This is a genomic window from Streptomyces sp. BK022, assembly GCF_004217355.1.
In the GTDB taxonomy this organism is placed as follows: domain Bacteria; phylum Actinomycetota; class Actinomycetes; order Streptomycetales; family Streptomycetaceae; genus Streptomyces; species Streptomyces griseoluteus.
On sequence record NZ_SHKU01000002.1, the window covers coordinates 681,536 to 737,142 of the forward strand.

Sequence of the window (55,607 nt, forward strand, 5' to 3'; positions counted from 1 at the left end):
GGACACCGAGAGCGCGGCCGTGTGGTGGCTGCGCGCCGCCCAGGACGGCGACGGCAACGCGGCCAACGCGCTGGGCGCCCTGCACGCCGAGCGCGGCGAGACCCAGACCGCCGAGCGCTGGTACCGGGCCGCGCTGGACGCCGGGGACGACAACGGCGCCTACAACCTCGGGCTGCTCTGCGCCGAGCAGGGCCGCACCGCCCAGGCCGAGCAGTGGTACCGGCGCGCCGCCTACGCCGGGCACCGGGAGGCGGCGAACGCGCTGGCCATCCTGCTGCTGCGGGGCGGCGACACCAGCGGCGCCGAGCCCTGGTTCTCCAAGGCCGCCGAGGCCGGCAGCGTGGACGCCGCGTTCAACCTGGGCATCCTGCACGCCGGCCGCGACACCGAGTGGGACAGCGCGGCCGCGGTGCGCTGGTACGAGCGGGCGGCTGCCGCCGGGCACACCGAGGCCGCCCTCCAGGTCGGCATCGCCCGGCTGCGCGAGGGCGACGAACAGACCGCCGAGCGCCATCTGCGGTGCGCGGCCGGGGGCGGCAGCGCGGAGGCCGCGTACCGGCTGGCCACCGTGCTGGACGCGCGGCGCCCGCCGGAGCCCGCGCACGAGCTGGGCGAGAGCGTGCACGACAAGACCGAGTGCGAGGAGTGGTACGAGCGGGCGGCCGGCCAGGGCCACCGGCGCGCCCAGGTGCGGGTCGGGATGCTCGCGGCGGCGCGCGGTGACGTGGTCGAGGCGGCGCGCTGGTACCGGGCGGCCGCCGAGGCCGGGTCCCGTAACGGCGCCTTCAACCTGGGGCTGCTGCTGGCCCGCGAGGGAAGCGAGCCCGAGGCCGCCGTGTGGTGGACCCGGGCCGCCGACGCCGGGCACGGCCGGGCCGCGCTGCGCCTGGCGCTGGTGTACGCGCGCCGGGGTGAGCTGGCCGAGGGGCAGCGCTGGGCGGCCCGCGCGATGGAGCTGGGCCCCAGGGAAGTGGGGGAGCGGGCGGCCCGGCTGGAGGGCGCGCTGCGCGAGGAGCTGTCGGCCTGAGCCGGGCGGACGGGGCGCGAGGGAATGGATTTGCCTCGGAGGCCGCGGGTCCCGTAGTGTCGTGTTCACCGACGCGGGGTGGAGCAGCTCGGTAGCTCGCTGGGCTCATAACCCAGAGGTCGCAGGTTCAAATCCTGTCCCCGCTACTGAAGACTCAGGGCCGGAATCCGAAGGGATTCCGGCCCTCAGTCGTGTGCGGGTTGCTTCCCGCCGGGGCGGGCGGCTTCCTCGGCTTCCTCAGGCGGTGGCGCACTCAGGGCACAGGCCCCGGTAGGTCACCTCGACGTCGGAGACGGCGAAGCCGAAGCGCTCGGTGTCGGGGAGGTCGGTGAGCGGGTCGCCGGTGGGGTGCACGTCGCGGATCGCGCCGCAGCGGGAGCAGACCAGGTGATGGTGCGGGTGGTGGGCGTTCGGGTCGTACCGCTTGGCGCGGTGGTCCGTGCTGACCTCCAGCACCTCGCCGAGCGAGACCAGCTCGCCCAGGGTGTTGTAGACGGTCGCGCGGGAGATCTCCGGCAGCTTCACCACGGCGCGCGCGTGAACCTCGTCGGCCGTGAGGTGGACGTGCTCGCCGTCCAGTACCTCGGCCACCACTCGGCGCTGCGAGGTCAGTCGCCATCCGCGTCCACGCAGCCGGTCCAGAAGGTCACTCATGGCAGCCAGCGTAACAGCCGGCCGAACAGATCCCGAACAGGTGTGACTTTGGAACCCCAGCAGGATTAGACCGAGTCCAACCCTGCTGGAGGGGGTCAGAGGGCCGGTTCGGGGGTGCGGGCGGGGGCCCAGCAGCGGATGATGTCGCGGACCGAGACGATGCCCGCGGGCTCGCCCCGGTCCAGCACGACCAGGTGCCGGAAGCCGCCGTGCGTCATGGCGCTGGCGGCCTCGCGCAGGGTCCAGGCCGGGGCGGCGAAGACCACGGAGGTGGTGGTGTGGGCCTGGGCGGACTCCGTGTCCGGGTCCTGGCCGAGGCCGACGGAGTTGAGGATGTCCCGCTCGGTGAGGATGCCGATGCCGCCCGCGTCCGGGTCGAGCACCACGGCGGCGCCGACCCGGCGGGCGGACATCAGGGCGGCGGCCTGGCGGAGGGTGTGGGCGGGGCCGATGGTGAGGACCACCGTGCTCATGGCGTCTTTGACGAGCGTGGGGGGTGATGCGGGGGCGGGAACGAGCATGGGCTTCAGCCACCTCCTGTGGAACCCGTGCCGCACAAGCACGGATTCACGAATGCACAAGTGAGGGAGGCTTCAGAGTGACAGGTAAAAGGGAGGTCAACAAGAGGGCGCGCGTGGCCCGTCGAGGGCGCGCGGTGCCGGCGGGTGCGCTCAGTCGCCCAGGCGTCCCAGCAGTGCGTCGTGCAGCAGGCCGTTGGAGGCCGCCGCGTTGCCGCTGTGCGGACCCGCCCGGCCGTCGAGGCCGGTGAAGGTGCCGCCCGCCTCGGTGACGATGATCGCGTTGGCCGCCATGTCCCACAGGGACAGCTCCGGCTCCGCGCACATGTCCACCGAGCCCTCCGCCACCATCATGTAGGGCCAGAAGTCGCCGTACGCGCGCGTGCGCCACACCTCGCGGGACAGCTGGAGGAAGCCGTCGAGCCGGCCGCGCTCCTCCCAGCCGGTGAGCGAGGAGTAGGCGAAGGAGGCGTCGGCCAGGTCGCTCACCCCGGAGGCGTGGATACGGCTCGCCGAGGTCAGGCTGCGCCCGGTGAAGGCGCCGTGGTCCTTCGCGGCCCACCAGCGGCGGCCCAGCGCGGGCGCCGAGACCAGGCCCACCACCGGGTGGAACCCGCCCGGACCCGCCTCCATCAGCGAGATCAGGGTCGCCCACACCGGGACCCCCCGCACGTAGTTCTTGGTGCCGTCGATCGGGTCGATCACCCAGCGGCGCGGGCCCGAGCCCTCGGCGCCGTACTCCTCGCCGAGCACCGAGTCGCGGGGGCGGGCGCGCTGGAGGTGGTTGCGGATCAGCTCCTCGGCGGCCTTGTCCGCCTCGCTGACCGGCGTCATGTCCGGTTTCGTCTCGACCTTCAGGTCGAGGGCCTTGAAGCGCTCCATGGTGGTCGCGTCGGCGGCGTCGGCGAGGACATGGGCGAGGCGCAGATCGTCGAGATAGTCCGGCATGTGACGACCGTATCGGCCACGGGTGTCCGGAAGCCACCAGGGGGAGTGCGGGCGCGGCGTACGGCGCGTCGGCCGAACCGCGCCCCCGGTACGCCCCCGGACCCTTGACAGCGCCGGTGGGCGAGTCAAATCTAAGCGCCACAGCTCGCCCCAGGGAGGCGAAGATGCCCGCAGCCCGCGAATCGCTGCTGGACGCCGCAGGCAGAGCGCTCGCCCAGCGGCCGTGGTCGACGGTACGGATGGTCGACGTGGCGGCGGCCGCCGGAGTGTCCCGGCAGACGCTCTACAACGAGTTCGGCGGCAAGGACGGCCTGGCCCGGGCCCTGATGAGGCGCGAGGCCGACGGCTACCTCGCCGGCGTGGACCGCGCCCTCGCCACCCGCGCCGACCCCCGCGACCGGCTCGCCGCCGTCGCCGAGTGGACCGCCACCGCCGCCCGCGGCAACGCACTGGTACGGGCCATGCTCACCGGAAGCTGGACCGAGCGGCTCCCCGAGCCCGCCCGCCCCGGCCTGCCCTCCACCTCCACCGTGCCCGCGCAGCGCCGGGCCGACGGGCCGCTGCCCGCACCCGCGGACTTCCTGCGGATGGTCCGGGACCGGGCCGTGTCCGTCCTCGCCGCACCCGGCGCCCCCGCGTCCGACACCGCCCGGCTGGCCTTCGCCTGTGAACTCGCCGTCCGGCTCGGCCTGTCCTGCGTGGCGGCACCCGCCGACGAGGGCGGCACGACGGCACTCGTCCACCACGCCCTGGACCGGGACGTCGACGGCTAGTGCGCCGACCCTGACAGCTGGAGACCGATCACCCCGACGATCACCAGGGAGATGGAGACGATCTTCAGGGTGGAGACCAGGTCGCCGAGGAAGACCATGCCGTAGATCGCGGTGCCCGCCGCGCCGATGCCGGTCCACACCGCGTAGGCCGGGCCGACGTCGAGCTTCTTCAGGGCCAGGGTCAGCAGGCCGAAGCTGCCGAGGGCGAAGGAGGCGAAGGCGATGGTCGGCCAGAGCCGGGTGAACCCGTGGGACAGCTTCAGGCACACGGCGAAACCGGTCTCCAGAAGCCCGGCGACGATGACCAGCAGCCACGCCATGCGCTGTCCTCCCCTAGGGTCTGTCTTCCGGTTCTTGCCGGGGTCGGCCAGCCGAGAGGCGCCCTCGGCCAGAGTCGGCCCGATCCGGAAGAAAGACCCTTGGTCCGGATCTCCGGCTCGGTGCGATTATGCACTTACCGAACCCGCGCCCCGGCAAACCACGCGAGTCTCAGTCGCCCTCCCTGCGTTCCCTGGTCGCCAGCAGCCGGCGCAGCGAGTACAGCCTGGCCTGGCGCGCGTGCCCCTCGGCCACCCAGGCGTCCAGCGCGCAGTCCGGTTCGTCGTGGCTGCACGCGCGCGGGCAGCCGGCCGTCCCCGGGATCAGGTCCGGGAAGGCGTTGATCACCCGCGAGGGGTCGATGTGCGCCAGCCCGAAGGACCGTACGCCCGGTGTGTCGACCACCCAGCCGGTGCCGTCGCCCAGCGGGAGCGCCAGGGCGGAGGTCGTGGTGTGCCGGCCGCGGCCGGTCACCGCGTTGACGTGTCCCGTCGTACGCCGGAGATCCTCTGGCACCAGCGCGTTGACCAGGGTGGTCTTGCCGACGCCGGAGTGGCCGACGAACGCCGTTATCCTGCCGTCCAGTTGCTCGCGGACCCGGTCGGCAGCGTCGCCGTTCTCCAGCTCCTCACGGCTGGTCACCACGTAGGGGATGTCCAGATCGCCGTACAGCTCCAGCAGCTTGTCCGGGGAGGCCAGGTCCGACTTGGTCATGACCAGCAGGGGCTCCAGGCCGCCGTCGAAGGCCGCGACCAGGCAGCGGTCGATCAGCCGGGGACGGGGCTCGGGGTCCGCGAGGGCGGTGACGATGGCGAGCTGGTCGGCGTTGGCCACCACGACGCGCTCGTAGGGATCGTCGTCGTCGGCGGTGCGGCGCAGCAGGGAGGAGCGCTCCCCGATGCGAACGATCCGCGCGAGGGTGTCCTTCTGGCCCGACAGGTCACCGACCAGCGAGACCCGGTCGCCCACCACGGCCGCCTTGCGGCCCAGCTCGCGGGCCTTCATGGCGGTGATCGTCCGCCCCTCGACCAGGCAGGTCAGCCGGCCCCGGTCGACGGTGAGGACCATGCCCTCCGCCGCGTCCTCGTGCTTGGGCCGGATGTTGGTCCGCGGGCGGTTGCCCTTGCGGTTGGGACGCGTGCGGATGTCGTCCTCGTCGGTGTGCTTGCCGTAGCGGCGCATGATCTCGTCCCGCCCGTCAGTTACCGAGCATCCCGGCCCACAGCTCGGGGAAGTCCGGGAGCGTCTTCGCCGTCGTCGCCACGTTCTCGATCCGCACCCCCGGCACGGCCAGGCCGATGATCGCGCCCGCCGTCGCCATCCGGTGGTCGTCGTAGGTGTGGAACACACCGCCGTGCAGCGGACGCGGGCGGATGTGCAGGCCGTCGGCGGTCTCGGTGACGTCGCCGCCCAGTTCGTTGATCTCCTTGGTGAGCGCGGCCAGCCGGTCCGTCTCGTGCAGCCGGAGGTGGGCCACACCGCGCAGGGTGGACGGGGAGTCGGCGAGGGCCGCGACCGCGGCGATGCCGGGGGTCAGCTCGCCCACGTCACCCAGGTCCACGTCGATACCGTGCACCGCGCCGGAACCGGAGAACACCAGGCCGTACTCGGTCAGCTCGCAGGAGCCACCCATCTCGGTGAAGATCTCCCGCAGCCGGTCACCCGGCTGGGTGGTGCGCTCCGGCCAGTCCGGGATCGTCACCTTGCCCCCGGTGACCAGGGCGGCCGCCAGGAAGGGCTGGGCGTTGGACAGGTCCGGCTCGACCGTCAGGTCCCGGCCCAGCAGCGCGCCCGGCGTCACCCGCCACACGTTCGGCTCGCCGCCCGACTCCGGGGTGTCGACCTGGGCGCCGACCGCGCGCAGCATGTCCACCGTCATCCGGATGTGGGGGAGCGAGGGCAGCGTCGCGCCGGTGTGGCGGACCTCCACGCCCTGGTTGAAGCGCGGCGCGGACAGCAGCAGCGCGGAGACGAACTGGGAGGAGGAGGACGCGTCGACCGCCACCGGGCCGCCCTCCAGCGCCCCGCCGCCATGCACGGTCAGCGGCAGCGCGCCCCGGCCGTCGTCGTCGATCCGGGCACCCAGGACCCTGAGCGCGTCGATCACGCCGTGCAGCGGGCGCTCGTAGGAGCGGGGGTCGCCGTCGAAGCGGACCGGCCCGTCGGCCAGCGCGGCGACCGGCGGCAGGAAGCGCATGACCGTGCCCGCGTTGCCGACGTCCACCGTGGCCGGACCGCGCAGCCCCGTCGGCAGCACCCGCCACGCCTCGCCGGAGCCGTCCGGGCCGACGCCCTCCTCGATCTCGACGCCCATCGCGCGCAGCGCCCCGGCCATCAGCAGGGTGTCCCGCGACCGCAGCGGACGGCGCAGCCAGCCCGGCTCGGAGGCGAGGGCGGCCAGCACCAGGGCCCGGTTGGTGACCGATTTGGAACCGGGCACGTGGACCGTCGCGTCGACGGCCCCGGTCGCGTGCGGGGCGGGCCAGAGGGCGGTGTGAGCGGGGTTCACGGTCATGCGCCCCACTTTAGTGGCTGGGACCGCCCCCAGATCTTGATCGAACCCGCCGGGTGGCGGCTCAGAGTCGCAGCAGCCACTGCCCGCCGCCCATCAGCGAGCACAGGGACACCGCGTGGAACAGGAACAGCCACAGCCCGGCCGGCACATGCGTGAGCCGGGACAGCTGGTCCGCGTCCGAGTCCCCGGCGCCGCCGCGCCTGCGCTTGGCCTGCAGCTCGAAGGGCGGACGCACTCCGCCGAGCAGCAGGAACCAGACCACCGCGTACGCGAACGCCGCCTGCACCTGCGGTCCGGCCAGCCACGACACCAGCAGGAAGGCCCCGCCGGTCAGCACCACGGTCAGCGCCCCGTAGGCGTTGCGGATCATCACCAGCATCGCCAGCAGCAGGGCGGTGGCCACCCACAGCAGCAGGGTGATGCGCCCGGCGGCCAGCAGCGCGGCCCCGCCGAGCCCGAGCAGCGAGGGCGCGGTGTAGCCCGCCGCGGCCGTCAGGATCATGCCGAGCCCGTACGGCTTGCCCCGGCTGACCGTGAGGCCGCTGGTGTCGGAGTGCAGCCGTATGCCGGTCAGCTTGCGGCCGGTGACGAGCGCGATCAGGCCGTGGCCGCCCTCGTGCGCGATGGTGATCGCGTTCCGGGCCACCCGCCACACCGGGTGCGGGGCGACCACGGCGAGCGCGGCGGCCAGGGTGGCGAGGACCACCCACAGGTCGGGACCGGGCTGGGTGCCGCTGAGCCGGCCCCAGAGGTCGGGCAGCGCGGTGGTCGTGTTGCTGTCCATGTCTGCGGGTGGCTCCCTGTCGTCGGACGGACTCTGGCACTGTGGCTGGTATGTGCGGACGGTATGCGGCCAGTCGTAGCCCAGAGGATCTCGCGGGAGTCTTCGACATCGAGGTGGGGGTCCCCCCTGCCCCGGCGGAAGGGGGCGACCGTACCCCGGAACCCGAGGAGACCCTGGCGCCGGACTGGAACGTGGCCCCGACCAAGGAGGTCTACGCGGTCCTGGACCGTCCGCTGAAAGACGCCGCCGACCGCCGCCCGGTTCGCCAGCTGCGCCAGCTGAAGTGGGGACTGGTGCCGTCCTGGGCCAAGACCCCCGAGGGCGCCGCCCGGATGATCAACGCCCGCGCGGAGACCGTGCACGAGAAGCCGGCCTACCGCCGCGCCTTCGCCGCCCGCCGCTGCATCCTGCCCGCCGACGGCTACTACGAGTGGGTCACCGGGGAGCAGGAGCGCGATCTGGAGGTCGAGGGCAAGAAGAAGAGGGCCCGCAAGCAGCCGTACTTCGTCACCCCCGCCGACGGTTCGGTGTTCGCCATGGCGGGGCTGTACGAGTTCTGGCGCGACGGCACCCTGCCCGACGACCACCCCGGCGCCTGGTGGGCGACCTGCTCGGTGATCACCACCGAGGCCGAGCAGGGCCCCCTGGCCGTCGCCCCCGCCGAGGGCCCCGGCTCGCTCGCCGAGATCCACCCCCGGATGCCCCTGATGCTGACCCCGGACCGCTGGGACGCCTGGCTGGACCCGGCCCGCACCGACCCCGGGGAGCTGCGGGAGCTGCTGGCCCCGCCGCCCGGCGGCCTGATGCGGGCCTACCCGGTGTCGACGGCCGTCAGCAACGTCCGCAACAACGGGCCGGAGCTGCTGAAGGAGCTGGAGGGGCCGGAGGAGGGCACACTCTTCTGATGTGAGCCCCACTTCTGCCGCCGTGACCGAGACCGTCGAGACCGAGGCCGGGACCGCGCGCGTCACCTGGCACCACGCGCCCGAGCCCCGCCTCGTCCTGGCCCTCGGCCACGGTGCCGGCGGCGGTGTCGAGGCCCGCGACCTCCAGGCGCTGGCCGCCGCCCTTCCCGCGCAGGGGGTGAGCGTCGCCCTGGTCGAACAGCCCTGGCGGGTGGCCGGGCGCAAGGTCGCCCCGGCGCCGAAGACCCTGGACACGGGCTGGCGGGGCCTGTGGCCCGCGTTGACCCGGCCCGGCCTGCCGGTGATCTCCGGCGGGCGCAGCGCCGGCGCCCGTGTCGCCTGCCGCACCGCCGCCGGGCTGGGCGCCCGCGCGGTGCTGGCGCTGAGCTTCCCGCTGCACCCGCCGGGCAAGCCGGAGAAGTCCCGCGCGGACGAGCTGCTCGGTGCCGGGGTGCCCACGCTCGTCGTCCAGGGCGGGAACGACCCCTTCGGCCGCCCCGAGGAGTTCCCCGAGGGCGGCTTCGAGCTGGTCGAGGTGGCCTGCGGCGACCACTCCTTCGCGGTGGCCAAGCGGGCTCCCGTGACGCCGGAGGCCGCGCTGGAGGCCGTGACGGACGCCGTCACCAGGTGGGCCGCGTCACTCGGGTGACCCTCGGGAATGCCGGACGGGGCACCGCTGTTGTGGCCAGCAGAAGTACTGGAGCGCCGGTGAGGCGTCGTCGCGGGAGAGGAAGTCAGCCGCATGGGTTCGACCGCATGTCCGAGTCGCAGCAGCCGTACTGACCTGGACTGGACGGTGCTGCACGCGGCCAAGACCGCTCCGATTCGAGCGGCGGCGGGTACGGGTCGTGTTCTATCCTCCGAAACGAGTGGGGCCGGTTTCGGCCTTGCCCGTGAACTTGAGGAGGTGGGTCCGGTCACCGGTACCGACGCAGGGGCCGGCAGCGGCCAGGCGGAGCAGCCCGAGGGCCAGGGCGTGAGCGCGGGAACGGGCGCCGAGAGCAGCACGGAGCGCAGCGCGCGCTTCGAGCGGGACGCGCTCGAATTCCTCGACCAGATGTACTCGGCCGCGCTGCGCATGACGCGCAACCCGGCCGACGCCGAGGATCTGGTGCAGGAGACGTATGCCAAGGCGTACGCCTCGTTCCACCAGTTCCGCGAAGGCACCAACCTCAAGGCGTGGCTGTACCGGATCCTCACCAACACCTTCATCAACTCGTACCGCAAGAAGCAGCGGGAACCGCAGCGCAGCGCGGCCGAGGAGATCGAGGACTGGCAGCTCGCGCGCGCCGAGTCGCACATGTCGACCGGCCTGCGCTCCGCCGAGTCCCAGGCGCTGGACCACCTCCCGGACTCGGATGTGAAGTCCGCGCTCCAGTCGATCCCGGAGGAGTTCCGCATCGCGGTCTACCTCGCGGACGTAGAGGGCTTTGCGTACAAGGAGATCGCGGACATCATGGGGACACCCATCGGTACGGTGATGTCCCGGCTGCACCGGGGCCGCCGTCAACTGCGCGGCATGCTGGAGGACTACGCGCGCGAGCGCGGCCTGGTCCCCGCGGGCGCCGGAGAGTCGAACGAAGCGAAAGGCTCGGGCTCATGAGCTGCGGAGAGCCGCACGAGACGGACTGCAGTGAGGTCCTCGACCACCTGTACGAGTTCCTCGACAGCGAGATGCCGGACGTCGACCGCGACAAGTTCCAGCACCACTTCGAGGAATGCCACCCGTGCCTGGAGAAGTACGGTCTGGAGCAGGCCGTCAAGAAGCTGGTCAAGCGGTGCTGCGGACATGACGACGTCCCCGCCGACCTGCGGGCCAAGGTCATGGGCCGGATCGAGCTGATCCGCTCCGGCGGCACCGTCCCCGAGCATGACGTGACCGCGGCCGCCCGCGAGAGCTGACCGCGGCTTCCGTCACCCGAACGTGCTAATCCCGCCGGACCCGCCCCCGCCCTCCCCCTGACCCGTCCTACGCTCCACCCGGACGGGGCACGGTCGGGGAGGGCGTCATGGAGGCGGTTCCGGCAAGGGCACGGGTCTGCGTGGCCGGTGCCGCCCTGCTCGCCGCCCTCTGCGCGCTGCCCGCCCTCACCGGCCCCACGGCCTGGGGCACCCTCGGACTCCTCGCCGCGCTCTACGCGCTCTGCGACCAGGTCGTCCGCCGCCGGTTCGGCGGCACCTTCTACCCCGTCCTGCTCGCCGGGGCCTTCCTGCTGACCCCGGCCGCCGCCGCGCTCGTGCCGCTGCCCGCCGCCCTGCTCTCCCCGGTCGAGCACGCGCACGCCCTCCCGCGCCGCGTCTGGCGCGCCGCCCGGCCCGCGCTCGCCGTGTGGGCCGCCGCCCGGACGCACCACGCGCTCGACGGCGGCGCGGCCGTCGAGGGCCCCGTCTTCCCGTACGCGCTGCTGCCCGCCGGGGCCGCCGTGCTCGCCTTCTGCCTGGTGCTCACGCTGCTCGACGGCGCCATGCACGCGGCCGCCGACCGGGTCCCGCCGCGCCGGGCCTGGCGGGGGCTGTTCACCCGCTCCCTCGCCCCCGTCGCCGTGCACGGTCTGGCCGGACTGATGACCGCCGTGCTGTGGCGCAGCCCCTACGGGCCCGTCGCCGCCCTGCTGGTGCTGCTGCCGATGGGCGTCTCCTGCTGGGTGTTCGCCCAGTACCACCGCGAACGCGCCGCCCACCAGGCCACCATCCGCGCCCTCGTCCAGGCCGTCGACATCAAGGACGGGTACACGAGGGGGCACAGCGAGCGCGTCGGGCAGGCGTCCGTCATGATCGCCCGCCAGCTCGGCCTGGACGACGAACGCGTGGAGGTGCTGCGCTTCGCGGGCATCCTGCACGACGTCGGCAAGCTCGGCGTCCCCACCCGGCTGCTGCGCAAGGACGGCCCGCTCACCCCCGAGGAACGCCGGATCATCGAGCTCCACCCCGAGTACGGCCACGAGATGACCCGTGGCATCGCCTTCCTCGGGGAGGCCCGCGCGGCGATCCTGCACCACCACGAACGCCTCGACGGCAGCGGCTACCCCTACGGGCTCGCCGGCACCCAGATCCCCGAGTGCGCCCGGGTGGTCGCCGTCGCCGACGCCTTCGACGCGATGACCTCCACCCGCTCCTACAGCCGGGCCCGCCCGGTCGAGGTCGCCGTCGCCGAACTGGAGCGGTGCGCGGGCGCCCAGTTCGACCCCCGGATGGTCGGCGCGCTCGCCGCCGCCCTGCGCCGCCACGGCTGGCGCCCCGAGGTCACGGCCGACGAACCCGCCCCCGGCGTCCCGCCGCGCCAGCGCACCCACGGCCGTACCACCGGGGCCCATCGGTGACCGCCCGCCGCCTGATCCACGGCGCCGCCGCACTCCTCGCCGCCGTCGCGTTCGGCGCCACCCTGTGGACCGGCGTCGACGACCGGGGCACCGCGCTCGCCTTCGGCGTCCTCATAGCCGTCGGCGAACTCACCCGCTGGAAGGGCGGCGGCTCCCGCCGCGCCGCACCGCTCGGCACCGCGGGCTCCCTCTCGTACGCCCTGCTCGGTGCCGACGCCGGACACCCCGCCCGGCACGGCGCCGGTCAGATCCTCACCGTGGTCGTCGTCGCCACGCTGCTCGGCGGGGTTCCGCACATCTGGCGCGGAAGCAGCCCCACCCTGGACCACCTCGCCCGCCGCGTCCTCACCGTCGGCTTCGCCGCCGTCTGCTTCCAACCCCTCTACAGCCGGGGCGTGTTCGAGCAGTGGGACGGTTCCGCCTACGCCCTGCTGCTGGTCGCGCTGCTCGTCCTGACCGCGCTGTGCGACGCCGTACTGGCCGCCGCGCTCGCCCGCTCCCGCACCGGCTGGCCCTTCGGCCCGCTGCTGCGCGAGGAACTGCGCGGACTGCTCGGCATCGGGTCCGCCGTCTGCGCCACCGGCGCGGTGATGGCGCTCGCGGTCGCCGTCGCCGGACTCTGGGCGCTGCCGGTGTTCTGTCTCCCCCTGCTGCTCACCCAGTTGTCGCTGCGCCGGTACGCGGCCGTGCGCGCCACCTACCGGCAGACCATCACCTCCCTGGCCCGCGCCACCGAGATCGCCGGATACACCCCGGCCGGCCACGCCCGCCGGGTCGCCGCCCTCAGCCTCGCGGTGGGCCGGGACCTCGGGCTCACCGGCACCGAGCTGACCGTGCTGGAGCACGCGGCGCTGATGCACGACATCGGCCAGCTCAGCCTGGTCGACCCGGTCCCCGCGGGCGCCACCGCCGGGCTGCCCGGCGAGGAGCAGCGCCGTATCGCCCTGCTGGGCGGGGCGGTGGTCCGGCAGACCGGGGTGGCCGCGGCCGTCGCCGTGGTCGTGGAGCGGCAGGCCGACCCCTACCGGGACCAGCCGGTCGCCGCCCGCATCGTGCGCGCGGTCAACGCCTACGAGGAGAAGTCCCGCGACGCCGGGGTGGAGGGCCCCTTGCGCGCACTGGAGGAACTGCGGCTGGCCACCGCCGGGGACTACGCCCCCGAGGTGGTGGAATCACTGGCGCGGGTCCTGTCCCGCGACTGTCTGACCCTGCCGGTTGCTGGGTAACCGATGGGTAATGAGCGCCTCTCCCGAGTGACGTGGTTGGATGCGAGGGAGAGGCAGTCCGGGGGCAGGAGCCAGCCCACTGAGCGGAACGGAACTGGCAGGCGGGAATCGTGAGGATCTTCGGCAAGGTACGGAACCGGCCCTCCGCCTCCTGGCGGCAGGCCACCGACCGGGCGTTCACGCTCATCGGCGACGGCCGGTACGAGGACGCGGGCGAACTGCTGACCCGCGCCGCCGATCTGGAGCCCTGGCTCGCCGAGTCCTGGTTCAACCTGGCCCTGCTGCACAAGTTCCGGCACGACTGGGAGCAGGCCCGCGCGGCCGGGCTGCGCGCGGTCGCCCTGCTGGACCGGGAGACCGGCGCGCCCGACTGGTGGAACGTGGGCATCGCCGCCACCGCGCTCCAGGACTGGCCGCTGGCCCGCCGCGCCTGGCAGGCGTACGGACTGAAGGTGCCCGGCGGTGCCACCGCGCTCGGTGAGCCGCTCGGCATGGAGCTGGGCAGCGCGGCCGTCCGGCTCTCCCCCGAGGGCGAGGCCGAGGTGGTCTGGGGACGTCGGCTGGACCCGGCGCGGATCGAGGTGCTGTCCATCCCGTTGCCGTCCTCGGGGCGGCGCTGGGGCGAGGTCGTGCTGCACGACGGTGTCCCGCACGGCGAGCGCACCACTTCCACCGGACACTCCTATCCGGTCTTCGACGAGATCGAGCTGTGGGCGCCGTCGCCCGTGCCGACCTGGGTGGTGCTGCTGGAGGCGGCGACCGAGGCCGACCGGGACGCGCTGGAGCAGCTGGCCGCCGACGCGGGGTTCGCGGCGGAGGACTGGTCCTCCTCCGTGCGGCTGCTGTGCCGGATGTGTTCGGAGTCGCGGATGCCGTCCGACGAGGGGGAGGGCGTGCATCTCGATCCCCACGACCACAGTGAGCCGGGCCATCCCGGTCCCCTGGGGCATCGGACGGACGGCCAGCTGTGGGTGCCGGAGCGGGAGTGCGGCATCGCCGCGCCGGCTTCGCTGGTCCGGGGGCTGCTGGACGGGTGGGTCGCCGACAGTCCGGACTCCCGGGACTGGCGGGATCTCGAAGAGGTCTGTTGATCGCCGCCGCCCGGTGGCGGACGGTCCTGGCTGGTCGCGCCCACGCGGCGGGGCCGCAAAGGACACAGACCCGCGCCCCTTCCAGGCGCGTCCACGTACCCTGTATCCGCTAGTCCCCCCATGTTTGTTTTGAGGAAGGCGTCACTCGGTCATGGCTCAGCAGGACACCGATCAGCAGCACGCGGGCGTGCTCCCCGTCGATGACGAGGGCTATGTCGTCGACACCGAGGACTGCGAGGAGCGCGAGACCGGCTGGCGCGAGCGCGGGACCTCGCGGCCGATCACGGTCGTCGGGAACCCGGTGCTGCACAAGGAGTGCGCGGACGTCACCGAGTTCGGCCCCGAGCTGGAGCAGCTGGTCGCGGACATGTTCGCCAGCCAGCGCACCGCCGAGGGCGTGGGCCTGGCCGCCAACCAGATCGGCGTGAGCCGGAAGGTCTTCGTCTACGACTGCCCCGACGACGACGGCGTCCGCCACACCGGTGTGGTCGTCAACCCCAAGCTGGTCGAACTCCCCGCCGCCGCCCGCCGCCTGGACGACAGCAACGAGGGCTGCCTGTCCGTGCCCACCGCGTACGCGCCGCTCGCGCGCCCCGACTACGCCGAGGTGACCGGGCAGGACGAGAAGGGCAACCCCATCAAGGTGCGCGGCACCGGCTACTTCGCCCGCTGCCTCCAGCACGAGACCGACCACCTGTACGGCTACCTCTACATCGACCGCCTCTCCAAGCGGGACCGCAGGGACGCGCTGCGGCAGATGGCCGAGAACGAACCCCGCTACGACGTGGTCGCCAACGACTGACGGGAGCGCGCGGAACCAGCGCCACCGCACCGAACAGCCACGACGCCCGGCCGGAGACCATTCCGGCCGGGCGTCGCGGCTGTTCGTTCATCTGTTCGCCGAAAAAAACCCGGCGACTTGGGGTAGTGAAAGGAGCAAATCCGTTCCCCAGACGGTCAGTTGTAGTGCTGAATAGGGGTGCGGGGATACGCAACGGCGCACGCCCGGCACGGCAGGGAGGGGCGTGTGCTCCTGGCGTTCGAGAGGGGACTGTTCGTGCATGCTTTCTCAAGCGGCGCCACATCGGCGACAGCGGTCGCGGTACCACCGTCTCTCGCGCTCCCGGTGATCGAGGACGCCTTTCCCCGTCGGCTGCACCCGTATTGGCCGCGGCTCCAGGAGAACACCCGGCGGTGGCTGCTGGAAAAACGGCTGATGTCCCCGGACAAGGTCCGCGAGTACGCCGACGACCTGTGCTACACGGACCTGATGGCCGGCTACTACCTGGGCGCCCCCGACGACGTCCTGCAGGCCATCGCCGACTACAGCGCGTGGTTCTTCGTCTGGGACGACCGGCACGACCGTGACATCGTGCACGGCAGGACCGAGGACTGGGGGCGGCTGCGCCGCCGTCTCCACACGGCGCTCGACGCACCCGAGGACCACCTGCACCACGAGGACGCGCTGGTGGCCGCTTTCGCGGACAGCGTGCTGCGGCTCTACGCGTTCCTGCCGGCCGCCTGGAACCAGCGGTTCGCCCGGCACTTCCACGAGGTGATCGAGGCGTACGACCGGGAGTTCGACAACCGGGTCGCGGGCCGGGTGCCCGGTGTCGAGGAGTACCTCGCGCTCCGGCGGCTCACCTTCGCGCACTGGATATGGACCGACCTCCTGGAACCGAGCGCCGGCTGCCAACTCCCGGACTCGGTGCGGAAGAACCCGGCCTTTCGGCGCGCGGCCCTGTTGAGCCAGGAATTCGCCGCCTGGTACAACGACCTCTGCTCGCTGCCGAAGGAGATAGCGGGCGACGAGGTGCACAATCTCGGAATAAGCCTCATCACCCATTCCGGGCTCACCCTCGAAGAAGCCGTCGAAGAACTCAGGCGGCGCATCGAGAACTGCATCGCCGAATTCGTCGAGGCCGAGCGAGAGGCGATGGAGTTCGCCGGAGAACTCGACGACGGCACCGTGCGCGGAAAGGAACTGAGCACCGCCGTACGGACCTGCGTCGGCAATATGCGGAACTGGTTCAGCACCGTCTACTGGTTCCACCACGAGTCCGGCCGCTACATGGTCGACACCTGGGAGGACCGGTCCACACCCCCGTACGTCAACAACGAAGCGGCAGGTGAGAAATGACCGTCGACGCCGTCAATCCCGAGACGCGGGAAGTGGCCGATCTGAAGGACCCGCCCCTCGCCGGGGGCGCCGTCCCGGTGCTCGGGCACGGCCTGAAACTGGCCCGCGACCCGCTCGCGTTCATGACCCAACTGCGCGACCACGGCGAGGTGGTGCGCCTGAAGCTCGGCCCCAAGACGGTGTACGCCGTCACCGCGCCGGCGCTCACCGGCGCACTCGCGCTGAGCCCCGACTACAAGATCGACGGGCCGGTGTGGGAGTCGCTGGAGGGGCTCCTCGGCAAGCAGGGCGTGGCCACCGCCAACGGCCCGCTGCACCGGCGGCAGCGCCGCACCATCCAGCCCGCGTTCCGGCTCGCCGCGATCCCCGCCTACGGGCCGATCATGGAGGAGGAGGCGCACGCCCTCACCGAGCGCTGGCGGCCCGGCGTGCCCGTCGACGCCACCTCCGAGTCCTTCCGGGTCGCGGTGCGCATCGCGGCCCGCTGCCTGCTGCGCGGCCAGTACATGGACGAGCGCGCGGAGCGGCTCAGCACCGACCTCGCCACCGTCTTCCGGGGCATGTACCGGCGCATGGTGCTGCCGCTGGGGCCGCTGTACCGGCTGCCGTTCCCGTCCAACCTCGAATTCAACCGGGCACTGGCCGATCTGCATCTGCTGGTGGACGAGATCGTCACCGAGCGGAGGGCGTCCGGTCAAAAGCCGGACGATTTGCTGACGGCTTTGCTGGAGGCGAAGGACGACAATGGCGACCCCATCAGCGAACAGGAGATCCACGACCAGGTCGTCGCCATACTCACCCCCGGAAGCGAGACAATCGCGTCCACGATCATGTGGCTCCTGCAGATCCTCGCGGACCATCCCGGGCACGCGGAGAAGGTGCGAGCGGAAGTTGAATCGGTAACCGGTGGCGCGCCGGTCGGATTCGAGCACGTACGCAGGCTGAGCCACACCAACAATGTCGTCGTCGAGGCCCTCCGACTCCGGCCCGCCGTATGGATATTGACGCGTCGCGCGCTCACCGACACCGCACTCGGTGCCTATCGCATTCCGGCCGGGGCGGACATCATCTACAGCCCCTACGCGATTCAGCGCGACGCCCGCTCCTACGCCCGCCACCTCGACTTCGACCCCGACCGGTGGCTGCCGGAGCGGGCCGAGGAGGTGCCGAAGTACGCCATGAGCCCCTTCAGTGTCGGCAACCGCAAGTGCCCCAGCGACCACTTCTCCATGGCCCAGCTGAGCCTGATCGTCGCGGCGATATCGGCGAAGTACCGGTTCCGTCAGGTCGAGGACTCGGACGCCACGACCCGCGTGGGCATCACTCTGCGTCCGCACCGACTGCTGGTCGAGCCCATGGAGTGGTGAGGAGCGAGGCGACCGGACCGGCGTGCGTTCAGGCGGCCTGCGGGCCCCGGAACGCACGCCGGTAGGCGTTCGGGGTGGTGCCGAGCGCCCGGACGAACTGGTGGCGCAGCGCCGCCGCGTTGCCGAACCCGGTCCGCCAGGCGATCGAGTCCACCGTCTCGTCGGTCCCCTCCAGCAACCGCTGGGCCAGCAGCACCCGTTGCCGCAGAATCCAGCGGTACGGGGTGGTGCCGGTCTCCTGCTGGAAGCGGCGGGCGAACGTGCGCGGGGACATGTGGGCGCGGGCGGCGAGCTGCTCGACGGTGACCTCCTGGTCGAGGTGCTCCTCCATCCACACCAGCACCTCGCCCACGGTGTCGCAGGGCGCCTTGGGCAGCGGGCGCTCGATGTACTGGGCCTGGCCGCCGTCCCGGTGCGGGGGCACCACCATCCGGCGGGCGATCTTGTTGGCGACCTCGGGCCCCTGCTCCTTGCGCACCAGGTGGAGGCAGGCGTCGATGCCGGCCGCCGTGCCGGCCGAGGTGATCACCGGGTCCTCGTCGACGTAGAGCACGTCCGGCTCGACCGTGAGGCGCGGGTGGCGCCGGCTCAGTTCCTCGGCGTTGTGCCAGTGCACCGCGCACCGGCGCCCGTCCAGCAGCCCGGCCTCGGCCAGCACGAACACCCCGGTGCACACGCTGAGCACCCGTGCGCCGCGGGCCACGGCCCGGCGCAGGGCGTCCAGCAGGGCGGGGGGATAGTCGCGGGAGGTGTAGGACTCGCCGGCCGGGACGGCGATCAGATCGGCCTCCTCCAGCCGCTCCAGACCGTGCGGGGTGGAGACGGTGAAGCCGCAGTGGGTGCGCAGGGTGGGCCCCTCCGCCGAGGCCACGGCGAAGTCGTAGACCGGCAGTCCGTCATCGCTCCGGTCGATGCCGAACACCTCGCACACCACCCCCAGCTCGAAGGGGTGCACCCCGTCCAGCAGGACCGCGACCACGTTCTTCAGCATGCTGCCAGTGTGCCTCGGCGCTGGCAGGAATTCGAGGGCCTACGGCAGTCCTGCCAGTGTTGGACAGGAGCGTTCAGCGCGAGGCTGATGACATGAACGGAAACCAGATCGAAGGTCTCATCGGAATGGCCGCCACTCTCGGCATCCTGGTCCTCCTGGTCCTGCCCTCGGTGATCGGCATCGTGCGCGAACGGCGCGTCGACCGACAGCTCGGGCAGGCCCAGAAGGACCGAGGACAGGAGACGGCGACGGCTCAGAAGTCCTCGTCCAGGTCCACGGTGCCCTCCACCGCGACCTGGTACGCCGACGGGCGGCGCTCGAAGAAGTTCGTCAGCTCCTGAACACCCTGCAGCTCCATGAAGGAGAAGGGGTTCTCCGAGCCGTACTCCGGGGCGAAGCCGAGACGCGTGAGGCGCTGGTCGGCGACGCACTCCAGGTACTGCCGCATCGACTCGGTGTTCATGCCGGGCAGGCCGTCACCGCACAGGTCGCGCGCGAACTGCAGCTCGGCCTCGACGGCCTCCCGGAGCATGTCCTTCACCTGCTGCTCGAGCTGGTCGTCGAACAGCTCCGGCTCCTCCTTGCGCACGGTGTCGACCACGTCGAAGGCGAACGACATGTGCATCGTCTCGTCGCGGAACACCCAGTTGGTGCCGGTCGCCAGGCCGTGCAGCAGACCCCGGCTGCGGAACCAGTAGACGTACGCGAAGGCGCCGTAGAAGAACAGGCCCTCGATGCACGCGGCGAAGCAGATCAGGTTCAGCAGGAACTTGCGGCGGTCCGCCTTGGTCTCCAGCCGGTCCAGCTTGTCGACCGAGTCGATCCACTTGAAGCAGAACTCGGCCTTCTCGCGGATGGAGGGGATGTTCTCCACCGCCGCGAAGGCCGCCGTGCGGTCCTCCGGGTCGGGCAGGTAGGTGTCGAGCAGCGTCAGATAGAACTGGACGTGCACAGCCTCCTCGAAGAGCTGCCGGCTCAGGTAGAGCCGCGCCTCGGGGGAGTTGATGTGCTTGTACAGCGTCAGCACCAGGTTGTTCGCCACGATCGAGTCACCCGTGGCGAAGAACGCCACCAGGCGGCCGATCAGGTGCTGCTCCTCGGGGGAGAGCTTCGCCAGGTCGGCGACGTCCGAGTGGAGGTCGACCTCCTCGACGGTCCAGGTGTTCTTGATCGCGTCCCGGTAGCGCTCGTAGAAGTCCGGGTAGCGCATGGGGCGGAGAGTCAGCTCGAAGCCGGGGTCGAGCAGGTTCTTCTCGGTCATCACTGGCAGGCCTCGCAGGACTCGGGGTTTTCCAGGGAGCAGGCGACGGCGTCGGGGTCGGCCGCCTGCTGGACGGGGATGGTCTTGGTCTCCTGGGCGCGGCCCGCCGCACGGGCGATCCGGGTCGCCGGGCGCGAACGCAGGTAGTACGTGGTCTTCAGACCCGACTTCCAGGCGTAGGAGTACATCGAGGAGAGCTTGCCGATGGTCGGCGTCTCCAGGAACAGGTTCAGCGACTGCGCCTGGTCGAGGAACGGGGTACGGGCGGCGGCCATGTCGATCAGGCCGCGCTGCGGGATCTCCCAGGCCGTGCGGTACAGGTTCCGCACGTCCTCGGGAATCCAGGCGAAGCCCTGCACCGAGCCGTTGGCCTCGCGCAGCTCCTCACGGGTGCGGGCGTCCCACACGCCGAGGTTCTTCAGCTCCTGCACCAGGTAGGCGTTGACCTGGAGGAACTCGCCCGACAGCGTCTCGCGCTTGAACAGGTTGGACACCTGCGGCTCGATGCACTCGTACACGCCCGCGATGGAGGCGATGGTGGCCGTCGGCGCGATCGCCAGCAGCAGCGAGTTGCGCATGCCGACCTCGGCGATCCGGGCGCGCAGCGCGGCCCAGCGCTCCGGCCAGGTGAGCTCGACGTCGTAGTGGTCGGGGTGCAGCACGCCGCGGGCGGTACGGGTCTGCTCCCAGGCGGGGAGCGGGCCGTTGCGCTCGGCGAGGTCGGCGGACGCCTCGTAGGAGGCCAGCATGATGCGCTCGGCGATCCGCGTGGACAGCGCCTTCGCCTCGGGGGAGTCGAAGGGGATGCGCAGCTTGAAGAAGACGTCCTGCAGACCCATCGCGCCCAGGCCCACCGGGCGCCACTTGGCGTTGGAACGGCCCGCCTGCTCGGTCGGGTAGAAGTTGATGTCCACGACCCGGTCGAGGAAGGTCACGGCGGTGCGGACGGTCTCGTCCAGCCGCTCCCAGTCGATGTCCCCGTCGGCCACGAAGGCGCCCAGGTTCACCGAGCCGAGGTTGCAGACCGCGGTCTCCCCGTCGTCGGTGACCTCCAGGATCTCCGTGCACAGGTTGGAGGAGTGGACCACGTTGCCCGGCAGCGCCGTCTGGTTGGCGGTGCGGTTGGCGGCGTCCTTGAAGGTCATCCAGCCGTTGCCGGTCTGCGCGAGGGTGCGCATCATGCGGCCGTACAGCTCGCGGGCCGGCATGGACTTCCTCGCCAGGCCCGCCTCCTCGGCCTTGCGGTAGGCCGCGTCGAACTCCGGGCCCCACAGGTCGACCAGCTCGGGCACGTCCGCCGGGGAGAACAGCGACCACGACTCGTCGGCGTTGACCCGGCGCATGAACTCGTCCGGGACCCAGTGCGCGAGGTTCAGGTTGTGCGTACGGCGCGCGTCCTCACCGGTGTTGTCGCGCAGCTCCAGGAACTCCTCGATGTCGGAGTGCCAGGTCTCCAGGTACACCGCGGCCGCGCCCTTGCGCCGCCCGCCCTGGTTCACCGCGGCCACCGAGGCGTCCAGCGTCTTCAGGAACGGGACGATGCCGTTGGAGTGGCCGTTGGTGCCCCGGATCAGCGAACCCCGGCTGCGGATGCGGGAGTACGAGAGGCCGATGCCGCCGGCGTGCTTGGAGAGTCGGGCGACCTGGTGGTAGCGGTCGTAGATCGAGTCCAGCTCGTCCAGCGGGGAGTCCAGCAGGTAGCAGGACGACATCTGGGGGTGCCGCGTACCGGAGTTGAACAGGGTGGGGGAGGACGGCAGGTAGTCCAGGCGGCTCATCAGCCCGTACAGGGCCGCGACCTCGTCCACGGCCGGGACGCTGTCGTTCTCCGCCAGACCGCTCGCCACGCGCAGCATGAAGTGCTGGGGGGTCTCGATCACCTTGCGGGTGATGGGGTGGCGGAGCAGGTAGCGGCTGTACAGGGTGCGCAGGCCGAAGTAGCCGAACCGGTCGTCGGCGCCGGTGTCGATCAGGGCGTCCAGCCGGGCGGCGTGCAGCGCCACGAAGTCCGCGGTGCGGTCGGCGACCAGGCCCTCGCGATGGCCCACGGCCACCGACTCGGTGAAGCGGGTCACGCCCTGCGAGGCGGCCTCGGCGCGGATGGAGAGCGTGAGCAGCCGGGCGGCCAGCCGGGAGTACGCCGGGTCCTCCGAGATCAGACCGGCGGCGGCCTCGGTGGCCAGCTCGCGCAGCTCCGCCTCGTCGGCGCGCGCCGACCGGCCGCGCAGCGCGGCGGCCGCGACCCGACCGGGGTCCGCGTCGGGGAGGTCGGCGGTCAGCTGGGTCAGGGTCCGCAGCAGCGCGGCACCGGGGCCGTCGTTCTCCACAGGGGCCTCGGTCGCCGGGGTGGCTGAAGCCGGATCGGCAGGCGCGATGGTCACGTGGGGCTCTCCCTCGCTGGGCACGGGGACCTGGCGGAGGGTATGAGGGGGCACGAGCGCACGGGGCGTCGCGTCCACCGGCCCACTCCACGAGGCCCGGACGTCTTCGAGCACCCGGGCCGGACGGCCGGGCGCCGCTGTCGACAGGTCCTCGGACTGACGCTGGCGTGCACGAAGCACGCGAGTACACCGTTGCGGGACAGTTCCGGATTCGCACCGGATTCCCCTGCGACGACAGCGAGCACGAGCATACATCTAGTGCCGCCCTGTCACGTCACCCCCAGATGTTGTGTCTGTTGTGTGTCCCGGTGGCTTCAGAGGGTCAACTCGTAGGCGCGGGGGACGAGGTCCGGGACGCCCGGCGGCGCGTACGACGACGGGCCGCCGGCGCTCTCGCGTCACGGCGGCCCGCGGCCTGAAGGGAGGGACTTCTAGTGGCTGCTGCCCGCTGTCGCCGGGGGGAGTTCGACCTCCACACCGGGGTCGCCGGCGTCGGCGGTGTAGTCGGCCGGGGTGGTCTCGTCGATGCCGTCGGGGGCCTTCACGGCCTTGAGGACGAAGGTGAGGACCACGGTGACGACGACGTTCAGGACGAAGGACGTCAGGCCGATGTAGCCGATCTCGCCGATGCCGGGGATCTCCTTGGCGGAGCCGCCGAAGTGCTTCTGGGTGGGGGAGGCGACACCGTAGGCGGCGAGGGTGCCGTAGACCATGCCGACCGCCCAGCCGGCCAGCAGGGCCCAGCGGTGGAACCAGCGGGTGAACAGGCCGCCGACCAGGGCGGGGAAGGTCTGGAGGATCCAGATGCCGCCCAGCAGCTGGAAGTTGATGGCGACCGTCTTGTCCATGGTGAGGACGAAGACCAGCGCGCCCACCTTCACCAGCAGCGAGACCAGCTTGGAGACCTTGGTCTCCTGCTCGGGCGTCGCGTCGGGCTTGATGAAGTCCTTGTAGATGTTGCGGGTGAACAGGTTCGCGGCCGCGATCGACATGATCGCCGCCGGGACGAGCGCGCCGATACCGATCGCCGCGAACGCCACGCCCGCGAACCAGTCCGGGAACATGTCCTCGAACAGCTGCGGGATGGCGAGCTGCCCGTTGGTGACCTTCACCCCGGCCGCGATGGCCATGAAGCCCAGCAGCGCCAGCAGGCCCAGCATCAGGGAGTACAGCGGCAGGATCGTGGTGTTGCGCCGGATCACGTCGCGGCTCTTGGAGGAGAGGGTCGCGGTGATCGAGTGCGGGTACATGAACAGGGCGAGCGCCGAGCCCAACGCCAGCGTGGCGTAGGTCCACTGGCCCGCCGGGGCCGGGACGACGCCGCCCGCACCGGCCGCCGCGTACTTCTCGCCCGCCTTGGCGAAGATCTCGTCGAAGCCGCCCAGCTTGATCGGGATGTAGATGATCGCCACCGCGATGACGATGTAGATCAGCGTGTCCTTCACGAACGCGATCATCGCCGGTGCCCGCAGACCCGAGGAGTACGTGTACGCCGCCAGCACGCCGAAGGCGATCAGCAGCGGCAGGTCCTTCACGAACCAGTTGGTGTCCTCACCGCCGCCCACGCCCATCACGTCCAGCACCGCCTGGATGCCGACCAGTTGCAGCGCGATGTACGGCATCGTCGCCAGGATGCCGGTGACCGCCACCGCCAGCGAGAGACCCTTGGAGCCGAACCGCCCGCGCACGAAGTCGGAGGTGGTGACGTACCCGTGCCGGTGCGAGACCGACCACAGCCGGGGCAGGAAGGTGAAGATCAGCGGGTACACCAGGATCGTGTACGGCACCGCGAAGAACCCGGACGCGCCGGCCGCGTAGATCGCCGCCGGCACCGCGACGAAGGTGTACGCGGTGTACAGGTCGCCGCCGAGCAGGAACCAGGTGATCCAGGTGCCGAACGACCGGCCGCCCAGGCCCCATTCGTCCAGCGAGTGCTCGTTCTCGGCCTTGCGCCAGCGCGAGGCGAGGAAGCCCAGGACCGTGACCGCGAGGAAGAAGAAGACGAAGACGCCGAGCGCCACGCCGTTGACGCCGTCCTTCACTTCGAGACACCCCCGCTCCGGGTCTTGCGGGAGCGCTGGTCGCGCTGCCAGAGCTGGTACGCGGTCATGGTGAGCGAGGTGGAGACCAGCACCCACAGCATCTGGTACCAGTAGAAGAACGGGATGCCGATGAACGTCGGGTCCACCTTGGAGAACGAACCCACCCACAGCATCGCCACGAACGGCGCCACGAGACACAGCCCGATGACCACTCGGACCGGTGTCACCACCGGTTGCCTCACTTCAGAATCTTCGGGCATGCCGGACTCCGTCCCCTCGTTGATCACGCGTAATGCGCACGCAATCTAGGTGACGGCACGGCGGAGCGGAAGCCCTCGTCCGGGTATCGATACGGCGATGTGAGCTGGTGGGGCCCGAGAAGCGGGGGGACGGAGCCGGTCAGTCCTGCGGACGCCGGAGCCGCGCCACGAACTTGTACCGGTCGCCCCGGTACACCGAGCGCACCCACTCCACCGGGCGGCCCTCCCGGTCCACCGAGTGCCGGGACAGCAGCAGCATCGGCAGGCCCACGTCGGTGCCGAGCAGGCTCGCCTCGCGCGGGGTCGCCAGCGAGGTCTCGATGGTCTCCTCGGCCTCGGCCAGGTGGACGTCGTAGACCTCGGCGAGCGCGGTGTACAGCGAGGTGTACTTCACCAGAGAACGGCGCAGCGCGGGAAAGCGCTTGGCGGAGAGGTGGGTGGTCTCTATGGCCATCGGCTCGGCGTTGGCCATGCGCAGCCGCTCGATGCGCAGCACCCGGCCCCCGGCGCTTATGTCCAGCAGCCCGGCCAGCCGGTCGTCGGCCGTGATGTAGCCGATGTCCAGCAGCTGAGAGGTGGGTTCGAGCCCCTGGGCCCGCATGTCCTCGGTGTAAGAGGTGAGTTGGAGCGCCTGGGCGACCTTGGGCTTGGCGACGAAGGTGCCCTTGCCCTGGATGCGCTCCAGCCGCCCCTCGACCACCAGCTCCTGGAGGGCCTGGCGGACGGTGGTGCGGGAGGTGTCGAACTCGGCGGCCAGCGTGCGCTCGGGCGGCACCGGCGTGCCCGGCGGAAGCGTCTCCGTCATCTCCTGGAGGTGCTTCTTCAGGCGGTAGTACTTCGGCACGCGCGCGGTACGGACGGTCGCGCCGGCCTCGTTCTCCGCCCTGCTGACGTCGGTGCTCATGGCTGCCTTCCCGGCTCCGGATGCCCATGGCGACCGACATCGCCATCGGTCACGGCTCACATCGTGGCACGGCCGCGCGCGGCCGGTTCACCCGCACGCTCCGTGATCTCCCTGTATACCGCCGCACCCCCGGTTGGTCTAGTCCACCCGCGTCCGGCGGGGCAGTGGTCCACCGGAACTGGTCCGTCCGATCTGTCGGTTGCGCAATGAAAGGTCCCTGCATATCTCGGTCGCGTCACGGACGCCCGGACCCCACCTGAACACCCTTGACAGCCCTTTTGGTCTGGGCCAAGCTCCCCCTGCTGGTCTACACCATTGGTCCAGTCCCGGCTCCGAGGGCGGTACGACGCGCAAGTGTGACACCGCGGGGAGGCAGGGGGGTTGTGGGCATCCCTGAGGAGGATGGCGTGAAGCGCAGACTGATAGCCGCGATCGGCGTCGCGGGCATGATCGTCTCCATCGCCGCGTGCGGCAGTGACGACGGCGAGGGCAAGGGGGGCGACAGCGACGCGCTGACCGTCTGGCTCACCGTCGACGCGCAGAACAACTGGCCGAACCTGGTCGAGGCCGCCGACGCCGCCGTGGTGAAGAAGCACCCGGGCCTGAAGATCAAGCACGAGTACTACGGCTGGCCGGACAAGAACACCAAGCTGGACGCCGTCCTCGCCACCGACAAGGCTCCCGATGTGGTCGAGATGGGCAACAGCGAGATGCTCGGCTACATGGTGAAGGGCGCCTTCGCCCCCCTGGAGCCCGGCAAGTTCGAGGGCTCGGACGCCTGGCTGGACGGCCTCAAGACGTCGGTCACCTACGACGGCAAGACCTACGGCGTGCCGTACTACGCCGGCGGCCGTGTCGCCAACTGGCGCAAGGACGTGGCCGCCTCGGTCGGCGTCAAGACCCCGCCGAAGACCTACGCCGAGCTGACCTCCGCGCTGGACAAGATCCAGAAGAAGGAGGGCGGCAAGTTCAACGCCTGGTACCAGCCCACCCGTGACTGGTACGCGGCCATGTCCTTCGTCTACGACGCGGGCGGCGCCATCGCCAAGGAGGAGGGCGGCCAGTGGAAGGCGACCCTCTCCTCGCCGGAGTCGGTCAAGGGCCTCACCGCCTTCAAGCAGGTCGTCGACAAGTACATGCACGGCGACAAGACCAAGGACGAGTCCGACCGCTACCTCGTGTACGGCCAGGGCAAGTCGGCCATGATCTTCGGCGCCGCCTGGGAGGGCGCGACCTCCGCCGACCCGAAGAACGACAAGACCGGCAAGCTCAAGGACAACCTCGAGAACTTCGTGATGCCCGGCCCGTCCGGCAAGAACATGCCGGTGTTCCTGGGCGGTTCCGACCTCGCCGTCCCGGTGAAGTCGCACAACCAGGACATCGCCGCCGAGTGGATCAACGCCTTCACCGGTCCCGAGGGCCAGAAGGGCCTGATCGCCAAGGGCAACCTGCCCAACAACAAGACCGACCTCGCCACCCTGAAGAACGACCCGGCGACCGCCGTGCCGGCCACCGCGGCCGAGTCCAACTGGTTCGTGCCGATGGCGCCGGGCTGGGGTCAGGTCGAGAAGGCGCAGGTCCTCCAGACCATGCTGCAGCAGATCGGCACCGGCAAGAAGTCGGTCCAGGACGCCGCCAAGGAGGCGGACGCCGCGATCGACAAGGTCATCAACACCAAGTGACCCGGTGCGCCGCGCGGGCCGTGAAGCCCGCGCGGCGCCCGTCGTACCGCTCGCACAGGTTTTAAGGGATCGCCGAGGAGCGCGATGAGTGCCGCAGACACGACCACGCCTGCAAAGGTGCCGCCGCAGCGGCAGGCGCCCCCGCCCGGGCCGCCGCCCCCGCCCCGCCGCGCCGCGTCCGCCAAGGGCGGCGCCGCCACCCCCTGGCTGCTCCTCGCGCCCTGTCTGCTGGTCCTCGCCGGTGTGATGGGCTACCCCCTGGTCCGGCTGGTCACCCTGTCGTTCCAGAAGTTCGGCCAGTCCCAGCTCTGGGGCTTCCAGCAGCCGGAATCCGTCGGCTTCGCCAACTTCTCCAAGGTGCTGGGCGACGGCGACTTCTGGCAGGTCGTGCTGCGCACCATCGGGTTCACCGTCGGTGCCGTCGTCTTCACGATGGTCCTCGGCATGCTGGTCGCCCTGCTGCTCCAGCGGGTCTCCGGCTGGGTGAAGACCCTCATCAACATCGCGCTGGTGGCGAGCTGGGGGATGCCGGTCATCGTCGCCACCACCGTCTTCAAGTGGCTCTTCGACGCCGACTACGGCATCCTCAACGCCCTCGCCAGCAAGCTGCCCGGCGTCGACCTGATCGGCCACAACTGGTTCGCCAGCGGCCCGGAGGGCCTCGCGGTGATCATGCTGCTGGTGGTCTGGGGCGCGGTGCCCTTCGTGGTCATCACCCTCAGCGCCGGACTCACCCAGGTCCCCGCCGAACTGGAGGAGGCCGCCCGGCTGGACGGCGCGGGCTCCTGGGGCGTCTTCCGGTACGTCACCCTGCCGGTGCTCAAGCCGGTGATCGTCATGCTGACGACCCTCTCGGTCATCTGGGACATGGGCGTCTTCCCCCAGGTCTTCGTGATGCGCAACGGTCACCCCGAGGCCCAGTTCCAGCTCCTCACCACCTACTCCTACGACCGCGCCTTCGTGGTCAACGACTACGCCCAGGGCTCCGCCATCGCCCTCATCACCGTGGTGCTGCTGCTCGGCGTCGTCGCCGTCTACATGCGCCAGATGCTCAAGATCGGAGAGGTCGAGTGACCAGCACGGCTTCCCCCGCCCGCCGGACCTCCAAGGCCGGCTGGAACATCCTCGGCCTCCTCGTCGCCGCCACCGCGGGCTTCCCCGTCTACTGGATGCTCGACACCGCGATCAAGCCGGCCAAGGACGCCATCGACCCCGACCCGAGCCTGCTGCCCACCGGGTTCACCCTGGACAACTTCAGCCGGGCCTTCGACATCGCCGACTTCTGGGGGCCGGTCGGCCGCAGCCTGGTCGTCTCGCTGTCCGTGGTCCTCATCGGCGTCGTCGTCGGCATGCTCGCCGCGCTCGCCATCTCCCGGTTCGCCTTCCGGGGCCGGAAGATCGTGATCGTCGGCATCCTCGCGGTGCAGATGGTCCCGCTCGTCGCCATGATCATCCCGGTCTTCCTGCTGCTGAACGACCTGCATCAGTACGACAAGCTCACCGGCCTGATCATCACCTATCTGACCTTCATCCTGCCGTTCACGGTGTGGACCCTGCGCGGCTTCATCGTCAACATCCCGCGCGAGCTGGAGGAGGCGGCCATGGTCGACGGCTGCTCCCGCACCGGCGCCTTCGTCCGCGTGGTCTTCCCGCTGCTCGCCCCCGGCATGGTCGCCACCTCGGTCTACGGCTTCATCCAGGCGTGGAACGAGTACCTCTACGCCCTGATGCTGCTCAGCCAGGAGAACCAGACGGCCACCGTCTGGCTCGGCAACTTCACCACCAAGCACGGCACCGAGTACGCCCCGATGATGGCCGGCGCCACCATGATGGCCCTGCCGATCGTCGTGCTGTTCCTCCTCGTCCAGCGCAAGATGGCCGCGGGGCTGACCGCGGGCGCCGTGAAGGGATAACGCCACCCGATGACGACAATCGCCCGCGGTACGGACACCCTGACGCGTGACGCGCTCACCGTCCTCCAGCCCGGCTTCACCGGCACCACCGCCCCCGACTGGCTGCTGCGCCGGCTCGGCGAGGGCCTCGCCTCGGTCGGCCTGTTCGGCCGCAACATCGTCTCGCCCGAGCAACTCTCGGCGCTGACCGCGCAGTTGCGTACCGAGCGGCCCGACGTCCTGGTGGCCATCGACGAGGAGGGCGGGGACGTCACCCGTCTGGAGGCCCGTACCGGCTCCTCCTTCCCCGGCAACCACGCCCTCGGCGCGGTGGACGACGTCGAGCTGACCCACGCGGTCGCCCGGGAACTCGGCCGCCGGCTCGCCGCCTGCGGGGTGCGCCTCAACTGGGCGCCCTCCGCCGACGTCAACTCCAACCCCGACAACCCGGTCATCGGTGTCCGCTCCTTCGGCGCCGACACCGCCCTGGTCGCCCGGCACACCGCCGCCTACGTCACCGGCCTGCAGTCCGCCGGGGTCGCGGCCTGCACCAAGCACTTCCCGGGCCACGGCGACACCGCCGTCGACTCCCACCACGCGCTGCCCCGCATCGACGTGACCGGCGACGTGCTCCAGGCCCGCGAACTCGCGCCCTTCCGGGCCGCCCTCGCGGCGGGCACCCGCGCGGTGATGAGCGCCCACATCCTGGTCCCCGCGCTGGACCCCGACCGCCCCGCGACCCTCTCCCGGCCGGTCCTCACCGACCTGCTGCGCGGCGAACTCGGCTACCAGGGGCTGATCGTCACCGACGGCATGGAGATGCGCGCCGTCTCCGGCACCTACGGCATCGAGCACGGGAGCGTCCTCGCCGTCGCGGCCGGCGCCGACGCCATCTGCGTGGGCGGCGGCCTCGCCGACGACGAGACGGTACTGCGGCTGCGCGACGCCCTGGTGGCCGCCGTGCGCTCCGGCGAACTCCCCGAGGAGCGCCTCGCGGACGCGGCCCGCCGGGTGCGCGAACTGGCCGCCTGGACGGCGGACGGCACCACCGGGGACACCGCCCCCGACCCCGAAGCCGGACTGCGCGCCGCCCGCCGGGCCCTGACGGTGACCGGAGCCGAGTCCTTCACCCCGCTCACCGAGGCGCCCTACGTCGCCGCCTTCACCCCGGTCGCCAACATCGCGGTGGGCGACGAGACCCCCTGGGGCGTGGCCGCGGAGCTGTCCAGGCTGCTGCCGGGCACCCTCACCGGAAGCTTCACCGGCGACTCGGCCGGCACCGACGCCCTCGCGGCGGCGGGGGAGCGCCGGCTGGTCGCGGTGGTCCGCGACGAACACCGCCACCCCTGGATGGCCAAGGCGCTGACCACCCTCCTGACCGCCCGCCCGGACACCGTGGTCGTCGAGATGGGCGTCCCCCAGTCCCCGCCCCGGGGCCGCCTCCACCTCGCCACCCACGGCGCGGCCCGCGTCTGCGGCCGGGCCGCGGCGGAGGTCATCGCGGGGGCGTGAAGCCCGCGCCCGGTCCCCGTGGTGCGCCCACGGGGACCGGGCGCGGGCTACGGCTCGGCCCGCAGGTACCGGCCGCCGATCCGGGCCTTGCGATAGGGGCCGCACCCGTCGCAGTCGTACTGCGGGGCGTCGAAGGTCACCCAGTAAAGCAGCTCACCGGTGAGCGCCTGGGCGTGCTGGGCGGGTTCGGGCGCGCCCATGGCATCGATCGTCCCGGTGAACTCGACCTGCCAGGGGCCGTCCCAGTCCGGGTCGCGGACGACCCTGACACGGCTGCCCGGTGCCAGGGCGCCCGTCGGCCAGGTCTGGCTCAACGGACGACCGAGCAGGTGCTCCACCGCCCGGCGGTCGGCCGCGTTCGCGGAGACAGGGTCGGAAGTGTCTGTCATACCGCCCACCCTGCCCCGCGTCCCCCGACGAGCGCCACGGAGTTACAGGCCCTGCCACTCCGGCTTGTGGGTGTAGGCGTGGCGGAAGTAGTCCGCGAGCTTCAGCTTGGAGGCGGCGGCCTCGTCGGCGACGACCGTGGCGTGCGGGTGGAGCTGGAGGGCGGAGGCGGGGCAGATCGCCGCGACCGGGCCCTCGACGGTGGCGGCGACCGCGTCCGCCTTGCCCTCGCCGGTGGCGAGCAGCACCAGGTGGCGGGCCTCCAGGATGGTGCCGATGCCCTGGGTGATCACGTGGTGCGGTACCTGGCCGATGTCGCCGTCGAAGAAACGGGCGTTGTCGATCCGGGTCTGCTCGGTCAGCGTCTTGATCCGGGTGCGCGAGGCGAGCGAGGAGCACGGTTCGTTGAACCCGATGTGCCCGTCCGTGCCGATGCCGAGGAGCTGGAGGTCCACGCCGCCGGCCGCGGCGAGCGCCCGGTCGTACTCCTCGCACGCCGCCTGCACGTCGTCGGCGGTGCCGTCCGGGCCGGTGAACGCGTCCATGGGGATGCCGAGCGGCTCCAGCACCTCGCGGCGCAGCACCGAGCGGTAGGACTCGGGGTGGTCGGCGGGCAGCCCCACGTACTCGTCGAGCTGGGCGATCCTGGCCCGGCGGGTGTCCACCTCGCCCGCGCGCACCTTGGCCGCGAGGGCCTGGTAGACGGGCAGCGGGGTGGAGCCGGTGGCCACCCCGAGCAGGGCGTCGGGCTTGCGGCGAAGCAACTGGGCCATGGATTCGGCTATCAGCTCGCCGCCCGCCGCGGCGTCCGGGACGATGACAACTTCCACGCTGGGCCTGCCGATCTGGAAGAGGGCCGACGGTCGCTGGGGACCGGGGGAGCGCTGGCTATGTGGTTTAGACCAATCTAGCAGAGTGGCACCCGCCGTACGTGGCGGAAATCGCCAGGCCGACGACCCCCCACAGGCCCCTTCGCCGGGCTAGGCTGCCGGTGCGGTGCGGCCCCGCCGCCCGCGGGTTCGCGGCCTTCGGGCCATGGACACGCCCGCGTGGTCTAGTCCAGAATGCGGGAGAGGCTCCACGCAGGACGACAAGCTGACAAGCCTCCGTCTTCCCCGCACAGGAAGACGGATCGAGGAACCGGCGCTCTCTGCCCTGACTGCTCCGGCTCCTCGGCCTTCGGCCGACCGGGACCGCACACCCCACGGCCGATGATGCTCCGGGCTGCGGCGCGGGGAGGGCTGAGGGTCCCTCTCAGGCGCCGCGGCCCGCGGGTGTCTTTTCGGCCAGTGACGCGCCCCCGGTACGCTCGCAGCGTGCCCTCCATGAACGAACTCGTCCGCCAGCACACCGCCCTCGGGGACACCGACCTCGAGTGGCTCCATCTGCTGGTCTCGGAGTGGCAGCTGCTCTCCGACCTCTCCTTCGCCGACCTCGTCCTGTGGGTCCCCACCAGCGACGGCACCCGGTACGTGTCGGTCGCCCAGATGCGCCCGAACACCGGCCCGACCTCCTACCAGGACGACATGGTCGGCCACCTGGTCCCGCGCGGCCGCCGCCCCATGCTGGACGCGGCCCTGGACGAGGGCCGGATCGTGCGCGAGGGCGACCCGGAATGGCGCGAAGAGGTCCCCGTACGGGTCGAGTCGATCCCGGTACGGCGCGAGGGCCGGGTCCTGGGGGTCATCGCCCGCAACACCAACCTGCTGACCGTGCGCACCCCGAGCCGGCTGGAACTCACCTACCTCCAGAGCGCCTCGGACCTCGCGCAGATGATCGCGGCCGGTTCCTTCCCGTTCCCCGACCAGCAGGTCGACATGGACGCCTCCCCGCGCGCGGGCGACGGCCTGATCCGGGTGGACGCCGACGGCATCGTGCAGTACGCCTCACCGAACGCGCTCTCCGCCTACCACCGGCTCGGTCTCGCCGCCGACCTGGTCGGCCACCACCTCGGCCACACCACCGCCGAACTCGCCCCGACGAGGGGCCCGGTGGACGAGGCGCTCGCCAAGGCGGCCAGCGGCTACGCGCCCCGAGAGTTCGAGATCGAGGCGAACGACGGGGTCATCCAGTTCCGGTCCATCCCGCTCAAGCCCAAGGGCACGCGCATCGGTTCCCTGGTGCTCTGCCGGGACGTCACCGAACTGCGGCGCCGCGAACGGGAGTTGATCACCAAGGACGCCACCATCCGGGAGATCCACCACCGGGTGAAGAACAACCTCCAGACGGTCGCCGCCCTGCTGCGGCTCCAGGCCCGCCGCATCGACTCCGAGCGCGGCCGGGAGGCGCTGGAGGAGGCCGTGCGCCGGGTCGGCTCCATCGCCATCGTGCACGAGACGCTGTCTCAGAACCTGGACGAGCGCGTGGAGTTCGACGACATCGCCGACCGGGTGCTGGCGATGGTCGCGGAGATCTCGCCGGGCAAGGTGACCGGCCGGCGCAGCGGCCGCTTCGGCTGGCTGGACGCCGAGGTCGCCACCCCGCTGTCGATGGTGCTGACCGAGGTGCTGCAGAACGCCCTGGAGCACGGCTTCCGCGAGGGCGACACCGGCACGGTCGAGGTGTCGGCGGTGCGCGGCGGCACCACCAAGGAGGCCCGGCTGCTGGTCACCGTCCAGGACGACGGGGTCGGTCTGCCCGAGGGCTTCGACCCGCACACCGCGGGCAACCTCGGCCTCCAGATCGTGCGGACGCTGGTGGAGGGGGAACTGGGCGGCACCTTCGACATGATCCCGGCGCCGGAGCGCGGCACCCGGGTCATCCTCGACATCCCGGTGCGGCCGCAGAAGTGAGGCGCCGGCAGACCGGCGCGGGCAAGCGAAAAGCCCCGGACCTGTGAAGGTCCGAGGCTGGTGCTCGTTGCTGAGCTGCTCCGCTGAGGCGGAGCCCCCCTGGTCCGGCGGAGCCGGGACCCGGGGAAAGCATCGGGGGTACTGCGCGCTGCGGCTCGGGGCGGGAGAAGCGCGGTGCCCGGTACGGGAGTTCCCGTCGGGCCCACGCGCCGCCAAGCTCAGGCTGTCAGCAGGGGTGACTCGTCAGGCAGAAGCCTGGCGAGCACGGTTGCGGGCGGCGCGGCGCTTCATCGCGCGACGCTCGTCCTCGCTCAGACCACCCCAGACGCCGGAGTCCTGACCGGACTCGAGCGCCCACTGCAGACACTGCTCGATCACCGGGCAGCGACGGCAGACGGCCTTGGCTTCCTCGATCTGCAGCAGCGCGGGACCGGTGTTGCCGATGGGGAAGAACAGCTCGGGGTCTTCCTCGCGGCAAACGGCGTTGTGACGCCAGTCCATGGCTGCTACCTCTCCTTGGTATTACATGCAGATTGCTTGTGAATGTGAACGCTTTCACGAGTCCCTCAACAAGTGAAGGGCCGATCACCGGGTCTCCCCGGCGTGGACCTGTTTTTTGAAGAGGGGTTCTGGCGACCACTGGAAGCCGGTCTTGCGGGCCGTCCCGATCGCCATGTAGAGACTCGCAAACCTCGGCGGCGGATACAACCCCTTCCGGAAGATTTTTTTTGATTCCTCGGTGTCGACTAGGTCACAGCCGTACTTCCATGGGGTGGACGGTGGCCTAAACGTTCGAGTGAAAGGACTTTGGGCTCTTCCGCTCACACAATCACACGCAGTGCACGGCGAACGCCTGTGAACGTCACGCTCGTCCGCAGCCCCAGGTGGTCACCGTCCATCTGAAGGGGCAGAGGGACCTTCGAATGCAAGGTGAAGCGGTCCAGGTCGTGCAGCGAGACCGCGTGTCTCCCATGGGGTCCCCGCTCGGGGGACGAAGTGAGCAACTGGGTCGCATACCGGGCAACCGCGGCCGTGGAGAGCCGCTTCAGCCCGAGCACGTCGATGCCTTTATCGAACGACGCCTTAGGCGACGTGTACATCGGGCGATTGCCGAGATACGTCCATGGCGACGTGTTCGAGACTATGGCCACGGCGAGATCCGGCACCGGTCCCGCACCCGGTCGTTCCAGGGTGATGGTGCCGTGTATGCGATTCGGTTCACCCATGAACTGCCTTGCTACTTGGCGGACATAGAGCGCGTGCGTCGACTTCTTGCCGCGCTCCCGTTCCCTTTCGACCCTGCCCACAACTCCGGCATCGAAGCCGAGTCCGGCGTTGAAAGTGAACCAGCGTTCCGGCACCGCCTCGTCCGCCGTTCCCGGCGTGCCCGAGGTGAGACCGAGGCCCACCACGCGTTCCCGGCGCTCGCGCAGGGCGTCCAGGAGGGCGCCGGTCGCCTCGACGGGATCGTTGGGCAGACCGAGCGCGCGGGCGAAGACATTGGTCGAGCCGCCGGGGACCACCGCGAGACCGGGTAGCCGCTCGGGGTCCGGGCCGGCGTGCAGCAGGCCGTTGACCACCTCGTTCACGGTGCCGTCGCCGCCGAGGGCCACCACCATGTCGATGTCGTCACTCTCCGCAGCCGACCGCCCCAGATCGCGCGCGTGACCGCGGTACTCGGTGTTCACGACCTCCAGCTTCATCTCGCTGGCGAGGGCGTGGATCAGTACGTCGCGTCTGCGGGCGCTTGTGGTGGTTGCCGCCGGATTGACCACGAGAAGTGCACGCATGCATGGCAGCGTACCTACTGGGGGGTATCCGGCCCAGGGAGAGCCGGGGATCCATGGACGAAGAGGGCGTGAGCCTCACCACGCAGCTTCCGGGGCCCGTCGCACACGGGGCTACCCTTCTCGGGTGAGCAGTGAGCAGACCCCCGCGCCGACGCCCCCGGCGGAGACCGCCGACACCGCCCCGGCCGCCGGAGAGCGCCCGCGCCGCCTGACGTACGCCGCCGCGCTGGCCGCGCTGGAGGGGATCGCCCTCGTCGCGGCGGGCGGGTGGATTCTCGCGCTCGGTCTGGCCGGCGCCCCCGAGAGCCGTCAGCAGGCGGTCACGGGCGGAATCACCCTGCTGGTGCTCGCGCTGCTGCCGCTGCTCGCCGCGCGCGGGCTGTGGCAGGTGCGCCGCTGGAGCCGGGGCCCCGCCGTGATCACCCAGATCCTCGCGCTGCCCGTCGCCTACAACCTGCTCCAGGCCGACAGCATCGCCATCGGGGCGGGCATCGCCCTCGCCGCGGTCTCGGTGACCGCGCTGGTCCTGCTGGTCAACCCGGCCACGACCCGCGCCCTCGGGATCACCGGGCCGGGCCGCGCCGCATAACGCCCCGTCCGGGCGTCCCTACTCCTCCACCAGGAGCTTCTCCCGCAACTGGGCCAGGGTGCGGGCCAGCAGCCGGGAGACGTGCATCTGCGAGATGCCGACCTCCTGCGCGATCTGCGACTGGGTCATGTTGCCGAAGAAGCGCAGCAGCAGGATGCGCTTCTCACGCGGCGGGAGGTCCTCCAGCAGCGGCTTGAGCGACTCCCGGTACTCCACCCCCTCCAGCGCCTCGTCCTCGGCGCCGAGGGTGTCGGCGACCGCCGGGGACTCGTCGTCGGTGTCGGGGACGTCCAGCGACAGCGTCGAGTACGCGTTCGCCGACTCCAGCCCCTCCAGCACCTCCTCCTCGGAGATGGCCAGCTTCTGGGCCAGCTCGTGCACCGTGGGGGAGCGGCCGTGCAGCTGGGACAGCTCGGCCGTCGCCGTGGTGAGCGCGAGCCGCAGCTCCTGGAGCCTGCGCGGCACCCGCACCGCCCAGCCCTTGTCCCGGAAGTGCCGCTTGATCTCACCGACGACCGTGGGAGTGGCGTACGTGGAGAACTCCACGCCCCGCTCCGGGTCGAACCGGTCCACCGACTTGATCAGCCCGATGGTGGCGACCTGGGTGAGGTCGTCCAGCGGCTCGCCCCGGTTGCGGAAGCGGCGCGCCAGGTGCTCGACGAGCGGCAGATGCATGCGCACCAGCCGGTTGCGCAGCTCCGCGTACTCCGGGCTGCCGTCCTTCAGGCCGCGCAGCTCCACGAAGAGCGCCCGCGCCCCGCTGCGGTCGTGCGGGTCGTGCCGTACCGCCCGGACGGCCTCCGCGCCCGGCGCGGTGTCCTCGGCGTATCGCTCGTGCTCGCTCATCGTCCCGCCCGTAGCCCTTCCCCGAGCCCTCGCCCCCGCGCGGTCGGCGGGTTGCTCCCCGCCGCGCTCCCCCGGAGGCGCGCTCCGCACGGCACCCTCGCCGCCGGGCCGCCCGGAGTCGTCCTCCGGGTGGGGCCGGGCCTGCTCGGGGATGCCGTCGACGCCGTCGGCCATGTGCCGGGGGCCGTCCTGGGGGACCGCCCGCAGGCTCTCGGCCTGCTTGGCCGGCAGTTCTCGCGCGCCGCGCTCTTCGTCCCGCACCGGACCGTCCCCGTTCCTCACGCCGGGCCGGGGCCCGCGCCGCGCTGTTTGTAGAGACTGATCGACACGGTCCGGTCCTCGTCGACGGCGGACGACACCTTGCCCGCCAGCGCCGACAGCACGGTCCAGGCGAACGTGTCGCGCGACGGGGCGTGGCCGTCGGTGGTCGGAGCCGACACCGTGACCTCCAGCGAGTCGTCGACGAGGCGGAAGACGCAGCTCAGCACGGAGCCCGGCACGGCCTGTTGGAGCAGGATCGCGCAGGCCTCGTCGACCGCGATGCGCAGGTCCTCGATCTCGTCCAGGGTGAAGTCCAAGCGGGCCGCCAGACCGGCCGTGGCCGTCCGCAGCACCGACAGGTAGGCACCCGCGGCCGGAAGCCGGACTTCCACGAAGTCCTGGTTCGCCGTGGGCTCGCCTGCGATCTGGGACACCCTCACCTCCATGGTGGTACAAGCTTCACGGGGCCGAGGGTCGCCCCCCGGGGTAACGCGTACGTGGTTCCGCGGTGACGCTATCGCGCCCGGAACGTTCCTGTCCCCGCGCCCCCGGCCCCCTGGCGTTACTCACAGTAAAGCTCCGTATACGCTCCGTGTCTAGGGGGTGGGGCGGATTCAAATGGGAAGAGCGCGCGCCGGGTTGACGTACCCAGGCATCGGGTGCGCGAACCACCCGGAACACCGCCGTGCCGTCCACTGTCACACGAGTACGTGGTCCACGAAACACCACCGCCAGTCGTCTCCGGGTTCGAACGTCCGCATCACCGGGTGACCCGAGTCCGCGTGGTGCTTGGTGGCGTGCCGGTTCGGCGAGGAGTCGCAGCAGGCGACGTGGCCACAGCTGAGGCAGAGCCGCAACTGCACCGGGTCGGTCCCGTCCGCGAGACACTCCAGGCACGTCTCGCTCTGCGGGCCGGGTTCCGGGAGCGGCAGCACGGCGACATGCGTGCACTGTTTCATGATTGCCAGATTACGTCGGGAGCGCGGAAACCCGCGCGGAGAATGAGGGTGGGCGAGGACATGGACGTGATGCCGCTCCTGCTGCTGATCGCCGGGAGCGCGGCCGTCGCGGGGGTCGCCCGGCGCGGGCCGGTACCCGCGCCGCTGCTGTTGGTGGCAGTCGGCCTCGCCGCCTCCTACCTGCCGGGAGTGCCGGACTACACCCTCGACCCCGAGGTGGTCCTCCCGCTGCTGCTGCCCCCGCTGCTCTACACCTCGGCGACCGACAGCTCCTACCTGGACCTGCGCGCCCAGGCGCGGCCGGTGGCGCTGCTGTCGGTGGGCTACGTCCTCTTCGCCACCGTCGTCGTCGGCTGGGTCGCGCATCTGATCGTGCCCGGCCTGCCGCTGACCGCCGCGCTGGTACTGGGGGCGGTGGTGGCGCCGCCCGACGCGGTCGCGGCCACCGCGGTCGCCCGCCGGCTCGGGCTGCCGTCCCGGATCACCACGATCCTCCAGGGCGAGTCCCTGCTGAACGACGCCACCGCCATCACCGCGTACAAGGTCGCGCTCGCCGCCGCCATCGGGGAGGGCGCCACCTGGGCGGGCGGGCTGGTCGAGTTCCTGATCGCCGCGGTCGGCGGTGTCGGGGTCGGGCTGGTGCTGATGGCACCGCTGCACTGGCTGCGCACACATCTGCGTGAGCCGCTCCTCCAGAACACCCTGTCGCTGCTGATCCCGTTCGTCGCCTACAGCGTCGCCGAGCAGTTCCACGCCTCCGGGGTGCTCGCCGTAGTGGTCGTCGCGCTCTACCTCGGGCACCGCGCGTGGGAGGTCGACTTCGCCACCCGGCTCCAGGAGGACGCGGTGTGGAAGATGGTCGCCTTCATCCTGGAGTCCGCCGTCTTCGCCCTGATCGGCCTCCAGCTGCGCGTCGTCGTCGAGGGGCTGGGCCCCAACGAGGGCATGCGGGCGGTCATCTACGCCGTGGTTCTCTTCCTGGTCGTCGTCCTGGCCCGGCTCGCCTGGGTCTATCCGGCCGCCTTCCTGCCCCGCGTGCTCTCCGCCCGCATCCGGGAACGCGAGGAGAACCCCACCTGGAGAGGCGCCCTGGTCACCGGCTGGGCCGGGATGCGGGGCGTGGTCTCGCTCGCCATCGCCTTCTCCATCCCGCTCACCGTGCACGGCGGGCACCCCTTCCCGCAGCGCAACCTGATCCTCTTCCTGACCTTCACCACGGTCATCGGCACCCTCGTCATCCAGGGACTGAGCCTGCCCCCGCTGATCCGCGCCCTGCGCTTCCCGCCCCGCGACCCGCGCGCGGACACCCTCGCCGAGGCCAACGCCCAGGCCCAGGCGTCCCGCGCGGCCGAGAACCGGCTCCAGGAACTCCTCGACGACGAGCGCAACAGCCTGCCGGAACCGCTCGCCGAACGGCTGCGCGCGACGCTGGAGCGCCGCCGCAACGCGGTCTGGGAGCGCCTGGGCCAGATCAACCCCGTCACCGGCGAGTCCGTGGACGACACCTATCGCCGGCTCTCCCGCGAGATGATCAGCGCCGAGCGCGACGTCTTCGTACGCCTGCGCGACCACCGCTACATCGACGACGAGATGCTCCGCGCCCTGCTGCGCCGGCTCGACCTGGAGGAGGCGGCGGCGGACCGAGAAGTGGCCTAAAACGTACTGTCCGGGAAGGGGCGCCCGGTGATCACCGCGGCCACGGCGGTCCCGCGCGGGAAGGCGCCCTCCTCGGCCAGCGTGGTGAGCGCGTACAGCAACTTGGCGACATACAGCCGCTCCACGGGCACCCCGTGCCGGTCCTCGAAGTTGGCCGCGAAGGCGTCCAGTTCCGGGGTCGTACGGGCGTAGCCGCCGAAGTGGAAGCGCTCCTCCAGCGACCAGTCGCCGGTGCGGGCGCCGAAGGCCCGCTCCTGGAGCGTGCGCACCTCGGCCTCCAGGAAGCCGCCCCGGAGCACGGGCACGCCGAGCGCGCGCTGTCCTGGGGCGAGACCGGCGGCCAGTCCGGCGAGCGTGCCGCCGGTGCCGCAGGCCACCGCGACGACCTCCGCGCGCCCCGCCAGCTCCTCGCCCAGCGCCACGCAGCCGCGTACCGCCTCGGCGTTGCTGCCGCCCTCGGGGACGACGTACGCGTCCTTCGCGCCGGCCGCGTCGAGGAGCGCGGCCAGGGTCTCCGGGTCGCCCTTGCGCCGGTAGGTGGCCCGGTCGGTGAAGTGCAGCCGCATGCCGTCGGCCGCGCATCCGGCCAGGGACGGGTTCAGCGGGCGGCCGGCCAGTTCGTCGCCGCGCACCACGCCGATGGTGGGCAGCCCGAGCAGCCGCCCGGCGGCCGCGGTGGCGCGCAGATGGTTGGAGTACGCGCCACCGAAGGTGACCAGCGTCCGGCCCCGCGCCGCCTCGATGTTCGGCACGAGCTTGCGCCACTTGTTGCCGATCAGCTCCGGGTGGATCAGATCGTCCCGCTTGAGCAGCAGTCGCACGCCGTGCCGGGAGAAGCGGTGGTCCCGCATCTCCGTGAGGGGGGAGGGGAGTGCCGGGGCAAGTGGGTCGGCGCTGGTCATCCGGCCATTGTCGCCCCTGCGGCAGGGGTCTCAGTCCTTGAGCTGGGCCCTGATCCGCGAGCGGAGCGAGGACATGGTGAAGCCGCGCGGGTCCACTTTGCCGGGCTGCCACTCGAGGTGGCCGATCACCGAATGTTCCGTCCAGCCGTGGTGGCGGCAGATCGCGGCGGCTGCCCGCACGATCGCCTCCATCTGGACCTCGGGCCACGGGTCCTTCCCGTCGCCGAGGTTCTCGCACTCGAAGCCGTAGAAGTGCCGGTTGCCGTCGGTGTTGGACTCGTTGTCGGGCGGCAGGCCCTTCTCGGCGATGACCGCGCGGAGCACCTCGTCGTCACCGAGACCGGCGTGGTTGGCGCGGCCGTAGCCGACCAGGTGGACCTTGCCGTCCTTGGTGATCACGCCGTGGCAGAGCGGGCCGGGAAGCTCGTCGTAACCCTCCCGGCACAGCTCCACGGTGCGGGCGCTGCCGCTGGTCACCGTGTGGTGGATCATGACGCCGTGCACCGGGCCCCAGGGGCCCTTGTGGTTGCGGTTGTGGGTCCGCCAGCTGCCGACCTCCACGATCTTGAGGCCCTCGGCCTTCAGCGCGCTCAGAAAACCGCTCGCGGACATGGGTGGGGACATGGCCGCCTCCTTCGTACCGTTCGGGAAGTTCGGGACGGACCGGCCGTCCCGGCCCACCCGTCACGGTGCTTGTACCGACGCTGGGGGGCGGGAACCACATCGTTCGCTCGCTGTGCGAGCCGATCCGGCCATTTTTCTCGCCGGGTCGCCCAGAATGCCCAGTAGTCCGATGATCCATTCCCCTTCTTTCGGGTAATGGTGCGGGCACGCTGCGTGATGAGAGGCTCGGCCCCGAGACCGGTGCCAGGCGAGATTCGGCACGGGCATACATGGGAGGGCAATTCCTTATGTCGGTAGGCGAAGAGGTCCGCACGGAGCAGGGCAAGCCGCAGCAGTCCCTGGGCACGGCGGCCGCGCGGAACCTGGCCACCACCACCAAGTCCGCACCCCAGATGCAGGAGATCAGCTCCCGCTGGCTGCTGCGCAACCTTCCCTGGGTCGACGTCCAGGGCGGCGCGTACCGGGTGAACCGCAGGCTGACGTACGCCGTGGGGGACGGCCGCATCACCTTCGTGAAGACGGGCGACCAGGTCGAGGTCATCCCGGCCGAGCTGGGCGAACTGCCCGCGCTGCGCTCGTACGAGGACGAGGAGGTGCTCACCGAGCTGGCCCGGCGCTGCCGGCAGCGCGAGATCGCCGCGGGCGACGTGATCAGCTCCTTCGGCACCCGCACCGAGAAGGTGTACCTGCTCGCCCACGGCCGCGTGGAGAAGATCGGCACGGGCCCGTACGGCGACGACGCCGTGCTCGAAGTCCTGGCCGACGGCGCCTACTTCGGCGAACAGGCGCTGCTCGACCCCGACGCCATCTGGGAGTACACCGCCCGCGCCGCCACCGCGTGCACGGTGCTCGTGCTCAGCCGCTCGGACTTCGAGCAGGTCGCCGAGCGCTCCGACTCCCTGAGCGAGCACGTCGGCCGGCTGCGCGCGCTCCCGGACCAGCGCACCAACAAGTACGGCGAGAAGGAGGTCGAGCTGGCGGCCGGCCACTCCGGCGAGCCCGACATCCCGCACACCTTCGTGGACTACGAGGCGCGTCCGCGCGAGTACGAACTCAGCATCGCCCAGACCGTGCTGCGCATCCACTCCCGCGTGGCCGACCTCTACAACCAGCCGATGAACCAGACCGAGCAGCAGCTGCGGCTCACTGTCGAGGCGCTGAAGGAGCGCCAGGAGCACGAGCTGGTCAACAACCGCGAGTTCGGCCTCCTGCACAACTGCGAGTACGACCAGCGGCTCCAGCCGCACGACGGCGTCCCCGGCCCGGACGACTTGGACGAGCTGCTCAGCCGCCGCCGGGGCACCAAGTTCCTCCTGGCCCACCCGCGCGCCATCGCGGCGATCGGGCGCGAGCTGAACAAGCGCGGACTGGTCCCGGAGACCATCGACGTGGGCGGCAACCGCATCCCCACCTGGCGCGGGGTGCCGATCTACCCGTGCAACAAGATCCCGGTCAGCGAGGCCCGCACCACCTCGATCATCGCGCTGCGCACCGGCGAGGCCGAGCAGGGTGTCATCGGCCTGCGCCAGTCCGGCCTGCCGGACGAGATCGAGCCCAGCCTGTCGGTGCGCTTCATGGGCATCAACGAGCAGGCCGTCATCAACTACCTGGTGACCGCCTACTACTCGGCCGCCGTCCTGGTGCCCGACGCGCTGGGTGTGCTGGAGAACGTGGAGATCGGCCGGTGGCGGTGACGCGATCACCCGCTTCCCGTCCCGGCGGCCGACGCCGGGGCGGGGGTCTCACCGTGTTCGCCGGCGAGGGGGAAGCATGAGCGAGTCCATCGTGGCGGCCGGGGAGTGCCCGGCGCCGGTCCCGTCGGACGCCGTACCCAGGCCGCGACAGCCGGCGGAGGACACCCCGGGGCACGAGGCGGTCGTCCTGCTGGAGCGCACACGGGGTGTCGTCGACCCCGAACTGCGCGCCGCCGTCGAATCGTTGCCGACGCCGTTGCGCCGGATCGCGCTCTACCACTTCGGCTGGAGCCACGCGGACGGCACCCCTGCGGCGGGCAACGCGGGCAAGGCGATCCGCCCGGCCCTCGTCCTCGCCGCGGCGTCCGCGCTGGGCGGCGCGGAGGCGCGGGCGGCGGCCGTGCGGGCCGCGGCGGCGGTCGAACTGGTCCACAACTTCTCGCTGCTGCACGACGACCTGATGGACCGCGACACCACCCGCAGACACCGGCCGACGGCCTGGACCGTGTTCGGCGACCCCGACGCGATCCTCGCCGGGGACGCCCTCCAGGCGCTGGCCCTGCGGCTGCTCGCCGACGACCGGCACCCCGCCTCCGGCCGGGCGGCGGCCCGGCTCGCGGAGTGCGTGATCGAACTGTGCGCCGGACAGCAGACCGACACGGCCATGGAACAGCGCGCACCCGGCGAGGTCGCCCTCGACGAGGTGCTCGCCATGGCCGAGGCGAAGACCGGCGCCCTGCTGGGCTGCGCCTGCGCCCTGGGCGCGCTGTACGCGGGCGCGGAGGACGAGGTGGTGGTGGCGCTGGACACCTTCGGCCGGCAGGCCGGCCTGGCGTTCCAGCTCATCGACGACGTGATCGGCATATGGGGCGACCCCCGGCGCACCGGCAAGCCGGCCGGTGCCGACCTCGCCGTCCGCAAGAAGTCCCTGCCCGTGGTCGCCGCGCTGACCTCCGGCACCCCGGCGGGTGCCGAACTGGCCGCGCTGTACGCCCGCCCGCACACGGCGGGGGACGGTGCCGAGATCGCCCGGGCGACGGTCGCGGTGGAGCAGGCGGGCGGCCGGGACTGGGCCCAGGCGGAGGCGGCGGACCGGATGGCCCGGGCGGTGCAGGAACTGGCCCGCGCGGTCCCGGCTCCGGAGGCGGCGGGGGGTCTGCTGGCCCTGGCGGAGTTCGTCACCCGGCGCAGCAGCTGAGCCGCCTTCGGGCCCCTGGTCCCCTCGGGTCCCGCGCATCCCCACGGTGCGCGGGACCCATCCGGCCTACCCTGGGCTTATGGACAGGGAAGCCCACGTCTGCCCCGCCTGCGGCGAATCCGTCGACATGGTCGCCGGCCGCCGCAAGACCCTGGGGGCATGGGTTCCGGTGTGGAAGCCCGGCCCGTGCCACAACCCGGCCTGCGCCCGTAGCGTGACCTCCATGCCCCAGCAGCCCGATGCCCAGCACCCCGAGATCCTCCACATCACCGAACGCGCCCTCTGGGAAGCGGCCCGCGAGCAGGGCTCGTACGAGGTCTCCACCCGGGGCCGCACCCTTCAGGAGGTCGGCTACATCCACTTCTCCACCCGCGCCCAACTCCAGCGCGTGGCCGCCTTCCTGTACGGCGAGGACCCCGCCCGGGACGACCTGGTGGTCCTGGTGGTCGACCCGTCCCTGCTGGACGCCCCGCTGAAGTACGAGGCGATGCCGCCGGCCGGTGAGGAGTTCCCGCACGTGTACGGGGCGGTGCCGGTGTCGGCGGTGGTGGACGTGGAGCCGTGGAAGGCGGACACGCCCTAGGGCCCTCGGGTCAGCCGAGGCGCTTGCGGTCCTCCTCGTCCCAGGTGCGGGTGTCGCGGGGCTCGACGTAGGGCTCCTCGTCGGCCGGGTGGCCGCCGGCGATGGCGCGGTGGCGGCTCATCTCCGCGTCGAATTCCAGGCCGAGCAGGATGGCCAGGTTGGTGAGCCACAGCCACACCAGGAAGACGATCACACCCGCGATGGCGCCGTAGGTCTTGTTGTAGGAGGAGAAGTTCGCCACGTACAGCGCGAAGGCCGCCGAGGCGATCAGCCAGACGACCAGGGCGAGGAAGCTGCCCGGAGTGATCCAGCGGATGCTGCGGATCTTGGCGTTCGGGGTCGCCCAGAAGAGGATCGCGATCATGATCGTGACCAGGGCGGCGAGCACCGGCCACTTGGCGATCGACCACACCGTCAGGAAGGTGTCGCCGATGCCCAGCGTGGTGCCCACCTGCCGGGCCACGCTGCCGGTGAGGACGACGATCAGCGCGCTGATCACGGCGATGACCATGAGCACCACGGTCACCCCCAGCCGCACGGGCAGCAGCTTCCACACCGGCCGGCCCTCGGGCACGTCGTACACGGCGTTGGCGCAGCGGATGAAGGCGGCCACGTAACCGGAGGCCGACCACACCGCGAGCGCCAGACCCACCACCGCCATGACCGAGCCGATGCCGCCCTTGCCCTGCATCTGCTGCACCGCGGCACGCAGGACGTCGCGGGCGGGACCGGGGGCGAGCTGCTGGATGTTGGTCAGCACCTTCTGGGTCGTCGACCGGCCGGCCAGTCCCAGCAGGGAGACCAGCGCCAGCAGCGCCGGGAACAGCGCGAGGACACCGTAGTAGGTCAGCGACGCCGCCCGGTCGACCAGCTCGTCCTTCTGGAACTCCTTCAGGGTGCCCTTGAGCACCGCACCCCAGGAACGCGCGGGCAGATCCGTCAGCGAGTCCGGCGCCCGCCGCTCCACCTGCTCCGTCGGACCGAAGCCCGTGTCCTGCCCGGCCGGCACGTCTTCGTCACGGGACCCGGATCCCTTCAGCGATTTCTCCATGCCTGCCGGATGTCCCGTGAGCGGCCGCCTATGTCGGCGCCGTTCATGTCGGCGGCCGGGCATCCGGGCGCACCAAAAGGCCGCACCCGGCTCCTCAAGGGCGCCGGGTGCGGCCGGGGGCACTGCGGAATCAGGCACGTCGCAGGCCGGGGGGTTGACCCGAGGGATCAAGCCTTCTTGGTCTCCCAGGAATGGGGCGGGTCGGTGACCTGCGGCGATGGGTTCCGCAGGTCGCTGACCTGGCCTTTTGGTGTTGGGTGGCGATGGGGTGCGACGGTCCTGATCGGGTGTCCTGCGGGCTGTGTGCGGACTGAGTCGACGGCTCTGTGTTACCCGACGCGGTCATCCGCGAGGATGAAGTCGTGGATTCGCGGGGTGCGGCAAGCCTCTTCGTAACTTCCGGCACAGAGTTGCGGGCGTCCACCAAGCCGTGCCCGGAATCGCCTGGATAGACAACCGCTCTCCCCCTGATAGACGAGCGAGGCGTACCGCAGTCGATCACTCCAGGGGGCAGGAAGATCATTTATTTTCGCGCCCACTCATCGAGAAGCGTCGCCACGCGCGTCGTGTGCTCGCCGAGCTCTTGGCTCAGCGAACAAAAGTCGTGTTTCGGGTAATACTCCTCGACCAGTCCGTAGAAAGGCAAGCTCAGAGTCAGCCGGGGTATGACCCGTTCCTCGGGGGTGTAGTGAATGAGCGTATTGCGGAATCCCCGCGCATCCGCGTGCATGATGGTGACGCTCGTCTGATGACTCAGGATGGAATTTAGGACGCTGAGGGACCCCCTGCTCAGCGTGCTACCGTATGCGGCTTTAAGCTGAGTGAGACTCGAGAGTACGTGGTAAAGCGTGATGAATCTAAGCTTGAGTAGGGTCTCGCCAGAAGCGGCGCACTGGTCAGCCGACAAAATCACGTCAAGGACGTTGAGCGAGCATTGAAAGGACGACATCGAAGCTGTCAGCTCGTCCGATAGGGCCGTGTCAAACAGGCGCTTGAAATGCCACTCAGATCGTCGGTCCCGGCTCTTCAGCTCTCCGAAGTGCATGCCGGACATAAATGATGACCCGTGCCACGGGAGAGACTCGGTTGCCTGCTCTAAGAAGCGCGCTTGAGTTTCAGCCAAAGTCATGAGAGTGCGCCCAATGATAGAGATGTCGGACGTAGCAAGATTGGGGATGCCCGAGAAGAAACTAGCCACTTGGGTTGTCGTCACTAGCCGGCCTCGGTAGCGCCACTCGCCAAGGTCGGTTTCTAGCACCCGGGCCGGAGGGAACCAGGTGTTGTTGAGGAACCTCTTTCGATCGGCGGCGATGATCGCTGTGAAGTCGCCGAGGATGCTCGCGTGCCCAACCTTGGAACCGTCAAAGAGCTTGACGCTGTGGCGCGCCTTCTCAATGACGGCCTCGTGGTTATATGTCAAGCGTGCCGCTCGCGGCGGATCGATGACCTTGAGGGTCTTATGTGACTCGTATATGAAGAGCGAGAGGTAATTATTCATGCAGAAGTACGGGATGGTCGAGTTTGCCTGGTCCGCCAGCATGCCGTCCAGGAAGCGACGAGAGAACATGAGGTCGCTTTCGAGAAGTTGAGTGGCTATTTTGTGCTTTAGGCTGGCGCTATCGTTCATCTAGTGTCCCCTTGGTGTGACAGCTAACATGTCTTGTTGATGCCAAATTTTGCGGCACGGGAAAGTCAATTTTCTGGGAATCAAAAAATTGCCATGTGCTGACACAGAGAGTGCAGATGGCCCCCTCCATGCCCGGCATGCCGTTCCTGAACAGGATTAGGTTAATCCAGGCTATCAGCGTGGCGCTCGCGAAATGCGAGATTTACATGTGCCGCGAAAAGTCGGGGTCGGCGTTCAATTTCTGTACCGGAACCGGCTACGAGCGGAGACGTGGAGCAGCGAGGCTAACGCCAGCCGTCGAGGGAAATTTCCGGACCACCTTTGAGATAGTTGTGGAGGGCGCTAGCGGTGGTATCCACGAACGCTGCGGGGATGGCTTTGGCATCGACCCAGCGAACTTGGGCGTGCTTGCGGGGTTCGCGGTTCTCCGGCTCGCCCGTCCAGTCGTGGGAGGCGAAGACGACCGTGAGGAAGCCGTTGGGGGCTTCGACGCCCCAGGCGCCGTGAATAATGTGGGCGACTTTGAGGGACTCGGGTTTCACCGTGAGGCCCGTCTCCTCGTAGAGCTCACGGACTGCGGTCTCCGTGATGGGCTCGCCCGGTTCGCTCTTGCCGACGGGCAGGTCCCACATCCCCTGGGCAAACTTCGCGTTCTCGCTGCGCTGGAGGAGGACGACTCGGTTGGTGGCCGTGTCGTGGACGATGACGGCCGCGACCAGCAGGGTCATCGATTCGAGCGCCGGCTTGAGGGCCTTCGGCTGGTCGTCGGTCTGCTGGGTCACGGGGTTCCCTTCGTCGGACGGCTTGTCGGGCATGTTAAGCGAGGGCTTCGCGGGCGCGGCGGGCAAGATCGGCGGCGCCGGGAACGCGGCGGCGCTGGTAGACCGCGAGGGTGGAGCGGATCGAGGTGATGGCCTTCCGGGTGCGGTCCGAAGTCATGCCCTCCATGAGGACCAGGGCCTGGGCCCATGCGGCGACGGCTTCGTCGGCGCGGGCCTGGGCGGCGAGGCTGTCGCCGAGGTCGGCGTGGGTGAGGGCGTGGACGCGCTTGTACTTCCCTGGATCCCAGCGGGTGAGGGCGTCCCGGTGTTGCTGCTCGGTACCGGTGTGGTCGGCGAGGTCCGTCAGGGTGCGGGCAGTGTGGCTGGCCACGGTGCCAGCGGCGGGGCCGCTCACGCGGGAGTAGCTGGGCTGGGGGTCGCCTTCCCGCAGGAGGGCGTCTTCGGCGGCGAGGAGGGCACGCGCGGCCAGGGCGGGCTCGTTGGCGGCGGCGTAGGCGCGGGCGTGGGTGATGTGGAGGAGGGCCTCGGTCTGGCCGTCGACGTGGCCGAGGCCGCGTTGCAGGGCGCCTGCGACGAGGTCGACGCAGTGGTGGGGCTGCTTGAGGCTCAGGGCCTGGTGGGCGAGGGCGCGCATCATCCAGGCGGCGTGGCCGTGCGGGTCGGCCTCGCAGGCGAGCTGGTAGCCGACCTGGTAGTAGCGCTGGGCGGCACCCTCCTGACCGAGATCGTGGTGCTTCCACCCTGCGAGGTAGGCGAGTTCGGCGACTGCCCCGAACGCGGTCTGGCGTAAGGCGTCACTGGGGAAGCGTCCCCGGAGCATGGGGGCGGCGGTGTCGGCGAGGTACGCGGTGACGGTGGTCAGGCCGTGGCCGCCCCCGAGGCGTTCGTCGGCCGCACTGAAGGCCGCGGTGATCTGCCGGACCACCTCCACATCCTCCACCCCGACCACGAACGTCCCGGTGCGGACGCGGAGCATACGAGAGGTCGCCTCGTGGTCGTAGCCGATCGGCATGGCGACTCCGGCGGTGGTGAACGCCGCGATGGCGAGGAAGCGGCGACGCTCGACATCGGCGCGGCCCAGGTCGGTGACGGCGAGGACGGGGTCGGATTCCGCAGGTTCCCCGGCAGCGTCGTCGGTACGGAGGCCGATCTCGGTCTGGGTGATCGTGCGTCCCGTTCGGCGAGACAGCGCCTCGGCCAGGTACTGGCCCACCCGGCCCGACGGGCTCCTCGTGCCGTTCACCCAGTGCGAGATGGCGGACTTGTTGGTCTGGAGGACTTCGCCGTTCTCGGCGGCGATACGCCGTACGTCCCTGGCGAGAGCCTCGTAGGTGCAGCCGGCCGCGTCGATGGCCTCGCGCAGCCGAGAGTTGGGGGCCCTCTGCGTTGCCACGATCGCCTCCGCTCCGGAGCTGTAAACCGCGTATACCGCTTCAACCAGCCTCCACCGTACCCACTGAGCGTGACCGCCGGTTCACTTATCAGCAGCCGCCCGGAACGGCGTGGCCGTGATCCAGGCTCCCCCCTTGGTCCGGGCGGCTCCCCGAAGTTCCGTACGTCCCCATCGGGTTCGGGCATTCCTGTGCCCGGTTCCGGCCGAACAGAGACGGAGACACGGTGACCATCATCGACACCACGGCCATCACGGTCGAGCTGCCCGAGGCGTTCGACCCGCGCTGGAGCCGCCTGCCCGGTATCCAGACCGACGGTCGGCGCATCACCATCGACCCGGCCGCGTACTTCTTCCGCTTCGAGTCCAGCAGCTGGCTCGTCGCCGACTGGGAGCTGGTCAAGGCCCAGCTCCTCGGCGTGGACGAGACGACGGAGAGCGCGGTCGAACAGCTCGCGCTCGGCTTCATTAAGAGCCACGGCGAGTCCACCTCCGACGCGGCCCGCGTCCTGGCCACCGCGTACGAGGTGTACGCCTACCTGTTCCGCGAGGAGCACCTGGCCGGCCTGGGCCTGCCGCAGATCACCGCTGACCACCTGCGGATGCTGCGCGAGGCGGCCACGCTCATGGCGCTCAACAAGGTCGAGCTGGACGGCCACATCTCCAACGTCGGCCCGTGCTGGTTCTTCCCCGCCGCGACCTCCGTCGTCTTCGACCTGGACGACGAGATGGGCGGGATGCTCGACGAGGTGTACCACGGTGGCTGGTTCAACGAGCACCGCCGGATCGAGTCCATCAAGGCCCACGCCGCGCTCGGTGAACGTCTGGTGCACGGCTGCCAGTCGGTGCCGGACCAGACCGGCGGAGTCGTCGCGCCCTACGGTGCCTCGATGGCGAACTTCCGCGACGACCTCGCCGCTTTCAAGGCGGGCTGGATCGAGCGGGTCTACGCCCACCGCGTGAACCCCGCCGCGTAACCCACCACCCGATCAGGCTCCGGGGTGGGCCGGCACCCCTCGCCCGCCCCGGACGCCACCCACCGACCGGAGCCTCCATGAGCCCGAATCCCGCCGCCCAACTGCTCACCGACCTGCTCACCGCAGTGGGCCAGTCCACCGCCGTACGAGAGGAGGTGCGCGTGTGGTCCATGTCAGGCGTCGAGCGCGTGACCTACCCGGACGGCACCACGGCCATCTTCAAGTACGCGAAGAGGCCGTTCGACGGAGAGGACCAGGCCCTCCGCCTGGCCCGGACCCTCGGTGTTCCCGTCCCTCAGGTCCACGCCTCCGACGTTGTGGACGGCTGGCTCGGCATGCTCATGGAGGACCTTGGGCCGTCGAGCCGTGAGGCCGATGACCTGGACGGCGTCGTCGCGGCCGTGGTCCTGCACGGCGCCCGTACGGCTCCGTCCTTGCCCGTGCTCGACGAAGAGCGGCTGCGCTCGCTGCCGACGCGAGCGCTGGAGCATCTCGAACGGCTGCGCAAGGCCGACCGTGGCAGGACGCCGACGACGTCGAGGATGCGCTCGACCGGATCGCCCAGGCCGCCACCGCCCGCTCGGCCGGAGCGACGCTGGCACCCTTCGGCTGGGCGCACTCCGAGTTCCACCCCACCAGCCTCCACATCGGAGAGCACGGCTGGCGGCTGCTCGACTTCGCCCGCGCCTTCACCGGCCCCGGCCTGCTCGACCTCGCCAGCTGGCACGGAACCATCGAACCCCCGCACCCTGTACGCCTGCGCGTCTTCCTGGAGCAGTACGTCACCGCCGGCGGCACCCCCGACGCCCTCGCCCCGCGCGGCGGGCTCACCGCCGAGAACTGGGCCCTGGGCTGGCACCGCATGTGGGCCGTCGAGTGGTTCATGGAGCAGTCCGTCCGCTGGATCAACGACTCGGCCACCGACCTCGCCTACCTCAAGGCCGTCCGCCGCCACCTCACCGACGTCCTCCACCTCCTGGAGATCTGACGTGCTCGCCCAGGCATCCCCCTGGCACGCCCACGCCCTCCAGCGCACCGCCGCCGGACTCGCCGAACCTCTGGCCGTACCCGCCCGGATGGAATGGACGACGAGACCGGGCCAAGGTCCCGGCGCCGACGTCCTCGGCCCCGACCTGCGCGGCAAGCGACTCCTGGAACTCGGCTGCGGCCCCGGCCACAACGCCGCCCACCTCGCCACACGCCACGGCGCCCACGTCACCGGCGTCGACCTGGTCGGCCTCCAGGTCCGCCGCGCCCGCTCCCACTACGGACGGCTGAACAACCTCACCTTCATCGCCAGCCACGCCCTGCACTACCTGCACGCCACCGACGAGCAGTTCGACGCGATCTACTCCGTCTTCGGCGCCGTCGGCCTCGTCGCCCCCGAACTCCTGCTCCCGGCCATCGCCCAACGCCTCACGCCCGGGCGAGTGCTCGCCTTCTCTGTCCCCCACCCGCAGCGCGGCGGCCGAAGCCCTGCTGACGACGACCGCCCCTGCCCGACCGCACCCGGCTCCCCATCGCCCGCTGGGAGTTCGACACCGACCGCTGGGAGAAGCACCTCAGCCTGGCCGGCTTCTGGCTCACCTCGGCCCAGGAGTTCCACGACCCCCGCATGGGCCACTGGCCCACCACCCTGCTGATCCGCGCCCGCAAGCTCTGACCAGCCACTCACCCCGGCTTCCCCGGAGGAACCGATGCGCCCGCCCTACCTGCTCCTCGACATCGACGGCGTCCTCATACCCTTCCTCAACGCGGACGGCTCGATTCCGGCCACCCACGCCCGCCACGACGTCGTCCCCACCGGCCGCAGCGCCGACAACCCGGTCACCGTCTGGCTCAACCCCGACCACGGCCGCCTTCTCATGGACGTGATCCGCACCGGCCTGGTCACCCCGGTCTGGTGCACCAGCTGGCGGCAGGACGCCACCACCCTCATCGGGCCCCTTCTCGACCTCCCGGCCCTGCCGCACGTCGACCTGCCGCGTCCGCAGATCACCACCAGCCACCCCAACGGCTACCTCTGGAAGCGCGACCACGTCGACGCCTGGCTGCGCGACGCCCCCGCAGTCTGGATCGACGACGACTTCACCAGCCTCGACCACGCCTGGGCGGCAGAGCGCACCGCCAAGGGAACGCCAACTCTCCTCGTTCAACCCGACCCGCACCTCGGGCTACAGCCCGAGCACCTGACTGAGGTCACGACGTGGGTCGCGCAGTTACCCGTAGCCCGAGCCGCCTGACGACTGATGCCCTCGCTGCCACGGACAGCGAGGGCATCAGGGTGCATAACGGGCGGCCCGAACGCGACCTCGACTGGTGGGCTGGCGTATTCGGGCCTCCTCGTCATGAGTCACGCCACGTCAGGCCGTCGACCCGTTGAGGCGGTACTCCTCGGAGGGCATCGAGTCCCATTCGGTATTCGCGCCGTCGCGCGTCACCATGAACAACGGGCGCGATCGGAGGACCGGCCCGACTAGTTGCCCGCGCATGACGACCCCGGGATCATCCGGTCCTGCGTAGCCCTCGGGCGTGTAGCGGAAGTACACGTCCATTGCCTCGGCATACGCGATTGCGTCGCTCTCCAGCTCCGACAGGTCTCGCCCGACCAGCGGGATTCCGTCGTATACGACCTGGGGACCGTACACGGCGTCGACAGCAATGCAGAAGAGGCCCACAGCTTGACTCACATAGGTTGTGACGGCAGATGGAGAAGGAGCCGCCCCGCGACGGCGGACCTCGACCTTCCATGTCGGCGAGAAGATCGCGTGGTCCGGTGCACAATTGCTGACCTTCGTCTGGCCGAGTGTCTCAGCCGCCTCGACCACTTCGTCGACGGTCATACCGAACCGGAGCGGTCCCACGCCGGCAGCCGGCGCATAGGACCACTCGTCCCGTCCGGCGACTCCGAAATCGGCTTCGGCCTTGAACGCCATAGTCGCCCCTCTAGAGACACCTGAGAACTCACCGGCGCCCATCATGTCAATCACCGACCAGCAGGCTGCCGGGCGCGAAAGGCTATGAACTCAGCGATCGCCTCCGGCGACGGCTTCCGGTGCCCACGCAAGGGTTGGATAACGGGCCCCGCTGATCGTCTACGAGGTCGCTGACCTGGCGGCCGACGACTGCGGAGTGGGCCACGGCTGGTCGTCAGGTGTCGTTCCGGGGCGGCCGGCCAGTACGTAGTCGTGGTACTCATCGCCCGCCATGGACTGGTTCACCCAGCGTTTGAGTGAGGCTCCGGTTTGACTCTCGGCAGCACGCATGGCAGCAAGCGGCTCACTCGTGGTTGCCAAGAGCAGGCCGAAATCCTCTTCCTCGTCGTCGAACAACGGCGGCAGCGAATCCAGGTCGCCCGTCAGGGGTTCGCAGTCGAGAGCGGCGTGGAGGTAGACCTCGTAGGAACCTTGGGCCGGTCGTATTTCGACCCAGCGGACCCCCGGCCTCTCGGGGGTTCCAGCCGGTCCGAGGAACTGCTCGACGGAACGCCCCCGCTTGAGGGCGCGGAGGATGAATGGTTCTGCGAGATAGCGCACGCCGGAAGGCTACGGCGTGATGAGGATGCGCATCCGCAGAAGAGCATCTGACCCGGGTCAGCGGTGCCGACTGCGCTCTTCGGGCCTCGTGGCCGCTGGTGTGGCCGGAGGGCGCGGCGTGGCGGACATGGACGACGTTCCGCTGGTGGTGCTTCGGCTGCGAGCCGCTTGCGTCCGCCGGTTCGGTTGAGCCGTGATCCGCCAGTTGAGAACCTCGGCGGGGTGCTCGGCGCTGTCGAGCTCTCGTTGGGTGCCCACCTCCCCCAGAAGGCGTCGGGGGTTGTGGCCCGCGGTCTCGGCGTGGGCGAGGGTGGTGGTCAGGGCGGTCCAAGTGGGGTCGGCGAGGATTCGGTCGGCGTGGTCGGGGAGGGCCGCGCGAACGTCCTGCTCGAAGCGGATGGTGGTCGCGGCTCGTGGTGCGCGGCGGGCCAAGTCCGCCAAAACGGGGGTGGCGGCCTGCTGGTAGCCCGCCTGGAGGTGGCGGAGGGCTTCTTCGGCCGCTGCCGCCTGCTGTTCGTGGCCGCGTTGCTCGTGCCACTTGGCGGCGGCGCGGGGCAGGTGCACGGTGGCGAAGAGCAGGGCGATGGCGAGTCCGCCCGGCTCGCTGGAGGTATAGGCGAGTTCCTTGGCGGCCTTGCGCAGGGCGGTGACGGCCTGGTGGTCGGCGCGGATGGCGGAGCGTCGGGCGCGGTTGAACGCCATCGCCGCCGCTCGTAGTTCCGCCCTGTGTGGGCCGGTTGTGGCGCTGGCGATGTTGTACAGGGCATCGCCGAAGGCGGCCAGGTGGCCCTGGGCGGCGGCATCGTCACCGAAGTCGAGGACGGTGCGTGCCGTATGTATGGCGGTGGTGGTGTGGCGCCATGGGTCGGCGGGGTCCGCCACATACCGCGGGTGCTCGGCTATCTGCTGGTCGGGGAGGCGTTCGCGTAGGCGGTTGATGGAGAGGTCGGGGGCGAGTTTGGAGCCGCCGTACCAGACGGGTTCGCCAGCCGCGTTGGTGTCGCCGGGTGCGGCGAGGCTGTAGCCGATGACGTCGCCGGTGTCGGGACCGAGGCGTGTTTTGACCTTGATGCCGAGGGACTGGAAGCACGGTGAAGTAGTCGGCCTCGTTGTGTACGGCGGCGGCGACCGCGTATGCCTGCTCGCGCAGCCAGTGCCGTGCCGTGACCGTCTGGCCCTGGCGTTCCGCCTTGGCGCGTTCGGCGCCGGTGGGGGTGCGGGGTGCGGTGAGGTCGCCGGACTTCAGGCGGCGCAGGCCGAACTCTGCTTCGATCTTGCGGCACTCGGCTTGGGCCCGCTGTCCGTCGCGGTGGGTGCGGGGGCGGCGTCCGTCGGCGCGGACGATGGTGGCCATGATGTGGATGTGGTCGTCGGCGTGGCGCACGGCGATCCACCGGCATGCCTTCTCGTCGCCTTCGGGGGCGATGCCTGTAGCGTGAATGATGCGGCAGG

53 protein-coding genes, 1 tRNA gene, 3 pseudogenes and 1 riboswitch (2 of these 58 running past the window's edge) are annotated in these 55,607 nt (G+C 70.9%); of the genes and pseudogenes, 28 read left to right on the plus strand and 29 right to left on the minus strand.

Features of this window, described 5'->3' with window-relative positions:
- Both EV284_RS09220 and EV284_RS09225 read left to right on the plus strand, forming a co-directional pair.
- On the plus strand, window positions 1-1,027 hold the 3' portion of the coding sequence (locus EV284_RS09220) for an SEL1-like repeat protein (protein ID WP_207228982.1). It extends 806 nt beyond the left edge of the window; the window shows 1,027 of its 1,833 coding nt (coding positions 807-1,833); the start codon falls outside the window, past its left edge; it ends in the stop codon at window positions 1,025-1,027.
- A gap of 72 nt (window positions 1,028-1,099) precedes the next feature.
- A tRNA-Met gene (locus EV284_RS09225) sits at window positions 1,100-1,173 on the plus strand.
- A gap of 91 nt (window positions 1,174-1,264) precedes the next feature.
- Here EV284_RS09225 and EV284_RS09230 read toward each other — a convergent pair.
- From EV284_RS09230 to hisN, 3 genes are all read right to left on the minus strand, one after another.
- Entirely contained in the window at window positions 1,265-1,681 is a 417-nt protein-coding gene (locus EV284_RS09230) for a transcriptional repressor (protein WP_130332159.1), read from the minus strand.
- A gap of 95 nt (window positions 1,682-1,776) precedes the next feature.
- Window positions 1,777-2,154, minus strand: a complete 378-nt coding sequence (locus EV284_RS09235) for a CBS domain-containing protein (protein ID WP_242625630.1) — start codon at window positions 2,152-2,154, stop codon at window positions 1,777-1,779.
- Window positions 2,155-2,352: 198 nt separating this feature from the next.
- Complete coding sequence (gene hisN / locus EV284_RS09240; protein ID WP_130332163.1) at window positions 2,353-3,147, minus strand: histidinol-phosphatase; 795 nt, start codon at window positions 3,145-3,147, stop codon at window positions 2,353-2,355.
- A 164-nt stretch (window positions 3,148-3,311) separates the two neighbouring features.
- Between hisN and EV284_RS09245 the strand changes: the two genes are divergently transcribed.
- Complete coding sequence (locus EV284_RS09245; protein WP_130332165.1) at window positions 3,312-3,920, plus strand: TetR/AcrR family transcriptional regulator; 609 nt, start codon at window positions 3,312-3,314, stop codon at window positions 3,918-3,920.
- Here the strand turns inward: EV284_RS09245 and EV284_RS09250 are convergent.
- The 4 genes from EV284_RS09250 to EV284_RS09265 all read right to left on the minus strand — a co-directional run bounded on the left by EV284_RS09250 (window position 3,917) and on the right by EV284_RS09265 (window position 7,537).
- On the minus strand, window positions 3,917-4,240 hold the full coding sequence (locus EV284_RS09250) for a multidrug efflux SMR transporter (protein WP_086693118.1): 324 nt from the start codon (window positions 4,238-4,240) through the stop codon (window positions 3,917-3,919). The genes EV284_RS09245 and EV284_RS09250 overlap by 4 nt on opposite strands.
- Before the next feature lie 169 nt (window positions 4,241-4,409).
- Window positions 4,410-5,420 (minus strand): ribosome small subunit-dependent GTPase A, encoded by a 1,011-nt coding sequence (gene rsgA / locus EV284_RS09255; protein WP_130332167.1) that lies wholly within the window; start codon window positions 5,418-5,420, stop codon window positions 4,410-4,412.
- 16 nt (window positions 5,421-5,436) lie between these two features.
- The gene (gene aroA, locus EV284_RS09260) at window positions 5,437-6,753 is read right to left on the minus strand and encodes a 3-phosphoshikimate 1-carboxyvinyltransferase (protein WP_130332169.1); all 1,317 of its coding nucleotides are present in this window, start codon (window positions 6,751-6,753) and stop codon (window positions 5,437-5,439) included.
- A 61-nt stretch (window positions 6,754-6,814) separates the two neighbouring features.
- Window positions 6,815-7,537, minus strand: coding sequence for a M50 family metallopeptidase (locus EV284_RS09265; RefSeq protein ID WP_130332171.1), 723 nt, complete (start codon window positions 7,535-7,537; stop codon window positions 6,815-6,817).
- A 50-nt stretch (window positions 7,538-7,587) separates the two neighbouring features.
- Between EV284_RS09265 and EV284_RS09270 the strand changes: the two genes are divergently transcribed.
- The 10 genes from EV284_RS09270 (at window position 7,588) to EV284_RS09315 (ending at window position 17,586) form a co-directional block, all read left to right on the plus strand.
- Window positions 7,588-8,442: an SOS response-associated peptidase gene (locus EV284_RS09270; protein WP_130332173.1), complete on the plus strand. Its 855-nt coding sequence runs from the start codon at window positions 7,588-7,590 to the stop codon at window positions 8,440-8,442.
- Window positions 8,443-8,464: 22 nt separating this feature from the next.
- Window positions 8,465-9,091 (plus strand): alpha/beta family hydrolase, encoded by a 627-nt coding sequence (locus EV284_RS09275; RefSeq protein WP_130332991.1) that lies wholly within the window; start codon window positions 8,465-8,467, stop codon window positions 9,089-9,091.
- Between the two features lie 258 nt (window positions 9,092-9,349).
- On the plus strand, window positions 9,350-10,045 hold the full coding sequence (gene sigR / locus EV284_RS09280) for an RNA polymerase sigma factor SigR (protein WP_030807427.1): 696 nt from the start codon (window positions 9,350-9,352) through the stop codon (window positions 10,043-10,045).
- Window positions 10,042-10,344, plus strand: coding sequence for a mycothiol system anti-sigma-R factor (gene rsrA / locus EV284_RS09285; protein ID WP_030807430.1), 303 nt, complete (start codon window positions 10,042-10,044; stop codon window positions 10,342-10,344). The genes sigR and rsrA overlap by 4 nt, the downstream gene beginning before the upstream one ends.
- Window positions 10,345-10,451: 107 nt before the next feature.
- Window positions 10,452-11,762 (plus strand): HD-GYP domain-containing protein, encoded by a 1,311-nt coding sequence (locus tag EV284_RS09290; protein ID WP_130332177.1) that lies wholly within the window; start codon window positions 10,452-10,454, stop codon window positions 11,760-11,762.
- A complete protein-coding gene (locus EV284_RS09295; RefSeq protein ID WP_130332179.1) occupies window positions 11,759-12,988 on the plus strand; it encodes a metal-dependent phosphohydrolase in 1,230 nt (409 codons plus the stop codon). Before EV284_RS09290 ends, EV284_RS09295 begins: the two co-directional genes overlap by 4 nt.
- 110 nt (window positions 12,989-13,098) lie before the next feature.
- Window positions 13,099-14,079 carry a hypothetical protein gene (locus tag EV284_RS09300; protein ID WP_030807439.1) on the plus strand — a complete coding sequence of 327 codons (981 nt, stop codon included), beginning with the start codon at window positions 13,099-13,101 and terminating at the stop codon, window positions 14,077-14,079.
- Window positions 14,080-14,230: 151 nt separating this feature from the next.
- Complete coding sequence (def, locus tag EV284_RS09305; protein ID WP_130332181.1) at window positions 14,231-14,881, plus strand: peptide deformylase; 651 nt, start codon at window positions 14,231-14,233, stop codon at window positions 14,879-14,881.
- A 255-nt stretch (window positions 14,882-15,136) separates the two neighbouring features.
- Complete coding sequence (gene cyc1 / locus EV284_RS09310; RefSeq protein WP_130332183.1) at window positions 15,137-16,219, plus strand: epi-isozizaene synthase; 1,083 nt, start codon at window positions 15,137-15,139, stop codon at window positions 16,217-16,219.
- Entirely contained in the window at window positions 16,216-17,586 is a 1,371-nt protein-coding gene (locus EV284_RS09315; RefSeq protein WP_130332185.1) for a cytochrome P450, read from the plus strand. Before cyc1 ends, EV284_RS09315 begins: the two co-directional genes overlap by 4 nt.
- 28 nt (window positions 17,587-17,614) lie before the next feature.
- Here EV284_RS09315 and EV284_RS09320 read toward each other — a convergent pair whose 3' ends face one another.
- Window positions 17,615-18,577: a helix-turn-helix domain-containing protein gene (locus EV284_RS09320; protein ID WP_130332187.1), complete on the minus strand. Its 963-nt coding sequence runs from the start codon at window positions 18,575-18,577 to the stop codon at window positions 17,615-17,617.
- Window positions 18,578-18,669: 92 nt separating this feature from the next.
- Between EV284_RS09320 and EV284_RS09325 the strand changes: the two genes are divergently transcribed.
- The gene (locus tag EV284_RS09325) at window positions 18,670-18,918 is read left to right on the plus strand and encodes a hypothetical protein (protein ID WP_130332189.1); all 249 of its coding nucleotides are present in this window, start codon (window positions 18,670-18,672) and stop codon (window positions 18,916-18,918) included.
- Here the strand turns inward: EV284_RS09325 and EV284_RS09330 are convergent.
- The 5 genes from EV284_RS09330 to EV284_RS09350 form a co-directional block, all read right to left on the minus strand.
- On the minus strand, window positions 18,831-19,838 hold the full coding sequence (locus tag EV284_RS09330; RefSeq protein ID WP_130332191.1) for a ribonucleotide-diphosphate reductase subunit beta: 1,008 nt from the start codon (window positions 19,836-19,838) through the stop codon (window positions 18,831-18,833). The two genes, EV284_RS09325 and EV284_RS09330, sit on opposite strands and share 88 nt — an antisense overlap.
- Window positions 19,838-22,219 (minus strand): ribonucleoside-diphosphate reductase subunit alpha, encoded by a 2,382-nt coding sequence (locus EV284_RS09335; protein ID WP_130332193.1) that lies wholly within the window; start codon window positions 22,217-22,219, stop codon window positions 19,838-19,840. Before EV284_RS09335 ends, EV284_RS09330 begins: the two co-directional genes overlap by 1 nt.
- A gap of 146 nt (window positions 22,220-22,365) precedes the next feature.
- A riboswitch (cobalamin riboswitch) is annotated at window positions 22,366-22,445 on the minus strand.
- Window positions 22,446-22,650: 205 nt separating this feature from the next.
- Window positions 22,651-24,261, minus strand: coding sequence for a sodium:solute symporter family protein (locus EV284_RS09340; protein WP_130332195.1), 1,611 nt, complete (start codon window positions 24,259-24,261; stop codon window positions 22,651-22,653).
- Entirely contained in the window at window positions 24,258-24,521 is a 264-nt protein-coding gene (locus EV284_RS09345; protein ID WP_165425491.1) for a DUF3311 domain-containing protein, read from the minus strand. The genes EV284_RS09340 and EV284_RS09345 overlap by 4 nt, the downstream gene beginning before the upstream one ends.
- Before the next feature lie 139 nt (window positions 24,522-24,660).
- On the minus strand, window positions 24,661-25,425 hold the full coding sequence (locus EV284_RS09350) for a GntR family transcriptional regulator (RefSeq protein WP_030807463.1): 765 nt from the start codon (window positions 25,423-25,425) through the stop codon (window positions 24,661-24,663).
- A gap of 407 nt (window positions 25,426-25,832) precedes the next feature.
- Between EV284_RS09350 and EV284_RS09355 the strand changes: the two genes are divergently transcribed.
- From EV284_RS09355 to EV284_RS09370, 4 genes are all read left to right on the plus strand, one after another.
- Window positions 25,833-27,107, plus strand: a complete 1,275-nt coding sequence (locus tag EV284_RS09355; RefSeq protein ID WP_130332199.1) for an extracellular solute-binding protein — start codon at window positions 25,833-25,835, stop codon at window positions 27,105-27,107.
- Between the two features lie 84 nt (window positions 27,108-27,191).
- Complete coding sequence (locus EV284_RS09360) at window positions 27,192-28,181, plus strand: sugar ABC transporter permease (protein ID WP_130332201.1); 990 nt, start codon at window positions 27,192-27,194, stop codon at window positions 28,179-28,181.
- Window positions 28,178-29,020 carry a carbohydrate ABC transporter permease gene (locus tag EV284_RS09365; protein WP_130332203.1) on the plus strand — a complete coding sequence of 281 codons (843 nt, stop codon included), beginning with the start codon at window positions 28,178-28,180 and terminating at the stop codon, window positions 29,018-29,020. The genes EV284_RS09360 and EV284_RS09365 overlap by 4 nt, the downstream gene beginning before the upstream one ends.
- A 9-nt stretch (window positions 29,021-29,029) precedes the next feature.
- Window positions 29,030-30,511, plus strand: a complete 1,482-nt coding sequence (locus EV284_RS09370) for a glycoside hydrolase family 3 protein (protein WP_130332205.1) — start codon at window positions 29,030-29,032, stop codon at window positions 30,509-30,511.
- 47 nt (window positions 30,512-30,558) lie between these two features.
- Here EV284_RS09370 and EV284_RS09375 read toward each other — a convergent pair whose 3' ends face one another.
- Window positions 30,559-30,900 (minus strand): ferrous iron transport protein A, encoded by a 342-nt coding sequence (locus tag EV284_RS09375; RefSeq protein WP_130332207.1) that lies wholly within the window; start codon window positions 30,898-30,900, stop codon window positions 30,559-30,561.
- A 42-nt stretch (window positions 30,901-30,942) separates the two neighbouring features.
- Window positions 30,943-31,728, minus strand: a complete 786-nt coding sequence (gene nagB / locus EV284_RS09380) for a glucosamine-6-phosphate deaminase (RefSeq protein ID WP_130332209.1) — start codon at window positions 31,726-31,728, stop codon at window positions 30,943-30,945.
- Window positions 31,729-32,223: 495 nt separating this feature from the next.
- Between nagB and EV284_RS09385 the strand changes: the two genes are divergently transcribed.
- Window positions 32,224-33,690, plus strand: coding sequence for a PAS domain-containing sensor histidine kinase (locus tag EV284_RS09385; RefSeq protein WP_130332993.1), 1,467 nt, complete (start codon window positions 32,224-32,226; stop codon window positions 33,688-33,690).
- Between the two features lie 243 nt (window positions 33,691-33,933).
- Here the strand turns inward: EV284_RS09385 and EV284_RS09390 are convergent, their stop codons facing one another.
- The gene (locus tag EV284_RS09390; RefSeq protein ID WP_003992873.1) at window positions 33,934-34,191 is read right to left on the minus strand and encodes a WhiB family transcriptional regulator; all 258 of its coding nucleotides are present in this window, start codon (window positions 34,189-34,191) and stop codon (window positions 33,934-33,936) included.
- Between the two features lie 320 nt (window positions 34,192-34,511).
- On the minus strand, window positions 34,512-35,480 hold the full coding sequence (locus EV284_RS09395; RefSeq protein ID WP_130332211.1) for a diacylglycerol kinase family protein: 969 nt from the start codon (window positions 35,478-35,480) through the stop codon (window positions 34,512-34,514).
- A gap of 124 nt (window positions 35,481-35,604) precedes the next feature.
- On the opposite strand from EV284_RS09395, the gene EV284_RS09400 reads away from it, so the two are divergent.
- The gene (locus EV284_RS09400) at window positions 35,605-36,069 is read left to right on the plus strand and encodes a hypothetical protein (protein ID WP_130332213.1); all 465 of its coding nucleotides are present in this window, start codon (window positions 35,605-35,607) and stop codon (window positions 36,067-36,069) included.
- 18 nt (window positions 36,070-36,087) lie between these two features.
- On the opposite strand, the gene EV284_RS09405 is transcribed toward EV284_RS09400, so the two are convergent.
- From EV284_RS09405 to EV284_RS09415, 3 genes are all read right to left on the minus strand, one after another.
- Window positions 36,088-37,176 (minus strand): RNA polymerase sigma factor SigF, encoded by a 1,089-nt coding sequence (locus EV284_RS09405; protein WP_242625631.1) that lies wholly within the window; start codon window positions 37,174-37,176, stop codon window positions 36,088-36,090.
- A gap of 17 nt (window positions 37,177-37,193) precedes the next feature.
- Complete coding sequence (locus EV284_RS09410) at window positions 37,194-37,610, minus strand: anti-sigma regulatory factor (RefSeq protein ID WP_018544439.1); 417 nt, start codon at window positions 37,608-37,610, stop codon at window positions 37,194-37,196.
- A gap of 264 nt (window positions 37,611-37,874) precedes the next feature.
- A complete protein-coding gene (locus EV284_RS09415) occupies window positions 37,875-38,135 on the minus strand; it encodes a UBP-type zinc finger domain-containing protein (RefSeq protein WP_086691049.1) in 261 nt (86 codons plus the stop codon).
- Between the two features lie 60 nt (window positions 38,136-38,195).
- On the opposite strand from EV284_RS09415, the gene EV284_RS09420 reads away from it, so the two are divergent.
- On the plus strand, window positions 38,196-39,791 hold the full coding sequence (locus EV284_RS09420) for a Na+/H+ antiporter (RefSeq protein WP_130332995.1): 1,596 nt from the start codon (window positions 38,196-38,198) through the stop codon (window positions 39,789-39,791).
- Here the strand turns inward: EV284_RS09420 and EV284_RS09425 are convergent.
- The gene (locus tag EV284_RS09425) at window positions 39,788-40,693 is read right to left on the minus strand and encodes a pyridoxal-phosphate dependent enzyme (RefSeq protein ID WP_130332217.1); all 906 of its coding nucleotides are present in this window, start codon (window positions 40,691-40,693) and stop codon (window positions 39,788-39,790) included. The two genes, EV284_RS09420 and EV284_RS09425, sit on opposite strands and share 4 nt — an antisense overlap.
- Window positions 40,694-40,723: 30 nt before the next feature.
- Window positions 40,724-41,317: an N-acetylmuramoyl-L-alanine amidase gene (locus EV284_RS09430; protein ID WP_207228983.1), complete on the minus strand. Its 594-nt coding sequence runs from the start codon at window positions 41,315-41,317 to the stop codon at window positions 40,724-40,726.
- A 287-nt stretch (window positions 41,318-41,604) separates the two neighbouring features.
- On the opposite strand from EV284_RS09430, the gene EV284_RS09435 reads away from it, so the two are divergent.
- From EV284_RS09435 to EV284_RS09445, 3 genes are all read left to right on the plus strand, one after another.
- Entirely contained in the window at window positions 41,605-43,011 is a 1,407-nt protein-coding gene (locus tag EV284_RS09435; protein ID WP_130332219.1) for a family 2B encapsulin nanocompartment shell protein, read from the plus strand.
- Between the two features lie 76 nt (window positions 43,012-43,087).
- A complete protein-coding gene (locus EV284_RS09440; RefSeq protein ID WP_130332221.1) occupies window positions 43,088-44,209 on the plus strand; it encodes a family 2 encapsulin nanocompartment cargo protein polyprenyl transferase in 1,122 nt (373 codons plus the stop codon).
- Window positions 44,210-44,432: 223 nt separating this feature from the next.
- Window positions 44,433-44,792: a DUF952 domain-containing protein gene (locus EV284_RS09445; protein ID WP_130332999.1), complete on the plus strand. Its 360-nt coding sequence runs from the start codon at window positions 44,433-44,435 to the stop codon at window positions 44,790-44,792.
- Between the two features lie 10 nt (window positions 44,793-44,802).
- On the opposite strand, the gene EV284_RS09450 is transcribed toward EV284_RS09445, so the two are convergent.
- The 4 genes from EV284_RS09450 to EV284_RS09465 all read right to left on the minus strand — a co-directional run bounded on the left by EV284_RS09450 (window position 44,803) and on the right by EV284_RS09465 (window position 49,645).
- Complete coding sequence (locus EV284_RS09450) at window positions 44,803-45,843, minus strand: YihY/virulence factor BrkB family protein (RefSeq protein WP_130332223.1); 1,041 nt, start codon at window positions 45,841-45,843, stop codon at window positions 44,803-44,805.
- Window positions 45,844-46,366: 523 nt separating this feature from the next.
- A complete protein-coding gene (locus EV284_RS09455) occupies window positions 46,367-47,470 on the minus strand; it encodes a hypothetical protein (protein WP_130332225.1) in 1,104 nt (367 codons plus the stop codon).
- A gap of 284 nt (window positions 47,471-47,754) precedes the next feature.
- Entirely contained in the window at window positions 47,755-48,285 is a 531-nt protein-coding gene (locus tag EV284_RS09460; RefSeq protein ID WP_130332227.1) for an NUDIX domain-containing protein, read from the minus strand.
- A gap of 1 nt (window position 48,286) precedes the next feature.
- On the minus strand, window positions 48,287-49,645 hold the full coding sequence (locus EV284_RS09465; protein ID WP_130332229.1) for a helix-turn-helix transcriptional regulator: 1,359 nt from the start codon (window positions 49,643-49,645) through the stop codon (window positions 48,287-48,289).
- Window positions 49,646-49,869: 224 nt separating this feature from the next.
- On the opposite strand from EV284_RS09465, the gene EV284_RS09470 reads away from it, so the two are divergent.
- The 4 genes and pseudogenes from EV284_RS09470 to EV284_RS09485 all read left to right on the plus strand — a co-directional run bounded on the left by EV284_RS09470 (window position 49,870) and on the right by EV284_RS09485 (window position 52,862).
- On the plus strand, window positions 49,870-50,619 hold the full coding sequence (locus EV284_RS09470) for a hypothetical protein (RefSeq protein ID WP_130332231.1): 750 nt from the start codon (window positions 49,870-49,872) through the stop codon (window positions 50,617-50,619).
- A gap of 77 nt (window positions 50,620-50,696) precedes the next feature.
- Window positions 50,697-51,607, plus strand: a pseudogene (locus tag EV284_RS09475) (aminoglycoside phosphotransferase family protein).
- A gap of 1 nt (window position 51,608) precedes the next feature.
- Window positions 51,609-52,282, plus strand: a pseudogene (locus tag EV284_RS09480) (class I SAM-dependent methyltransferase).
- A 34-nt stretch (window positions 52,283-52,316) separates the two neighbouring features.
- The gene (locus tag EV284_RS09485; RefSeq protein ID WP_130332233.1) at window positions 52,317-52,862 is read left to right on the plus strand and encodes an HAD domain-containing protein; all 546 of its coding nucleotides are present in this window, start codon (window positions 52,317-52,319) and stop codon (window positions 52,860-52,862) included.
- 120 nt (window positions 52,863-52,982) lie between these two features.
- Here the strand turns inward: EV284_RS09485 and EV284_RS09490 are convergent, their stop codons facing one another.
- The 3 genes and pseudogenes from EV284_RS09490 to EV284_RS09500 form a co-directional block, all read right to left on the minus strand.
- Window positions 52,983-53,555, minus strand: coding sequence for a hypothetical protein (locus EV284_RS09490; RefSeq protein WP_130332235.1), 573 nt, complete (start codon window positions 53,553-53,555; stop codon window positions 52,983-52,985).
- Between the two features lie 159 nt (window positions 53,556-53,714).
- Complete coding sequence (locus EV284_RS09495) at window positions 53,715-54,155, minus strand: hypothetical protein (RefSeq protein ID WP_130332237.1); 441 nt, start codon at window positions 54,153-54,155, stop codon at window positions 53,715-53,717.
- A gap of 57 nt (window positions 54,156-54,212) precedes the next feature.
- Window positions 54,213-55,607 (minus strand): annotated as a pseudogene (locus EV284_RS09500) (mobilization protein) (it continues 301 nt past the right edge of the window).

Coding starts and splice junctions, on each gene's coding strand:
- EV284_RS09245 (WP_130332165.1), top strand. CDS start 3,312: ATGCCCGCAGCCCGCGAATCGCTGCTGGACGCCGCAGGCAGAGCGCTC.
- EV284_RS09230 (WP_130332159.1), bottom strand. CDS start 1,681: ATGAGTGACCTTCTGGACCGGCTGCGTGGACGCGGATGGCGACTGACC.
- EV284_RS09270 (WP_130332173.1), top strand. CDS start 7,588: ATGTGCGGACGGTATGCGGCCAGTCGTAGCCCAGAGGATCTCGCGGGA.
- EV284_RS09325 (WP_130332189.1), top strand. CDS start 18,670: ATGAACGGAAACCAGATCGAAGGTCTCATCGGAATGGCCGCCACTCTC.
- EV284_RS09395 (WP_130332211.1), bottom strand. CDS start 35,480: ATGCGTGCACTTCTCGTGGTCAATCCGGCGGCAACCACCACAAGCGCC.
- EV284_RS09490 (WP_130332235.1), bottom strand. CDS start 53,555: ATGGCGTTCAAGGCCGAAGCCGATTTCGGAGTCGCCGGACGGGACGAG.
- EV284_RS09320 (WP_130332187.1), bottom strand. CDS start 18,577: ATGCTGAAGAACGTGGTCGCGGTCCTGCTGGACGGGGTGCACCCCTTC.
- EV284_RS09420 (WP_130332995.1), top strand. CDS start 38,196: ATGGACGTGATGCCGCTCCTGCTGCTGATCGCCGGGAGCGCGGCCGTC.
- EV284_RS09390 (WP_003992873.1), bottom strand. CDS start 34,191: ATGGACTGGCGTCACAACGCCGTTTGCCGCGAGGAAGACCCCGAGCTG.
- EV284_RS09370 (WP_130332205.1), top strand. CDS start 29,030: ATGACGACAATCGCCCGCGGTACGGACACCCTGACGCGTGACGCGCTC.
- EV284_RS09250 (WP_086693118.1), bottom strand. CDS start 4,240: ATGGCGTGGCTGCTGGTCATCGTCGCCGGGCTTCTGGAGACCGGTTTC.
- EV284_RS09385 (WP_130332993.1), top strand. CDS start 32,224: ATGAACGAACTCGTCCGCCAGCACACCGCCCTCGGGGACACCGACCTC.
- EV284_RS09445 (WP_130332999.1), top strand. CDS start 44,433: ATGCCCCAGCAGCCCGATGCCCAGCACCCCGAGATCCTCCACATCACC.
- rsgA (WP_130332167.1), bottom strand. CDS start 5,420: ATGCGCCGCTACGGCAAGCACACCGACGAGGACGACATCCGCACGCGT.
- EV284_RS09315 (WP_130332185.1), top strand. CDS start 16,216: ATGACCGTCGACGCCGTCAATCCCGAGACGCGGGAAGTGGCCGATCTG.
- EV284_RS09435 (WP_130332219.1), top strand. CDS start 41,605: ATGTCGGTAGGCGAAGAGGTCCGCACGGAGCAGGGCAAGCCGCAGCAG.
- EV284_RS09290 (WP_130332177.1), top strand. CDS start 10,452: ATGGAGGCGGTTCCGGCAAGGGCACGGGTCTGCGTGGCCGGTGCCGCC.
- EV284_RS09415 (WP_086691049.1), bottom strand. CDS start 38,135: ATGAAACAGTGCACGCATGTCGCCGTGCTGCCGCTCCCGGAACCCGGC.
- def (WP_130332181.1), top strand. CDS start 14,231: ATGGCTCAGCAGGACACCGATCAGCAGCACGCGGGCGTGCTCCCCGTC.
- EV284_RS09350 (WP_030807463.1), bottom strand. CDS start 25,425: ATGAGCACCGACGTCAGCAGGGCGGAGAACGAGGCCGGCGCGACCGTC.
- rsrA (WP_030807430.1), top strand. CDS start 10,042: ATGAGCTGCGGAGAGCCGCACGAGACGGACTGCAGTGAGGTCCTCGAC.
- EV284_RS09485 (WP_130332233.1), top strand. CDS start 52,317: ATGCGCCCGCCCTACCTGCTCCTCGACATCGACGGCGTCCTCATACCC.
- EV284_RS09430 (WP_207228983.1), bottom strand. CDS start 41,317: ATGTCCCCACCCATGTCCGCGAGCGGTTTTCTGAGCGCGCTGAAGGCC.
- EV284_RS09375 (WP_130332207.1), bottom strand. CDS start 30,900: ATGACAGACACTTCCGACCCTGTCTCCGCGAACGCGGCCGACCGCCGG.
- EV284_RS09360 (WP_130332201.1), top strand. CDS start 27,192: ATGAGTGCCGCAGACACGACCACGCCTGCAAAGGTGCCGCCGCAGCGG.
- aroA (WP_130332169.1), bottom strand. CDS start 6,753: ATGACCGTGAACCCCGCTCACACCGCCCTCTGGCCCGCCCCGCACGCG.
- hisN (WP_130332163.1), bottom strand. CDS start 3,147: ATGCCGGACTATCTCGACGATCTGCGCCTCGCCCATGTCCTCGCCGAC.
- EV284_RS09345 (WP_165425491.1), bottom strand. CDS start 24,521: ATGCCCGAAGATTCTGAAGTGAGGCAACCGGTGGTGACACCGGTCCGA.
- EV284_RS09265 (WP_130332171.1), bottom strand. CDS start 7,537: ATGGACAGCAACACGACCACCGCGCTGCCCGACCTCTGGGGCCGGCTC.
- EV284_RS09440 (WP_130332221.1), top strand. CDS start 43,088: ATGAGCGAGTCCATCGTGGCGGCCGGGGAGTGCCCGGCGCCGGTCCCG.
- EV284_RS09455 (WP_130332225.1), bottom strand. CDS start 47,470: ATGAACGATAGCGCCAGCCTAAAGCACAAAATAGCCACTCAACTTCTC.
- EV284_RS09330 (WP_130332191.1), bottom strand. CDS start 19,838: ATGACCGAGAAGAACCTGCTCGACCCCGGCTTCGAGCTGACTCTCCGC.
- EV284_RS09450 (WP_130332223.1), bottom strand. CDS start 45,843: ATGGAGAAATCGCTGAAGGGATCCGGGTCCCGTGACGAAGACGTGCCG.
- EV284_RS09235 (WP_242625630.1), bottom strand. CDS start 2,154: ATGAGCACGGTGGTCCTCACCATCGGCCCCGCCCACACCCTCCGCCAG.
- EV284_RS09425 (WP_130332217.1), bottom strand. CDS start 40,693: ATGACCAGCGCCGACCCACTTGCCCCGGCACTCCCCTCCCCCCTCACG.
- EV284_RS09460 (WP_130332227.1), bottom strand. CDS start 48,285: ATGCCCGACAAGCCGTCCGACGAAGGGAACCCCGTGACCCAGCAGACC.